The sequence below is a fragment of the Thermovenabulum sp. genome (genome assembly GCF_049701175.1).
Lineage (GTDB): Bacteria > Bacillota > Thermosediminibacteria > Thermosediminibacterales > Thermosediminibacteraceae > Thermovenabulum.
Genome location: NZ_JBNATW010000019.1, coordinates 1 through 47,243, shown reverse-complemented (window position 1 = coordinate 47,243; position 47,243 = coordinate 1). Strand labels below are relative to the sequence as shown.

General features: G+C 39.8%; 75 protein-coding genes, 4 tRNA genes, 1 rRNA gene and 1 other RNA gene. 9 read left to right on the top strand and 72 right to left on the bottom strand.

All coding sequences use genetic code 11. The features are described from left to right. Positions 1–222: 222 nt before the first annotated feature. Both ACPLVF_RS07920 and rrf read right to left on the bottom strand, forming a co-directional pair. A tRNA-Asn gene (locus ACPLVF_RS07920) sits at positions 223–297 on the bottom strand. 19 nt (positions 298–316) lie between these two features. Further along, positions 317–428 (bottom strand): 5S ribosomal RNA (rrf, locus tag ACPLVF_RS07915). A 357-nt stretch (positions 429–785) separates the two neighbouring features. Here rrf and ACPLVF_RS07910 point away from each other — a divergent pair. Then, positions 786–861, top strand: a tRNA-Thr gene (locus ACPLVF_RS07910). A 442-nt stretch (positions 862–1,303) separates the two neighbouring features. On the opposite strand, the gene ACPLVF_RS07905 is transcribed toward ACPLVF_RS07910, so the two are convergent. From ACPLVF_RS07905 to ACPLVF_RS07630, 56 genes are all read right to left on the bottom strand, one after another. After that, on the bottom strand, positions 1,304–1,522 hold the full coding sequence (locus ACPLVF_RS07905) for a hypothetical protein (protein ID WP_424907287.1): 219 nt from the start codon (positions 1,520–1,522) through the stop codon (positions 1,304–1,306). A 4-nt stretch (positions 1,523–1,526) separates the two neighbouring features. Beyond that, the gene (locus ACPLVF_RS07900; RefSeq protein ID WP_424907286.1) at positions 1,527–2,159 is read right to left on the bottom strand and encodes an N-acetylmuramoyl-L-alanine amidase; all 633 of its coding nucleotides are present in this window, start codon (positions 2,157–2,159) and stop codon (positions 1,527–1,529) included. Further along, positions 2,146–2,388: a hypothetical protein gene (locus ACPLVF_RS07895; protein ID WP_424907285.1), complete on the bottom strand. Its 243-nt coding sequence runs from the start codon at positions 2,386–2,388 to the stop codon at positions 2,146–2,148. The genes ACPLVF_RS07900 and ACPLVF_RS07895 overlap by 14 nt, the downstream gene beginning before the upstream one ends. A 1-nt stretch (position 2,389) precedes the next feature. After that, positions 2,390–2,593 (bottom strand): hypothetical protein, encoded by a 204-nt coding sequence (locus ACPLVF_RS07890; protein ID WP_424907284.1) that lies wholly within the window; start codon positions 2,591–2,593, stop codon positions 2,390–2,392. A 40-nt stretch (positions 2,594–2,633) separates the two neighbouring features. Continuing rightward, a complete protein-coding gene (locus ACPLVF_RS07885) occupies positions 2,634–2,783 on the bottom strand; it encodes a hypothetical protein (RefSeq protein WP_424907283.1) in 150 nt (49 codons plus the stop codon). Next, complete coding sequence (locus ACPLVF_RS07880; protein ID WP_424907282.1) at positions 2,783–3,061, bottom strand: hypothetical protein; 279 nt, start codon at positions 3,059–3,061, stop codon at positions 2,783–2,785. Before ACPLVF_RS07880 ends, ACPLVF_RS07885 begins: the two co-directional genes overlap by 1 nt. Next, positions 3,061–4,176 (bottom strand): hypothetical protein, encoded by a 1,116-nt coding sequence (locus ACPLVF_RS07875; RefSeq protein ID WP_424907281.1) that lies wholly within the window; start codon positions 4,174–4,176, stop codon positions 3,061–3,063. The genes ACPLVF_RS07880 and ACPLVF_RS07875 overlap by 1 nt, the downstream gene beginning before the upstream one ends. Then, on the bottom strand, positions 4,176–4,721 hold the full coding sequence (locus ACPLVF_RS07870; RefSeq protein ID WP_424907280.1) for a YmfQ family protein: 546 nt from the start codon (positions 4,719–4,721) through the stop codon (positions 4,176–4,178). The genes ACPLVF_RS07875 and ACPLVF_RS07870 overlap by 1 nt, the downstream gene beginning before the upstream one ends. Continuing rightward, positions 4,714–5,763: a baseplate J/gp47 family protein gene (locus ACPLVF_RS07865; protein WP_424907279.1), complete on the bottom strand. Its 1,050-nt coding sequence runs from the start codon at positions 5,761–5,763 to the stop codon at positions 4,714–4,716. The genes ACPLVF_RS07870 and ACPLVF_RS07865 overlap by 8 nt, the downstream gene beginning before the upstream one ends. Then, entirely contained in the window at positions 5,756–6,193 is a 438-nt protein-coding gene (locus ACPLVF_RS07860; RefSeq protein WP_424907278.1) for a DUF2634 domain-containing protein, read from the bottom strand. Before ACPLVF_RS07860 ends, ACPLVF_RS07865 begins: the two co-directional genes overlap by 8 nt. After that, positions 6,186–6,593, bottom strand: coding sequence for a DUF2577 domain-containing protein (locus ACPLVF_RS07855; RefSeq protein WP_424907277.1), 408 nt, complete (start codon positions 6,591–6,593; stop codon positions 6,186–6,188). Before ACPLVF_RS07855 ends, ACPLVF_RS07860 begins: the two co-directional genes overlap by 8 nt. Further along, on the bottom strand, positions 6,590–7,561 hold the full coding sequence (locus ACPLVF_RS07850) for an XkdQ/YqbQ family protein (RefSeq protein ID WP_424907276.1): 972 nt from the start codon (positions 7,559–7,561) through the stop codon (positions 6,590–6,592). The genes ACPLVF_RS07855 and ACPLVF_RS07850 overlap by 4 nt, the downstream gene beginning before the upstream one ends. After that, positions 7,561–8,184, bottom strand: a complete 624-nt coding sequence (locus ACPLVF_RS07845; RefSeq protein WP_424907275.1) for a LysM peptidoglycan-binding domain-containing protein — start codon at positions 8,182–8,184, stop codon at positions 7,561–7,563. The genes ACPLVF_RS07850 and ACPLVF_RS07845 overlap by 1 nt, the downstream gene beginning before the upstream one ends. After that, complete coding sequence (locus ACPLVF_RS07840; RefSeq protein WP_424907274.1) at positions 8,184–10,058, bottom strand: phage tail tape measure protein; 1,875 nt, start codon at positions 10,056–10,058, stop codon at positions 8,184–8,186. Before ACPLVF_RS07840 ends, ACPLVF_RS07845 begins: the two co-directional genes overlap by 1 nt. A gap of 60 nt (positions 10,059–10,118) precedes the next feature. Next, on the bottom strand, positions 10,119–10,406 hold the full coding sequence (locus ACPLVF_RS07835; RefSeq protein WP_424907273.1) for a hypothetical protein: 288 nt from the start codon (positions 10,404–10,406) through the stop codon (positions 10,119–10,121). A gap of 65 nt (positions 10,407–10,471) precedes the next feature. Continuing rightward, on the bottom strand, positions 10,472–10,624 hold the full coding sequence (locus ACPLVF_RS07830) for a hypothetical protein (protein ID WP_424907272.1): 153 nt from the start codon (positions 10,622–10,624) through the stop codon (positions 10,472–10,474). Between the two features lie 26 nt (positions 10,625–10,650). After that, a complete protein-coding gene (locus tag ACPLVF_RS07825; protein WP_424907271.1) occupies positions 10,651–11,055 on the bottom strand; it encodes a phage tail assembly chaperone in 405 nt (134 codons plus the stop codon). Positions 11,056–11,068: 13 nt separating this feature from the next. After that, complete coding sequence (locus ACPLVF_RS07820) at positions 11,069–11,509, bottom strand: phage tail tube protein (protein WP_424907270.1); 441 nt, start codon at positions 11,507–11,509, stop codon at positions 11,069–11,071. A 19-nt stretch (positions 11,510–11,528) separates the two neighbouring features. Then, the gene (locus ACPLVF_RS07815) at positions 11,529–12,599 is read right to left on the bottom strand and encodes a phage tail sheath subtilisin-like domain-containing protein (protein ID WP_424907269.1); all 1,071 of its coding nucleotides are present in this window, start codon (positions 12,597–12,599) and stop codon (positions 11,529–11,531) included. Continuing rightward, entirely contained in the window at positions 12,599–13,039 is a 441-nt protein-coding gene (locus ACPLVF_RS07810) for a phage tail terminator family protein (protein ID WP_424907268.1), read from the bottom strand. The genes ACPLVF_RS07815 and ACPLVF_RS07810 overlap by 1 nt, the downstream gene beginning before the upstream one ends. Beyond that, positions 13,040–13,432 carry an HK97 gp10 family phage protein gene (locus ACPLVF_RS07805; protein WP_424907267.1) on the bottom strand — a complete coding sequence of 131 codons (393 nt, stop codon included), beginning with the start codon at positions 13,430–13,432 and terminating at the stop codon, positions 13,040–13,042. It abuts the gene before it with no gap. Beyond that, positions 13,422–13,751 carry a phage head closure protein gene (locus ACPLVF_RS07800; protein WP_424907290.1) on the bottom strand — a complete coding sequence of 110 codons (330 nt, stop codon included), beginning with the start codon at positions 13,749–13,751 and terminating at the stop codon, positions 13,422–13,424. Before ACPLVF_RS07800 ends, ACPLVF_RS07805 begins: the two co-directional genes overlap by 11 nt. Further along, a complete protein-coding gene (locus tag ACPLVF_RS07795; protein WP_424907289.1) occupies positions 13,748–14,041 on the bottom strand; it encodes a head-tail connector protein in 294 nt (97 codons plus the stop codon). The genes ACPLVF_RS07800 and ACPLVF_RS07795 overlap by 4 nt, the downstream gene beginning before the upstream one ends. A gap of 63 nt (positions 14,042–14,104) precedes the next feature. Beyond that, the gene (locus tag ACPLVF_RS07790; RefSeq protein WP_424907266.1) at positions 14,105–15,214 is read right to left on the bottom strand and encodes a phage major capsid protein; all 1,110 of its coding nucleotides are present in this window, start codon (positions 15,212–15,214) and stop codon (positions 14,105–14,107) included. Between the two features lies 1 nt (position 15,215). Continuing rightward, positions 15,216–16,271 (bottom strand): head maturation protease, ClpP-related, encoded by a 1,056-nt coding sequence (locus tag ACPLVF_RS07785; RefSeq protein WP_424907265.1) that lies wholly within the window; start codon positions 16,269–16,271, stop codon positions 15,216–15,218. A gap of 22 nt (positions 16,272–16,293) precedes the next feature. Next, entirely contained in the window at positions 16,294–17,541 is a 1,248-nt protein-coding gene (locus ACPLVF_RS07780; RefSeq protein ID WP_424907264.1) for a phage portal protein, read from the bottom strand. Positions 17,542–17,561: 20 nt separating this feature from the next. After that, positions 17,562–19,277 carry a terminase large subunit gene (locus ACPLVF_RS07775; protein WP_424907263.1) on the bottom strand — a complete coding sequence of 572 codons (1,716 nt, stop codon included), beginning with the start codon at positions 19,275–19,277 and terminating at the stop codon, positions 17,562–17,564. A 17-nt stretch (positions 19,278–19,294) separates the two neighbouring features. Further along, positions 19,295–19,789: a phage terminase small subunit P27 family gene (locus tag ACPLVF_RS07770; RefSeq protein WP_424907262.1), complete on the bottom strand. Its 495-nt coding sequence runs from the start codon at positions 19,787–19,789 to the stop codon at positions 19,295–19,297. Between the two features lie 203 nt (positions 19,790–19,992). Next, complete coding sequence (locus ACPLVF_RS07765) at positions 19,993–20,391, bottom strand: HNH endonuclease (protein WP_424907261.1); 399 nt, start codon at positions 20,389–20,391, stop codon at positions 19,993–19,995. Positions 20,392–20,431: 40 nt separating this feature from the next. Then, complete coding sequence (locus ACPLVF_RS07760; protein ID WP_424907260.1) at positions 20,432–20,806, bottom strand: hypothetical protein; 375 nt, start codon at positions 20,804–20,806, stop codon at positions 20,432–20,434. 171 nt (positions 20,807–20,977) lie between these two features. Beyond that, positions 20,978–21,262 carry a DUF4406 domain-containing protein gene (locus ACPLVF_RS07755; protein WP_424907259.1) on the bottom strand — a complete coding sequence of 95 codons (285 nt, stop codon included), beginning with the start codon at positions 21,260–21,262 and terminating at the stop codon, positions 20,978–20,980. Positions 21,263–21,403: 141 nt separating this feature from the next. Continuing rightward, complete coding sequence (locus ACPLVF_RS07750) at positions 21,404–21,886, bottom strand: gamma-glutamylcyclotransferase family protein (protein ID WP_424907258.1); 483 nt, start codon at positions 21,884–21,886, stop codon at positions 21,404–21,406. Then, entirely contained in the window at positions 21,886–22,137 is a 252-nt protein-coding gene (locus ACPLVF_RS07745; protein WP_424907257.1) for a hypothetical protein, read from the bottom strand. The genes ACPLVF_RS07750 and ACPLVF_RS07745 overlap by 1 nt, the downstream gene beginning before the upstream one ends. Before the next feature lie 2 nt (positions 22,138–22,139). Next, entirely contained in the window at positions 22,140–22,445 is a 306-nt protein-coding gene (locus tag ACPLVF_RS07740; RefSeq protein WP_424907256.1) for a hypothetical protein, read from the bottom strand. Between the two features lie 51 nt (positions 22,446–22,496). Continuing rightward, positions 22,497–23,381: an amidoligase family protein gene (locus tag ACPLVF_RS07735; RefSeq protein ID WP_424907255.1), complete on the bottom strand. Its 885-nt coding sequence runs from the start codon at positions 23,379–23,381 to the stop codon at positions 22,497–22,499. Positions 23,382–23,444: 63 nt separating this feature from the next. Then, positions 23,445–23,873 (bottom strand): sigma-70 family RNA polymerase sigma factor, encoded by a 429-nt coding sequence (locus tag ACPLVF_RS07730; RefSeq protein WP_424907254.1) that lies wholly within the window; start codon positions 23,871–23,873, stop codon positions 23,445–23,447. Further along, positions 23,870–24,082 (bottom strand): hypothetical protein, encoded by a 213-nt coding sequence (locus tag ACPLVF_RS07725; RefSeq protein WP_424907253.1) that lies wholly within the window; start codon positions 24,080–24,082, stop codon positions 23,870–23,872. The genes ACPLVF_RS07730 and ACPLVF_RS07725 overlap by 4 nt, the downstream gene beginning before the upstream one ends. A gap of 12 nt (positions 24,083–24,094) precedes the next feature. After that, positions 24,095–24,322: a hypothetical protein gene (locus ACPLVF_RS07720; protein WP_424907252.1), complete on the bottom strand. Its 228-nt coding sequence runs from the start codon at positions 24,320–24,322 to the stop codon at positions 24,095–24,097. Positions 24,323–24,341: 19 nt separating this feature from the next. Next, positions 24,342–24,854, bottom strand: coding sequence for a Holliday junction resolvase RecU (locus tag ACPLVF_RS07715; protein WP_424907251.1), 513 nt, complete (start codon positions 24,852–24,854; stop codon positions 24,342–24,344). A 188-nt stretch (positions 24,855–25,042) separates the two neighbouring features. Continuing rightward, the gene (locus ACPLVF_RS07710) at positions 25,043–26,008 is read right to left on the bottom strand and encodes an ADP-ribosylglycohydrolase family protein (protein WP_424907250.1); all 966 of its coding nucleotides are present in this window, start codon (positions 26,006–26,008) and stop codon (positions 25,043–25,045) included. A 14-nt stretch (positions 26,009–26,022) separates the two neighbouring features. After that, complete coding sequence (locus ACPLVF_RS07705) at positions 26,023–26,409, bottom strand: hypothetical protein (protein WP_424907249.1); 387 nt, start codon at positions 26,407–26,409, stop codon at positions 26,023–26,025. After that, positions 26,366–26,521 (bottom strand): hypothetical protein, encoded by a 156-nt coding sequence (locus ACPLVF_RS07700; RefSeq protein WP_424907248.1) that lies wholly within the window; start codon positions 26,519–26,521, stop codon positions 26,366–26,368. Before ACPLVF_RS07700 ends, ACPLVF_RS07705 begins: the two co-directional genes overlap by 44 nt. Before the next feature lie 35 nt (positions 26,522–26,556). Further along, complete coding sequence (locus tag ACPLVF_RS07695; RefSeq protein WP_424907247.1) at positions 26,557–26,973, bottom strand: single-stranded DNA-binding protein; 417 nt, start codon at positions 26,971–26,973, stop codon at positions 26,557–26,559. 10 nt (positions 26,974–26,983) lie between these two features. Continuing rightward, positions 26,984–27,175 (bottom strand): hypothetical protein, encoded by a 192-nt coding sequence (locus ACPLVF_RS07690; RefSeq protein ID WP_424907246.1) that lies wholly within the window; start codon positions 27,173–27,175, stop codon positions 26,984–26,986. Then, positions 27,138–27,401: a hypothetical protein gene (locus ACPLVF_RS07685; protein ID WP_424907245.1), complete on the bottom strand. Its 264-nt coding sequence runs from the start codon at positions 27,399–27,401 to the stop codon at positions 27,138–27,140. The genes ACPLVF_RS07690 and ACPLVF_RS07685 overlap by 38 nt, the downstream gene beginning before the upstream one ends. A gap of 22 nt (positions 27,402–27,423) precedes the next feature. Further along, a complete protein-coding gene (locus tag ACPLVF_RS07680; RefSeq protein WP_424907244.1) occupies positions 27,424–28,353 on the bottom strand; it encodes an ATP-binding protein in 930 nt (309 codons plus the stop codon). Continuing rightward, positions 28,247–29,164, bottom strand: coding sequence for a hypothetical protein (locus ACPLVF_RS07675; protein WP_424907243.1), 918 nt, complete (start codon positions 29,162–29,164; stop codon positions 28,247–28,249). Before ACPLVF_RS07675 ends, ACPLVF_RS07680 begins: the two co-directional genes overlap by 107 nt. Before the next feature lie 79 nt (positions 29,165–29,243). Continuing rightward, positions 29,244–29,486 (bottom strand): hypothetical protein, encoded by a 243-nt coding sequence (locus ACPLVF_RS07670; RefSeq protein WP_424907242.1) that lies wholly within the window; start codon positions 29,484–29,486, stop codon positions 29,244–29,246. 23 nt (positions 29,487–29,509) lie between these two features. Next, positions 29,510–29,583 (bottom strand) — tRNA-Gln (locus ACPLVF_RS07665). 22 nt (positions 29,584–29,605) lie between these two features. Then, on the bottom strand, positions 29,606–30,493 hold the full coding sequence (locus tag ACPLVF_RS07660; RefSeq protein ID WP_424907241.1) for a recombinase RecT: 888 nt from the start codon (positions 30,491–30,493) through the stop codon (positions 29,606–29,608). Between the two features lies 1 nt (position 30,494). Beyond that, positions 30,495–31,076, bottom strand: coding sequence for a host-nuclease inhibitor Gam family protein (locus ACPLVF_RS07655; RefSeq protein WP_424907240.1), 582 nt, complete (start codon positions 31,074–31,076; stop codon positions 30,495–30,497). Beyond that, on the bottom strand, positions 31,066–31,191 hold the full coding sequence (locus ACPLVF_RS07650) for a hypothetical protein (RefSeq protein WP_424907239.1): 126 nt from the start codon (positions 31,189–31,191) through the stop codon (positions 31,066–31,068). The genes ACPLVF_RS07655 and ACPLVF_RS07650 overlap by 11 nt, the downstream gene beginning before the upstream one ends. Next, positions 31,188–31,796, bottom strand: a complete 609-nt coding sequence (locus tag ACPLVF_RS07645) for a DUF6011 domain-containing protein (protein WP_424907238.1) — start codon at positions 31,794–31,796, stop codon at positions 31,188–31,190. The genes ACPLVF_RS07650 and ACPLVF_RS07645 overlap by 4 nt, the downstream gene beginning before the upstream one ends. Then, a complete protein-coding gene (locus ACPLVF_RS07640) occupies positions 31,721–32,200 on the bottom strand; it encodes a helix-turn-helix domain-containing protein (RefSeq protein ID WP_424907237.1) in 480 nt (159 codons plus the stop codon). Before ACPLVF_RS07640 ends, ACPLVF_RS07645 begins: the two co-directional genes overlap by 76 nt. Positions 32,201–32,278: 78 nt before the next feature. Next, positions 32,279–32,479 (bottom strand): hypothetical protein, encoded by a 201-nt coding sequence (locus ACPLVF_RS07635; RefSeq protein WP_424907236.1) that lies wholly within the window; start codon positions 32,477–32,479, stop codon positions 32,279–32,281. Between the two features lie 2 nt (positions 32,480–32,481). Further along, complete coding sequence (locus ACPLVF_RS07630; protein WP_424907235.1) at positions 32,482–32,847, bottom strand: helix-turn-helix domain-containing protein; 366 nt, start codon at positions 32,845–32,847, stop codon at positions 32,482–32,484. 97 nt (positions 32,848–32,944) lie between these two features. Here ACPLVF_RS07630 and ACPLVF_RS07625 point away from each other — a divergent pair, with 97 nt between their 5' ends. Further along, positions 32,945–33,226, top strand: a complete 282-nt coding sequence (locus tag ACPLVF_RS07625; protein WP_424907234.1) for a hypothetical protein — start codon at positions 32,945–32,947, stop codon at positions 33,224–33,226. Here the strand turns inward: ACPLVF_RS07625 and ACPLVF_RS07620 are convergent. Next, positions 33,216–33,425, bottom strand: a complete 210-nt coding sequence (locus ACPLVF_RS07620; protein ID WP_424907233.1) for a hypothetical protein — start codon at positions 33,423–33,425, stop codon at positions 33,216–33,218. The genes ACPLVF_RS07625 and ACPLVF_RS07620 overlap by 11 nt on opposite strands. A gap of 86 nt (positions 33,426–33,511) precedes the next feature. On the opposite strand from ACPLVF_RS07620, the gene ACPLVF_RS07615 reads away from it, so the two are divergent. Beyond that, positions 33,512–33,778 (top strand): hypothetical protein, encoded by a 267-nt coding sequence (locus ACPLVF_RS07615; RefSeq protein WP_424907232.1) that lies wholly within the window; start codon positions 33,512–33,514, stop codon positions 33,776–33,778. Here ACPLVF_RS07615 and ACPLVF_RS07610 read toward each other — a convergent pair. After that, entirely contained in the window at positions 33,775–33,924 is a 150-nt protein-coding gene (locus tag ACPLVF_RS07610; RefSeq protein ID WP_424907231.1) for a hypothetical protein, read from the bottom strand. The two genes, ACPLVF_RS07615 and ACPLVF_RS07610, sit on opposite strands and share 4 nt — an antisense overlap. 14 nt (positions 33,925–33,938) lie before the next feature. After that, entirely contained in the window at positions 33,939–34,178 is a 240-nt protein-coding gene (locus ACPLVF_RS07605) for a helix-turn-helix transcriptional regulator (RefSeq protein ID WP_424907230.1), read from the bottom strand. 161 nt (positions 34,179–34,339) lie between these two features. Here ACPLVF_RS07605 and ACPLVF_RS07600 point away from each other — a divergent pair, with 161 nt between their 5' ends. From ACPLVF_RS07600 to ACPLVF_RS07580, 5 genes are all read left to right on the top strand, one after another. Further along, entirely contained in the window at positions 34,340–34,732 is a 393-nt protein-coding gene (locus tag ACPLVF_RS07600) for a helix-turn-helix domain-containing protein (RefSeq protein ID WP_424907229.1), read from the top strand. A gap of 32 nt (positions 34,733–34,764) precedes the next feature. Beyond that, positions 34,765–35,562, top strand: a complete 798-nt coding sequence (locus ACPLVF_RS07595; RefSeq protein WP_424907288.1) for a DUF3800 domain-containing protein — start codon at positions 34,765–34,767, stop codon at positions 35,560–35,562. Positions 35,563–35,867: 305 nt separating this feature from the next. Next, positions 35,868–36,437, top strand: coding sequence for an ImmA/IrrE family metallo-endopeptidase (locus ACPLVF_RS07590; protein WP_424907228.1), 570 nt, complete (start codon positions 35,868–35,870; stop codon positions 36,435–36,437). Continuing rightward, entirely contained in the window at positions 36,382–37,521 is a 1,140-nt protein-coding gene (locus ACPLVF_RS07585; protein ID WP_424907227.1) for a tyrosine-type recombinase/integrase, read from the top strand. Before ACPLVF_RS07590 ends, ACPLVF_RS07585 begins: the two co-directional genes overlap by 56 nt. 291 nt (positions 37,522–37,812) lie before the next feature. After that, the gene (locus ACPLVF_RS07580; protein WP_424907226.1) at positions 37,813–38,763 is read left to right on the top strand and encodes a tyrosine-type recombinase/integrase; all 951 of its coding nucleotides are present in this window, start codon (positions 37,813–37,815) and stop codon (positions 38,761–38,763) included. Between the two features lie 329 nt (positions 38,764–39,092). Here the strand turns inward: ACPLVF_RS07580 and ACPLVF_RS07575 are convergent, their stop codons facing one another. The 8 genes from ACPLVF_RS07575 to ACPLVF_RS07540 form a co-directional block, all read right to left on the bottom strand. Further along, positions 39,093–39,617, bottom strand: coding sequence for a hypothetical protein (locus ACPLVF_RS07575; RefSeq protein ID WP_424907225.1), 525 nt, complete (start codon positions 39,615–39,617; stop codon positions 39,093–39,095). A 554-nt stretch (positions 39,618–40,171) separates the two neighbouring features. Further along, positions 40,172–40,687: an ECF-type sigma factor gene (locus ACPLVF_RS07570; RefSeq protein WP_424907224.1), complete on the bottom strand. Its 516-nt coding sequence runs from the start codon at positions 40,685–40,687 to the stop codon at positions 40,172–40,174. A 2-nt stretch (positions 40,688–40,689) separates the two neighbouring features. Continuing rightward, on the bottom strand, positions 40,690–40,830 hold the full coding sequence (locus ACPLVF_RS07565; RefSeq protein WP_424907223.1) for a hypothetical protein: 141 nt from the start codon (positions 40,828–40,830) through the stop codon (positions 40,690–40,692). A 406-nt stretch (positions 40,831–41,236) separates the two neighbouring features. Beyond that, positions 41,237–41,602, bottom strand: a complete 366-nt coding sequence (locus ACPLVF_RS07560; protein WP_424907222.1) for a hypothetical protein — start codon at positions 41,600–41,602, stop codon at positions 41,237–41,239. Beyond that, on the bottom strand, positions 41,590–43,620 hold the full coding sequence (locus ACPLVF_RS07555) for a hypothetical protein (protein WP_424907221.1): 2,031 nt from the start codon (positions 43,618–43,620) through the stop codon (positions 41,590–41,592). Before ACPLVF_RS07555 ends, ACPLVF_RS07560 begins: the two co-directional genes overlap by 13 nt. Further along, a complete protein-coding gene (locus ACPLVF_RS07550) occupies positions 43,617–44,168 on the bottom strand; it encodes a hypothetical protein (RefSeq protein WP_424907220.1) in 552 nt (183 codons plus the stop codon). Before ACPLVF_RS07550 ends, ACPLVF_RS07555 begins: the two co-directional genes overlap by 4 nt. Positions 44,169–44,170: 2 nt before the next feature. Further along, positions 44,171–44,506 (bottom strand): hypothetical protein, encoded by a 336-nt coding sequence (locus ACPLVF_RS07545; protein ID WP_424907219.1) that lies wholly within the window; start codon positions 44,504–44,506, stop codon positions 44,171–44,173. A gap of 46 nt (positions 44,507–44,552) precedes the next feature. After that, positions 44,553–44,786, bottom strand: a complete 234-nt coding sequence (locus tag ACPLVF_RS07540; protein ID WP_424907218.1) for a helix-turn-helix domain-containing protein — start codon at positions 44,784–44,786, stop codon at positions 44,553–44,555. A 341-nt stretch (positions 44,787–45,127) separates the two neighbouring features. Here ACPLVF_RS07540 and ACPLVF_RS07535 point away from each other — a divergent pair. Continuing rightward, positions 45,128–45,208 (top strand) — tRNA-Thr (locus ACPLVF_RS07535). Between the two features lie 396 nt (positions 45,209–45,604). Here the strand turns inward: ACPLVF_RS07535 and rnpB are convergent. The 3 genes from rnpB to ACPLVF_RS07520 form a co-directional block, all read right to left on the bottom strand. Further along, positions 45,605–45,954, bottom strand: an RNA gene (gene rnpB, locus ACPLVF_RS07530) — RNase P RNA component class A. A gap of 42 nt (positions 45,955–45,996) precedes the next feature. Continuing rightward, complete coding sequence (locus ACPLVF_RS07525) at positions 45,997–46,428, bottom strand: ribonuclease HI family protein (protein WP_424907217.1); 432 nt, start codon at positions 46,426–46,428, stop codon at positions 45,997–45,999. A 46-nt stretch (positions 46,429–46,474) separates the two neighbouring features. Then, positions 46,475–47,185, bottom strand: coding sequence for a zinc ribbon domain-containing protein (locus tag ACPLVF_RS07520; RefSeq protein WP_424907216.1), 711 nt, complete (start codon positions 47,183–47,185; stop codon positions 46,475–46,477). Positions 47,186–47,243: the final 58 nt, after the last annotated feature.

The window sequence follows — 47,243 nt, the reverse complement described above, 5'->3', positions numbered from 1 at the left end:
GCCTCTCTCAGGCGCCACAGTTTCGTATTATATCAGCTGCTTCTCCTTTTGTCAACCCTGATTTTAATTTTTTTAATTATCACTTTAAACAAACAAATATTTTATTAATACTTTTTTTAATAAGGAACAGGTTTATTAATATAATATCATTTTTTTAGTAACCATCTCACTTACCTTGTTCCTTGATTCTACATAAAAAATTAGATGATATTGAAACAAAAATGGCTCCCCGAGCAGGATTCGAACCTGCGACCCTCCGGTTAACAGCCGGATGCTCTACCGCTGAGCTATCGAGGAACACCTTTATTTATAAAGATTTCGGCAGCGACCTACTCTCCCGGGATTTCCCCAGTACCATCGGCGCTGGAGGGCTTAACCTGTGTGTTCGGTATGGATACTGGTGTTTCCCCTCCGCTATGGCCACCGAAATCTTTATTTTCTTTTTAACCTCACAATATCAATTTTGATTATACTCAACTTTATTAACTATGTCAACTTAATTCAATCAAATTTCTATCGGTTTTATTTTTCAAATATCTTTTCTAAACAACTTTATCTTCTGTTTTAACCATTTTACTCCTTTTTTTATCATTTATCATTAATATATTTATTAGCTTTAAGTTTATTTGGTTTCTTCTTTGCCCAAAACAATTTTTTCCTTCCTCATAGTGACATTTTATTACGATAATCTACAAGGTGCCATTATCATAAAATAACCACACAAGTCTATAAAATCTTATTGACTAACATAATCAAAACCTATAAAATATAATTTGTAAAAAATCGCTGATGTAGCTCAGCAGGCAGAGCAGCGCACTCGTAATGCGCAGGTCGAGGGTTCGAATCCCTCCATCAGCTCCAGAAAGGCAATAAAATTAAGGCTTGGGAGGATGGTTAATATTCCCAAGCCTTTTATTTTTAGTCATTTGCTAATATATTGCTAATATGAAAAACACCCCCGGTCTTACGCCGGGGGTTCTTGTTTTTGTGTCACTTTTGCAGGTTAGAGCAGAAAAATGGCACCAAAATGGCACCGATTAAAATTCTTGCTTTTAAAAAAAGAATATTCTATAATGGGAATAGGGACGGTTTTATTTCTTATCCAGTGCAGGCCCGGAAATTCTTGCACGTTTTTATTTTACTATATGGGTAGACAATTATTTCCTCAATTAACGTATTTTCATCTATTCGTATTGTTTTTATTATACTATATGGGTAGACAATTTTAAAAGCCCGTCGTAAATGTTTATTCCACAGTTTTTCACACTATATGGGTAATAAAAAAACAAAAACACCCCCGGTCTTACGCCGGGGGTTCTTGTTTTGCTTCCTCCTGCTGTGTCGCCTTTGCCCTTGCAATGTCAACCGCACTTTCACCAAAAATGTAACTCATCGCAAGAGCGACTATTTTCCAGTACACATCTTTATCAACGTTTAAACCCAGTCCCTCCGAGAGGATAATAAAAACAGCCGTTGCTACGGCTACCCAAAATTTGCGGGACATTAGTTTTTGTTTTAACATATTCTTACCTCCCTAACAATTTTAAAAGCCTATCCAAAAGCACTACTACTTCCGCTCTTGTGATAGGCCTATCAGGATTGAAATTGCCTTGCTCATCTCCCCGAATTATTCCCAGTTGAGCAAGTCTCTCTATACTGGATTTTGCCCAGTGACCTTCAATGTCCTTAAACAATTCTATTACCTCCTCTTTAATCACCATTTTTTTAAACTCATCTAAATCAAAAGCCCATCCCGGACAAGATTTATAAGGTTTCCCTGTTGCTTTGTTTATAGCATATTGTCTGTGCATGACTATATTGTCAATCGGGATGTTATATTTTTTCATCAATTCTCTTGTCAGCTTTACTAATGATTGATATTGTGCATTACTTGGCTTATGGTCATCAAAATTTCCTACAAGGCATATAGCTAACGCCTTTTGATTCATGTTGCCTTCTAAACAATGCGCACCTGCTTCCGTTTCAGCCCTGCCTTTCTGTATTTCTCCATCTTTACCACCGTTCCCGTTACATATTACGAAATGATAACCTATATCCCTCCAGCCTTTGCTCATATGATAACGTCTAAAAATGTCTGCATTGCCTTGCTCTGTAGCTGAGTGATGTATCATTATATGAGTCGGTTTAAATTGTGCCATTTTCCCCATCTCCTTCTTCAGTTTCTCTTCTTTCTTTACGTGCCCAGCTATCTACCGCATTTACGCCCGCAATAGCTGTTATAAGTGCAATAATGACAGAAACGAGATTTGGCGGTAAATCTCTTGTTTCGCCCGTAATTGCTAAATATGCACCTAATATACAAAAAAATAAAAACGCAATAATTAACGTCGAAATTTTCTTTTCCTGTATCGAAAAGAATTCACGCATACTACCGCCCCGCTAACCTCAATATCAAATCCACTACCACCCCGCCCAGCGTGGCAGCAATGCCCCAGCCAATTCCGTTTAGCCGTGCCTCAATGCGTTCTAAATGCCCGTTTGTTTTCTTCTTCCAATCCTCCAAATCCTCTACTCTCTCCTCAAGCCGTGCATGTTGCACTTCCAAATATGCAATTTTTTCGCTCATATCCATTCCCCCAATCCTCCCTTATTTTAAGAATAAAAGCAGGGCGTTAACCCTGCTGGATAGTATTGAGAATTTCCTGCCTTTCTTCTTCAGATAGTGCTGGATATTCCGCTAAAATTTCCTCTGCTGTGCGACCTTCTTCTGTTATGCGTCGCTGAATTACACGGACAAAAATGTTTTTCTTCCACTTCAACATTACATAGCACCTCCTAAAATGGTTGCAAGAGCCATTTCGAGGTCGGCGATGCGGTCTTCTATGCTGAGTTGTTGCGGCTGTGTTTCAGATTCTGGCTCTGGTTGTAAAATTGGTATAACAGATATTATATTCCCTTCAGCGTCCGTTTCAAATTCTGCTGGAAGGCTTGTAAGTTGTTCATATATTTCTTTTGTAATCTCTATTTGATTATCAGTTTTTGCTGGGCCAAAGCCTTTCGTAACAATTTTTTTGTCTTGAATCTCAACAAAGTAAACCATTACCACACCTCCCATATGATTGTTGTATTTAATGCATATGCATTGCTTGCGTTTACATTTTGAAATACGAGTATAATATTACTGCCAGATATATAAATGTCAATTAAGTTTATGTCGCTATTATTACTAACTGCATTGTTCCCGTAATTATAATTCAAAGCTCCCCTATATCTATCTACTACAGTTCCAGACCAAGCATTTCCTGCTTGCGGATAACTTACTCCATATATTGAATATGCCCCTGTAGTAATAGCTGCACCACTCGTAGTATTAAAAAAACTGATTACACCTCCACCCGGCCCTGTAATGAATACTCGACCATGTTTTGCAGTTTTACCGATTGCTATTGTTTTTGTTAACGTACTATTTGCAGGAATTGTATCTGTATATGTGACAGTTCCTCGAGTTGGACTATGAATATCTACTAATTCTACTCCATCCAACTTATCCGCATCCAGCCCTGACCCCGCTCCGTCGTTGCCTGCGTGCCAGACGGTGTAGCCTCGTACTTTTATACCAGTTCCATCAATTTGAGCCCACTGCGTAATTGTTCCACCATTATTCATATAAAAAGTAAAACGCGGATTAATTTGCCAACCGCTTGTAACAAATCCTAATTCTCCGTCTGGGTCGGCTGTGCCATATATACCTTTTCTTGTAAGTGTTGTTGTGGTTGCATTTCCGGCAAGTTGCAATGAGAGAACACTATTAAAGGTTAGTAGTCCAGTCATCGTATCCCCTGCTTTGTTGACTGCGCCTATATCAGCAGGAGTAATAGGATCACTACCACCGCTTGCATGGGTGGATTTATGGGCCGAAGGCGGGAAGCTGGAAGGCTTCCCCTCTATATCCCCCCATTTCACTACGCCTACCTTCTGCCAAGCGGTGCCGGTGTCTCTATAAATGATTTGCGTATCGGTTGCCACGTAGAGCCTGCCAGCCGTGCCGGGATCAGGTTTGTTTGCGTCAAGGCCGGCTTGAATGGAGGGAACGTTGCCTTTATCGGCTACTACATTAGCGTCTATTATATCCCAGTTTTCGTTAAAGGCCGCTCTGGACACAGTCTCGTTACCAAGTGGCTTTTTTATCCCCAGTTTCGGTGTTAATTCAGGCATTATTTAAGCACCTCCAATCCATCCCACGTTAAACCTAAAGCATCGAATTCATCCCAAGTTAAATTTTTACTGTCAAGTTCATCCCAAATAAGATAAGTAAATGTATATGTTACTGCTAAATGCGCTGGTTTAATCTGCTCTATTGCATTTTTCAGGTCATCAAGGTTAGGTGGCACTCCTTTTGTGCCTACGAATTTTACTTCAAATGTGTAAGGTGCAACATTTTCAGTTATTGCTACTTCACCATTTGAATAGCTCTCTGCGACTGTTTTAATGAGATTGACTGTTATTGTTCCTGCTCCTCTGATTTTTGATTTTATTACACTGCGTCTATACTCATAAGGCTTGTTTTCATCAACCGGTATTCCTAAAAACTGCTCCCAATATTTCAATCCCCAAGTCGCAGTATCTACAAAGCATTGATTTAAAATGTCGTTTATAGCATTCTCAACGCCTGTCAGCTCATCGTTTTCAACGTTGTAAATTGTTTGAAAGACTTTACTCTGTAGCAAGAACTCCGGCACATACCTTGTAACATCACTCATTCAATACCACCTGCCCCAACACTGCTACTTGCTCATCACCGATGCTTATATTCGCTGTTCCACCATTGATAGTTAAATTACTATAATCCAGAACTCCCTCGCTATCCAGTATCAACGAGCCTATTTGTGCATATGAAACGTAGCTTTGCTTAAATGCTATTGACTTTAAGTATTCTGTTATCTTATTTTGAACATTTGTTGTTACTTGCTCTAAAGTATAATTCGTATTCCTTACAATCGTTGCTGAAACATTTATAGCTAACGCCTGAGCACTTTGCACTGTCACTTGTGCACCAATCGGTCTGTTCTCTTCAATGTGAGTAGCAACAGCATTTACAATGTCAGTGCTGGCTGGTTGCTTGTTTGAATCAATGATTACCACCTTCACCGTTCCCGGTCCATTCCAAAGTGGAAACACCTTTGCATTGCCTACCCCTGCGACTTCTAAAGCCCAGAGTTTGTAATGATTAGCATTACCACTTGTAGCGGGAGTTTGAACTTTGATAAGCAATCTATTTAATAAGCTTGCGTCGTTTTCTTCATCAGTGCCCCCTGTCGTTGGTGCTTCGTTCGTTACGCTTATCACCCCAACAATTTGCACTGGCATCTCAGTAATTGTATTTGCTGGCACATTGTATTGTGAGCCCGTTTCAACCGCTTCTATGTCTGCTACTGCTACTCCACCTTGAATTGTTACTTCTGCCTTAGTTTGAAATTGTAATCCTGACTCTGTTTGAACCAGAGTCCCGACAGGAATAACTGTTCCATCATTACCAGTGAACTTTACCTGTCCTATCGCTTTTGTGCCTGCCCTTCTGTATATGCTAAACTCAGCAGCTCTCTTGTCAAGCCATTCTCCATAGCTTGTTTGTGCAAAGACTATTTGCAGTATTCTATCCAGTTCTACATAAGCCTGTGCCAGTTCTAAAGCAACAGGAGCCAAAGCGTCATAAATAAAAGAACCTTCTGACTTGTCAATGTCAGAAGGCACTTTACTAAGCAATCTTTGCATTATTGCGTCAAAAGTCTGATTTTCATACACTTATATTCGCCTCCCCATAAGGCGTTTCAATCGTAAAACCAACACTTAATTCGTCGCCTAAAAATGATGTTTCAACGTCCTTAAGCCCCGTTATCCAGCCCTTATCAAGATACTCTTTAAGAGCTTCCTCAACAAATCTTTTAGCCTCTGCTTCTACCAGTTCTTTTGAATAATCTTTGCCGATTAGCTGCTCAAACTCGCTTCCATAGTCCCAACTGTAGATTGGGTATCTATATCGCTGTGTCATAAGTGCTTTATAAACCTTGATTTTTATTGCTTCTAAGCCTTCGACAACCTGCACTTTGCCGTTTACGAGTTTAAAGTTGTTAGTCGAAAAATCCCAAACATACTCCTTCGGTATAAGCGTTTTACTTGATGTTTGTTCAACAGTAGAAGGAATATCAATAAAAGGGAAAATGCTATCAGCCACTTAGAGACACCACCTTTGCAAGCACAATATACGTTTGTCTGTCTTCTGTAGGCATAACTGCCACTAAATCGCCAGATTTTAATGTATCTTGCGTTTGAATTTTCCCTTGACTGATTTCAAGTTGATATATTGTGTGTGTATGTGTTCCGTGGTCGCCTACAATTTCAGATGACATTATTCCTGCGCCTGATGTCATGGGAATGGATATTTGACGCTGATAAGTTGGTAACAAATAATCAGCTATAAGGATATTGTCTTTGTCAACTTGTAGGTCTCCAATCTTAATTACAATATTAGGCGGAGGCGATATAACTTGTCCTATTTGAATAGAAGGTGGATTATATTTAGCTCCTTGTTCTCGCATTATTTTAATTAATGTGCTGTAAGGATTTTTTTTCATGCAGTCGCCTCCTTCTCATCCATAACATTCTGAAATGAAAGTCCTAAATCCATTGTGTATTGACCGTTTTGCCAAGTATGAGTATCTGTATCAATATAAAAGAGCCCCACTAAACCTGTGTAAGACTCTTTTACTTGTACTGCCATTCCCGTAATACAATCTGTATTGCCTAAAACACCAGATAAGGAAGCTGTCCTTTCTACTCCTTTAAGCATATTTTTTGCTACAATCTGCGGATTTTTATCTTTTTCTTTTACATATACCTCCTGTAAAATACCATACAATTTTATCCACTCAGAATTTTCAACAGTCCCAATTAGATTTTTATTCTCATCATAGATTTTCACTCTGTTTATCATGTTTTCAATGCTTTCTGTATAAGTAGCATCCTCAATATTGCTATCAGATGACAATACATACCTTGCTACGCTTTTGCCTTTTTCTATAACATTTAATTTACCTTGTTGCATTATTGGCATGTATTTTTTACCGTTCTGTTTTGAAGCATTTGTGTAAGCCTGCATAATAATATCGTAAATGGTCTGGCCATCTGCTATAAAACTTTGCACTATCCCTGTGTTTGCCAATGTGCCTACAGGTATACCAAAATCATCGGCTACCTTTTTTGTAATTGCTTCTGCTGTCATCTTTTTGAAATTATATGTTCCTTTCGATTTCAAAAGATAAATCAGCCCATCATAAGCTGTAATTCTCATTTCATTGTTTGAGATAGATTTTTCTTTGTAAAAAACATAGCCCTGGAATAACTCTATACCATCGTCAGTAAGTAATTTGAGCATATTTCCGAGGGCTATATAAATCTTTGGAAGATAATAATCCGTTGGTGATACTGCAACATTGGTTTCAAGCTTGCGGGCTGCCTGCTGATAGTCTCCGGACCACGTGATCTTTGTAATAAGCTGTGTTATATCTTTTGTTCCACTACTGTTTATCAAAATGACCTTCATTATATCACCAACTTCATGCCTGGATAAATTTTGTTGGGATCTCTGATGTTATTTTTTTGAGCAATAATTTTATAGTTTTCACCTTTTCCCGTGAGCTTTTTAGCTATTATCCAAAGCGTATCGCCTTTTTTGACTATATACGTGTTTGGTATAGTTTTTGTTGTTTCTCTTTTTGTTGCTGGCATACTATAGCCTTTCTGCTCTAATGCTGCCTGCTGTACATTTACAAAACGATATTCCTTTAGCTCAAGGGTAAAGTATACATCGCCCGAACCGTCTTTTTCACCATAATTAAAATTTTCAATTGCACATGCAAGATTAATCAGCGTTTCTGTAATGATAAATCTGATTGGCCTACCGCTATTTCTCCATTTTTCTATCATTGCCACGCACTCATAAGGTTTTGGGAAGCCTGTGTAATCACAAAAATCATATTCCTGTGCAGGAAAAAAAGAACTAATCGTAATAGTGGCAAGCTTTCCTTTGCCAATAAGATTTATTTCTCCGATATTGTGTATATTTACTGTTGTATTATTGTTCCCTACGCTTAATTCAAAACTTTCAGGAGGCACCGGTAATCGCAATTTTTCTGTACCATTGTTAAATGTTAGCCAAAACTCCATTATCCAGCACCTCCATAATTAAGAACTTCTTTTTCAAGCATACTTACAAACATTTCGGCAAACTTCTTTAAGTCTGCTTCGCTTCTAACTTCCATTTTCTCAACATTTATTGTAACGTTGACACTTTTCTTGCTACTTAATAATTTCTCTGTCTTTTGATTGTCGATAACCTTTGAACCTCTTGGCAAGTAAACAAGTTCGGGGCCTTTCTCTCCTACTATTGCAGGACCGCCTTGGAAGTAATCAGTTCCTGCTGCTAACATTGGTATTTTAGGTAAATTAAAGCCCCATTCTTTGCCCCCAATAAGCGGAACCCAATTTGGTACCTTGAAGTGCAATTTATTTATCCCATCAATCAATAAGTTAAGCCCTTTAATTATGGAATTAATAAACCCTTTAACACTATCGGTTATAAAGTTCCATGCTGTTACAGCTTTCTGCTTAATGCCTTCCCATAGTTCAGCAAAAAATTTCTTAATCGGCTTCCAATACTTTATAATCAGAAATGCTGCAACTGCTATTGCGATTACAGCTAAAACAACTAAATTTGCTGGACCTATAATAGTCAGTAATGCACGTCCAATTGAAGCAGAAGTCTTAAACACCTTTATAGCATCAGACACTCTTTTAGTAACATTACTTACCGTTGTAAAAATCTTGCCAGTAGTCTTAAGAACAGGGCCCAATGATGCAGCCATAATCGCAAAATACATTATTGTTTTCTGCTGTTCCGGAGTAAGAGAATTAAACCTATCCGCAATTTTGCTTATTGCATCGGCTACTTTTTCAACCATCGGTGATATTGCGTCACCAAATTGAATTGCACTATTCTTTAAGCTGTTAAGCGACTTATTTAGCCTTGCTCCTGTCGTCTTTGTTACTTGCTCGAATGCTTTATCAGTAGTTCCTGCCGAATTCTTCATCATATCAAGTGCCGTGCTAAAATCTTTCGCACCTTTGCCTGCGAGCACTGTAACTGCATTAAGTGCTTCTACACTGCCAAAAAGAACAGCCATTTGTGCAGCATTGTTATGTGTCTTTTGTCTTACTTCTTCCAAAAATTTTGCCCATCCTACGCTTTGCAAATGTGCAGCGCTGAAATCAAGCCCTAACTGTTTTGCAAGTTTACTTGCCTCGCTGGAAGGTTTCATTATGTTAGAGAGCGCCGCTTTCAATCCTGTTACTGCTTCACTTGTCTGTATACCATTCTTTGTGAGCACTGCAATCGAAGCAAAAAGTTCTTTAGTGCTTACGTTTAAAGCTGATGCAATAGGAATAACATTACCAATAGACTTTGCCATTTCTCCGAACGTCGTTTTGCCATAGTTTTGTGCTACCATCATTTCGTCTGTAATGCGTTTAGCTTCTTTGGCGGTTAGCCCATATGCATTAAGCACTGTAGAAAGAGCATCTACTGCCGTTGTTGTGTCTGTAAAACCTCCTTTTGCTGCCTTTACCGCTGCCTCTAAGAATTTTACAGAATTGGCCGTATCCACACCTGCTGAAAGCGCCTGATATTCTGCCTCTGTGAGTTCATTTACGCTTATTCCTGTCTGATTCGACAAAGTTATTAATCCTTTTCTAATCGTATCTAAAGATACCTTTGTTGTATCCGCAATTGTCGCTACTTTTGCCATTCCGTTTTCGAAATCCATAGCAAATTTTACAGCTGCTACTCCTGCACCAACCACAGGTAACGTTATACTTTTAGTTAGCGAATCGCCTGCTTTTTGTAAATCTTTTCCAACTTTAGCATATTCCTTTGATAGTCTATTAATTTGTTTTTGCGCTCTAACCATTGAATCGGTTACTTTTTCCATTTGTGCGCTGAAGTTGTCACGCAGTTGTATAATTGCATCTATTACTTTAGCCATAATACACACCACCATAAAAATATCCATCCTAACGCTTGTTAGGATGGATATTGGTTTTTGCTATCCTTTTTTATCTAATTTTTGGTTTATTTCATTTAGCAATTTTATAATAAGCCAATTTTGTTCTAGTAAAGCTCTTAAATAACCCAATTTTGCAACATCTTCTGCTTTTCCATGAAATATTGTGCCAAATTCAATTAATCCACTCCCTCGCAGTCCTTCCATTATCCCGTTTACAACCTCTTTATCTTCCTGTGACAAATTTTGTAAATTGTAAAGAGCCATTTTTGCATTTAATAATTCTTTTCTTTGTGCTTCTTTTTCATCTTTACTCTTAAATAAACCCATATACTGACCCCCCTATTCATTTCTTTTAACTTTAATTTATGCCATATCTGGCCAATTTTCAAGGATCAGGGGTTAAATAATTTAAATAACTCTTCTTTTTCTTTTTCTTTTTCTTCTATCTCTTTTTCTAAGAAAGCTCTAATAATCATCTTTTCTCCTGCCGGTTTCCAATAGTACTCCGACGGCAAGATGCCTTTATGCTTAAACAAAAGATACATAAACTGCACCTCACCGTCGGATTCTATTAGTTTTTTATATCTTCAACCTCTGTCTCATATCCTGAAAGCTTTGCTATTTCGTTGTATAAGTCTGTTATCTCTCCTGCGAGCAATAACCTCTTAACAAGCTCTTCCGGTGTTGCACAATTAAAGTGCTCAAGCAATCTCTTGTCCTTTAGGTTTGGTTCTACTACGCCTTCGATAATAGTCAGAACCTGCAATTTATACATATCTATGTCTTTCACATTTCCTTTGTTGCTTATATTAATTGCTAAACGCTGTATATCTGCGTATCTCTCTCCATCTATTGCCCGTATTTTGAAAACTACCTTTTCGTCTAATAACTCACTCAATCTTTTCATTTCTATTTCTTTCTCAGGCATTTTTATTTTTGCAGCGTCTAACTGCAATAATTTATCAACCAGCGACATAAATCACACCTCACTATGCATTTATAGTATCCAACACGTCCCAATCAGTAAAAGTGAACGGGATACTCTCCTCAGTAAGTTTTCTTGCTTCCCAGTTAGCTAATGTAAGCTCATCAAATGTAGCATCCTTGATAACAATCCTTTCAGCGCCAAGTGCGTTCGGATCCGCCAGCTTTGATATGATAGTGCATACTGTTTGTTTGCCTTGCTTCATATTATCGTTCATAAGTTTTATAAATCTGGATGTGACCTTGTTTAGCTTCAGTGTCCCTTTCCCTTCATAGCCAGTAACCTTGTATCCTTTTGCCAGCTTCCCAACTATATTTACTTCTGACTTTTCCAGCGTAACTTTAGCCTCAAGCCCTGTTACTTCTGCCACATATTCGCCATTTATCCATACTTCTCCGAAAGTGCCGTTTATAACCTGTTCGGCTTTATATCCCTGTAAAGCCATTATTTATCACCTCGCTAAGTTAAATGTTGATATTCAAGGTAATATCTTCGATAGCGTCCAAGATTTTTATGCTTGCTTTCAAAAACACTTTATCCCTTGTGTTTGCTTCTTTTATTTCCTGCTCTTGCATGCTGTCTACATCATAACCAAGAGATTTAAGATATGCTATCTGCGCATCTAAATCTATTCCTACACTGTTCTTGCCTTTGTCTAATATGCCGTCCAGTTCTAATTGGTCAAAATACGCTTGTATAGCACTTATCAGCAAGCACTTATTGTCATAGCTGTTTGCATATTTGCCGATGTAATAATCTTCAGCAGTTTTTTTGATGTCGTCATAAATCATATCCATTGCGTCGACAATCTTAATTTTCTTAAAGCTCTCGCCTTTGTCTTGAGTGGTCGTTACCAAGCTGTTAACTGCTCTTGCTATCTTGATTTTTTCTCCGTCATTGTAAAGTATGAGTTTCCCTTGATTTATAGCTGTATCCATCTCGTCTTTTGTTAGCTTGTCGCAGTCTATAACTTCGGGTAACGGTGCAAATGTAGCTGATATAGTAAGTGGTGTCCCCGCCAACATGCCCGCTATTCTTGAACAATATTCAGCTGTAGTGTAGGTCTTATCAGCAGTTACAATCTGCTGTGTCGCAAAATTGATAATCCCTTCATGGTCTGCTGCTGTGTTGGGTAAAACTGCTTTAACTTTCTTGTTCTTTGTATCTCTCAAATTCTTAATCCAAGTTGCAAAAGCAGTTGTTTCGGCTGCTTGTATGCCCGGCACTGCTACATAATCCCATTTAACAGTTTCTAAATAGTTTTGTGCTTCTGTATAATCTGTTGCTGTATTAGGAAGCACATAAACTATAACCTTTCGTGATGGTCTGATATATCCCATCAGGGCTAATTGAATCTGTTCTTTATTTGCTTCAGATAATGTTGTCGGAATATCACTGACAGTTGTAACTGTAAAAGGATTAGTTGCAGGCACATTCGTATCTTTGAGAATTAACGCTACTATTCCTCTTTCTCCTCTTTGAAACGCAGTCGCAGCAACTTCCTTGAAAATGATATTAATTGCTGGCAAACCCATTATTGCTCAACCTCCTCATTTATCAGAATTTCACCCATAAGCTCATAAGACTCTGTAGTCTTTGGAAGCTCATCGTAATAATCTAAGTCAAACAAAAACTGATAAATTTGTTTCTCTTCTTCTGCTACTTCAACTCTCAAGTCTTCGCAAATAAGCTTTCTATCTAAAACTGCTAAAGGTTGCAAAAACAATTCTTTTAAAACCTGCATTGTCTGTAAGTTGTCTTGCTCTGATTTCTGGGCCTGAAAGTAATTTATCTCGACTGTTACCTTATTGTGAGTGGTATTAGCATTTGCTATCTCGCTTGTAATTGGAAAAATACGAACAAAAAAAGAAGGTTTTGAAAAACCTTCTGTAACATCATTTACATAGATGGGGTAATTAAATTTTGTCTTTATCCTCTCTGCCACTGCTTTTTTGATATCCCAAAATGTGAGCATTTATCTCAGCTCCTTAAATATGTCCTCAAGCCATTCATTTATTTCATGCGGTATCTTTTCTTCATATTCCTCAACTGTCTTTCCCACCATGCGAAAGCCTGGTATCCATCTATCGCCATGCTTAGTTTTCTGAAAATGCCCTCGCTCTATAAGATGAAAGTGTGGAGCTGTGCTTCTGAATTCGATATACATTGTTCGCCCAATCTGTTTTACTTGACTCAGTTTATAGCTCTTCTTTAGTCTGCCTGTCATCTCTGGAGTTTTCTTTTTCACATCTTTTCTAAACTCACATGCTATGCTAATAAGCTTTTCTTCTGCCTTGTCTGGATACTTCTTGATTGCTATTTGCAGCTTTTCTGAAAACTCATCCAAACCTTTAATCTCAAACTTCATTTTGAGCAAGCTCCCTCGCCTTTATCTCAATAAACTCATTGCGATATTTGATATTGTCTACAGAAAGAATGTTGTAAACTTTTCCTTTGAATAATATTCGCATCGTTTGGTCTACGTCAGGTCTATATCGAATCGTAAACTTCACCGTATTCTCCGCCTGAACCGCTGCCGCTTCCCAGTATTCCCTGCCGTGCAAATTTTCCACCGCTGCCCAAACAGTTGCGACGTCTTGCCATTGTTGCGTTGTAAAGCCATCTGCGTCTACAATGTTCATTTTCTTTTGTAGCGTTATCCTGTGCCGCATATCGCCTATGTTCATACTGTCGTCACACCTTCGTAACAATATTTAAGCTGAGTCAATATCACATCTAAGCTAAAAGATATTTTCTTTGTGTTAATGCCCGCCAAATCAATACCTCTGTTTTCATACCAATGTGCTACAAGTAATTTGCAAGCCAGTTTTGCCAACTCGTTTGCGCTATCAAACGTCTTTCCTGTAGCGTTCTTAATGTATTCTTCTGCAGACGTTATAAGCCCTTGAATTAGCACATCTTCCGCATCATCATCTACTCTCAGAAATTTCTTAGCTTCTTCTAAAGTCAAAATCAACATCAACCACCGCCTTTAAAGCAATAGGCAAGAGCAGCAATAAGCTACCCTTGCCTATTTGCATTAAGATAACTTCAATTCGCCATACACATACGCATCTTTATCGGCCTGCACGACGTCAAAGTATTCAATAATCCTGAGGAAGATTTGGTTCTTCGTAAACCCTGCATGTTCAGACGAACTAAACTCGTATACATCCCTATTAACAAATATAGCCCCTTCGTTTAGGGCGCCATAGAAAATTGGCGCTCTGGTTCCGTTTGCATCAACAACATTCGGCAGCTCTGCATTACTAAATATAACCACCGGATATCCCATAAAGAGTTTTTGCGTCGGCTTGGTCGGGTCGGGCTGCAGTATGGGTCTTCCTGTCGTATCAGTCTCATCGTCTAAGTAAGCAAATCCATCTTGATTTGTTACTATAACAATTTCGGACTCGAGTGCAGGGTCAATATCAACAGTCAAAGATTTCTTTAACGCTTTAAAGCCTGTCAGTTCCTTAGGTGTCTTGTTAAGCTTCAAAGTTTCAAAAATCTTCTTGTTTTCTGTCCTGATAGCTTTCTTGTTAAACCACCTTCCGAGATAATCAAGCAATCCGCCGGTTTCATTTTGTAAAAGTGCCCTGGATACGGGCAATATTGCGCCATAAGCCTTGACCGTATAGTTTACGGTAGTAAATTTGGGATTGTTGGATGCGGGCAATTCCGTATTATCGTCCGTAAAGTTAGTCAATTCAGTAACCGTGCTTATATCCTCAAATACCAAAGTCCCAGTCAAAGTGGTTGTAGGATAAGAGCCGATTAGAGGCCTTGCAGATTTATACTGCCTTCTTAATTCATTAATTTTCGTTTTAACATCTTCCGGTATCAAATAGCTTTCTCCGTCAGTCCCGGTTGTAAGCAGTGCAGCTTCAACATCTGTGAGCGGTTCCCTTCTAAGTGCTTTGAAAAATGCCTTTACACCATCAACTTTGTCTTCATATTGCCTCATTCTGCCTAAATCCACCTCTCTTTCAAGCTCATCAAGCGCTTCGAGTTTAGCCTTCACATCTCTAATTTCTTTCGTGACAGATTCTATTTTTTCAGTATTCGCATCATCAGCCTTTAACAGTTCTTTTGCTTCTGCCTCTAATTCTTGCAACTTGTTTAAAAGCTCTCTTTTCTCCCTTGTCATATTAATCATTCCTCCTTTTATTTTGTTTCATTATTTCAAGCAATAAGGCTAATTTAGCCTTTGCTAACTTTGTTCTATTACTGTCCTGTTCCCACGGTGGAGTTTTACCAAACTGCTTATAATGATTTGCCAGATGTTTTTTTACTTTTTCAATATCCGCCTCTGGAATATCAGCTTGATTTAATCTTGCAACTGCATTCGCTACAGCACGCCAAACTACTTTATGCGTATGAGGGTCATGATGAGGCAATTTCAAATCGCTAAACCTGTCCGGTGGCATCTTGGGTGTCCAAGCATAGTGTCTCGCAATATTCTTCTTCTCTTCATCGCTTAATTCATCCCAAGTTTTGTCTGTGAAGTCGGACAGGGTTGGAGCTTCCCAAGGTGTATCTTCCGGTGCCGTCTGCGTTGAAATATCATCAGGAACAACACCATTCTTTATTAGCAGTAAACTTTTTGGAACGTTCTTGTAAAACCTTAAGAACTTCTCATCAATGCTTGCAGCAACTTGCTTTTCCTTTTCTATTTCATCAGCAAATCCATACTGCACTGCTTCTTCTGCTGTCATCCACGTTTCGGCATCCATAAGCTCTATAATCTTTTCCCTACTTAAATTTGATTTGCTTTGATAAGCAACAATTAAACTTTCTCTTATCTTGTCTAAATCATCTGCAAGCTTCCTGAAATAATCAGCATTGCCTGCTGCAATAGTCCAGGGATTGTGAATCATCATCATTGCGTTTTTAGGCATTACAACTAAATCCCCGGCCATTGCTATCACAGAAGCAATGCTCGCAGCCAAACCGTCAATGTAAACTATCTTTTGCGCCTTATGTCTTGACAGCATTGAATATATTGCCTGCCCTGCAAACACATCTCCACCTTCGCTATTGATGTAAATGTTCAGCGTATCAATGTCGCCTAGAGCATCCAAATCTTCTTTAAACTTCTTTGCTGTTATTTCATTACCCCATGTCGCTTCATCACCAATCGGCCCATAGAGCAACAACTCTGCTTCATTCCCTTTGAGCTTATTAAAACCCCAAAACTTCCTCATATTTCTTTCACCTCCCTTCAAGTCACTTTATATATTGCTGGCCAGCCATTTCGATTGGCATCATGTTACCGTTAATAAGCAGTTTGTCACCTCCCGGCTTAGGTTCTCTTTCTTCCATCTCTCTTACCTCATTTGGAGTCAGAAAACCGCTTTGTATTGCTTTTTGATATGCCTCATACCGTGTTTTAAGGTCTGCTCTCAAAACCGCATCGACGTTGAATTTTACATAATAGCCTTGCTCTATTTCGCTGTCCACAAAAAGTTTATAAGTCATTTCTTGCTCATACATCGTCAAGATTGGCAACAAAGTGTCAATGTAAAACTCCCTCTGCTGCTCGTATATGTTTGTATGTGTAGCCCTATCTAGGTCATTAAGCTGATGATTTTTTATTCCAAAAGCTGAAGCTATCTGTTTGATGGTAAGCTGGGTGTTTTCAATAAATTGCGCATCTGCCATAGTCAGGCTAATGGGCTGAAATTGATAACCAATGGGCAGCAAAGCTATTCTGTTGACGTTGTGTAGCCCGTTTGCCATTTGTTCAAACTTCTCCCTGAATTTTTGTTCCGCCTCAGGGTTTAAATCGCCAATGTAATGCACTATTCCCTTAACTGTCATACCGCCTTTGAGTGATTTGTTTAAAAACTCTTCAGCATTTCCTGCATTTTCGACCGTTCTCCTGAGGTACTCTAGCGGGCTTATACCAGCTATACCATCCAAAGAAAATCCCTTAAAATGCAGGACTTCGTCGGGTAAAAGCTTGTATTGATTGCCTAAATTGTCTGTAAATACATAGAAAATTCGGCTTTGTGTGCTAAAAACACCCTTATCATCGACCCAAATTTGCACCTTATTCGCATCCAATGGCCAAAAAGCGCTTATCTTGCCAGCATTCCGCCCTCTTGCAGGCATTTCCATCCACACAAAAGCGTTTCCATGTATATTGCGCTGCGCTTCTATGCATTTCCAAAAATCAAAAGCCGTCATGTAAGGATTCGGCCTTAATTTCAGCAATGGATATAAATAATGGTCTACTGCTTTGCGTTTTCCTCCCTGGTCTTGGTATATCTTCAAGGGGAACTTGGCAATACCCTCGCTTAAAATTCTTATGCACGCAAAGACGGTTGCTATCTTAAGAGAGTTCTTGCCAACATAATCACTTGGTGAAATGCCGAGAGCCTGTAAAATTAATTCATCATCTTCGTTGAGCGTTAACGTTTGATTCTTGGGCCTTCTTATAAAAATCGACTTTATCTTTTCTACAATTGCCACATGCTTTCACCTGCCTTTCCTTATAAGCCCCATAGCTTCGTCAAAAACTCAATGTCGGCATATTTGTTTATATCTACTTTGCCGTTCTGCCTTTTCATGGCCTGGCTGTATGCGTTAATAATCGCAGCTATAGGGTCAATCCTTTCCGTGCTTTTACTCTTGTCAAGCATAATATTTTCGTTTGCATCCGCCCTTGTAACAGCATTCCCAACAGCCCATGTCAAAACAGGATTGTTGTTGTGTATTATCTTGCCCTGATAAACCTTTTCTCTAAAGTCTTTTGTCGCCTCTCCAAGAGTCTTTATGCCCTGTCTTATCTCCACCATTACGAAGCCATCTTTTTCCATATCCTGTGCAAATTGCGAAGCATTCCAAGGGTCGTAGCAAATCATAACGGGTTTGATATTGTGCTTTTCGATAACCTCTTTGATGTATGCTTTGACAAACTCATAATCAACTACCGCACCTTCTGTTACTGTTAACCAACCTTGTTTAACCCAAAGGTCGTATGGCACTTTGTCGGTTTTTCTTTTAGCTTGCAATGTTTCTTCCGGCATGAAGCTGTGGGAAAATATTGCATATGTGCCATCATCGTTAGGGAAAACAAAACCTACGCTTGTTAAGTCTATTTTGGCCGACAGGTCAATCCCAATGTAGCACTCTCTTCCTTCATAGCCTTCAAAGTCTTTTAAATTTCTCCCGCACATGGCCCATTTATTCATATCCATGTAACCACTATCCTTTTGGTCTACCCATACGTTCATATTCTTCGTTAGGAAATTTCTCATTTTCTCCGGTGCGTCAAGCGCTTCTTTTAGTGCCCCCCGCAAAAACTCCATGCCTTCTTTATAGCTGCACAAGATTGGATTTGCTTTCACCCAAACCGATTCGTCTTTAACGTCATCATCTCTGTCAAGCTCGTTTATCATCACAAAGTACTCGTCGTTTTCAATTGGGCTGTTAGGGTCAAGTATTTGCGAAACATATCTATACTCAACCGCATAACACGGATTGTTCAAATCAAAGCCGGCTGTCGTGATAATTACCAGCAAGGGTTGTGGCCTTGCTGCTATACCTGAAACTAATACGTCGTATATCTCGCTCGTCGGGTGTGCATGGTACTCATCGATGATGCCACATTGAACGTTTAAACCATCCCCGGTTTTGCCGTCTTCTTTTGACAACGGCACTATCACGGAACCGCTTTTAAAATGCTCAATCTTCCCATACGCAACCCTGTATTTGCCTTTCAAATGTTCGCAACCTTGCAATTGCGCTTTTACTTCATTCCAAACTATCTTGCTTTGTTCTCTTTTGGTTGCGCCAATGTACACCTCGGCCATTGGCTCGCCTAAAGCCATGGCCTCATAGCTTGCCACACATGCAAGGCTTTGGGATTTTGCATTCTTCCTCGCAACCTGCCAGTATGCTTTCTTGAACCTACGTAAGCCCGTATCCTTATGAACCCAGCCATAGATATTGCCAAAGACAAACTTTTGTATAATGTGCGGCTCTATGTGCTGGCCTGCCAGTACGCCTTTCGTATGTTTGAATAACCTCATCCATTCCAGGAATCGCTCTGCTTTTGCTTCATCAAAAATAAAAGGGAACTCATCGGTTCCCTCTCGTTCTATGTCTTTTAAAAACCTTTCGCAGGCCCATTTATGTTTCTGACAAGCAACAATTTTGCCATTTACTACGTCCTCGCTATACTGCATCAGCTCCTTTTTAAGCATTGTTCATCATCCTTGCTTTACACATTGCCAAAAAGCTTATCAAACTTCGTTTCCTCTTTCTTCTCCTGCTTAGGTATCGCAATCCTCGCCCTTGCGCTTGGTGTTAGCCCAAACTCAGATGCAATAGCTTTCATCTGTTCAAACAACTGTTTCTTTTTGCTCAAAAGAGGATGCGGCACTTTATTTGTTTCTGCTGCCTTGTTTGTGTATTCCACCATCAAACCCTCTTGTCTAATCACTTCGCAACATTGAATGTATTGCGAATAAGCATCGCAATAAAGAGCCAGCATATCAACGTCAATGTTCGTCAATATCCCTGTTTGTTCCATCTCTTTGACAATCCGCTTGAATTCCTTTTTTGCTATATTATCCAGCCACTTTGGTGGTTTTATCTTGTCATAGCCTATAGCAAATTTTTGTTCTCCTGCTAACCTTTGTTCTATCTCTGCTTTTGTCAAATGCTTCCTGCCTTCCAATAAATGTAATTTGATTGGTTTCGCTTTCCTTCCCATTCGCAACACCTCTCTTCCGACCAACGGCAACCCTGTTCAGCTTCAACCCGCACCTACTTTCAAAGACTTCTTGGCCTTCTTTTCAGTCCAGAACCTCGTGCGCCTTCAAGCCGCACCCCTTTTGCGAAATAAAGGGAACTTTGTGCGCACGGAGCTGCCCGCCGCCGGTCCCCTTTAGCGGGCTTGAAATTTTTGACATTCCCCTACCCCTTGTTGTGGTGTTTGTTGTGGCATTCATGGCAAATACTAACAAGATTATCCAAATCAAAACGTTTGCTCCAGTCTTCTTTAAGTGGCACAATATGATGAACAACGTCAGCATTCCTAATTATCCCTTTTCGCAAACACCATTGGCACAATCCTTTGTCTCTAACCAAAGCTTGTGTTTTCACCCTTCCCCATTCGTCGCTTTTGTAAAACTCCCAGTACTTTTTATCTCTTGTTTTTCTAACTTGCTCATCATATCGCTTATCTCTTTCTATTTTCAAACGCTTCAAATAATCTAAATATTCTCGTTTGTGAAGTTCACAATAGCCTGTTTTATCCCTCGTAAGATTTGGACACCCAGCCTTTCTACATGGTCTTAACGTTCTCTGTGGCATTGTAATCACTCCAAATAAAAAAGAGCCTATTTATTAGGCCCTAACGTTTCCTTTCCCATTCCCCATTACTATATTGATATTCCACAAAAGTGTATTTGGGATTTTCTAGTATTATTGTTAACTTTATATTGTTATATTCTGGAGCAAATTCACGTTCTACTAAATTTATTATTGCTTCTACTGTGCCAACCCTAAGTACATCATTGTAATTTAGTGAAGTAAAAGCTATATCTACTTCTAATCTTTTTCCCCCATTCTCTGTAATCTCTTTGTATGTAGTGTAATCTAATTGGCCACCTTGCGATAACTCTTGATCTAATTCTGGATTTGTAAATTCCTTTTCGATTGTTTTAGAACCGCATGCTGCAAATAATAATACACTGCTGATAATTAATAATATCAATATTCTCTTCATCATACGCCCCCTTTTTTTTCTTTTTATGATATCTTTTCGCTAATAAAAGGGGTTATTCCTTCCATTGTCGAAAAATTTCACCCCCGGCCCCCGCCCCTGGCCCTGCAATGCTGGGGTGTTCCATACCCGCCCGTGTGGGCCGCCGTAAAAACGAAAGCCGCCCTTGTCTTCTCATGAAATAATATATACAACTGTTTTCCCTGTCTTTTTAGCGTATTCTGCTTCTTTTCTGCAACCTTCACTATCCCCATAAACCCATACTTCGTCGCATATGTCTATCAGTTTGTAGCACACTTCCATTATTTCTTCTCTGTTGTTATCGCTATCCATAAAAGAGAATAAATGCAAAGGACTTATCGGTAAAACACCAGTTAACCCTCGGCATATCTTGTCGACCTTTTTCTTATTTCCTTCAGGGTCATCTTTATACGGATGCGATATGAATACTTTTCTCATACCTGCCCTCCTGCATAAAAAAAGAGAAAGCACTTTCTTGTGCTTTCTCTTTTGCCCTCTTATGCCGTTTTTACCTACTTCTCCTGATACAAAATTATAGCATATAAGCCGTCAAAATGGTAGACATAAAATCGACATTTTTTAAAAATCTAAAAGGACTGGAATGTGTTTCTTCGTTTTTTCTCTTGTAAATTTTTTTGCATACTCTAATGCCGCATTTAATATTTCTATATCATGCCCTGCCGTTTTGTATCCCTGTTTTATTGTGTTGTAATATTCCCTGCTTGGCGTTCCCCACTCCCTCCCGGGGTTCATTTTATATACAAACGCTTTGATATATCCATCTTTGTATTTTGCCACCACGTCTTGCTTATGGTATAGAAACGGATATCCTTCATATCGATCAAGGGCCCTTTCATCCTCTGGCGTCAGATCCCAAAGCACAGCCGGGACAATACTCCCTTGCTCCGGTGTAATAGTAGCCACCGCATTCCCGTTCATGCCCCTGAATTCCAATCTGTAATTTTCCAATATTGCCGGTCCGATAAGTTTTGCAGTAGGGCACCTCCTTGCCATCTGCTTAATATTCATATTGCTGCCATATGCCAGATATATCCTTGGCATTATATCCCCTCCTCTATCGTTAAAAATCCCATACTTTGCAGTTTCTTTAAGAAGTTTTCGCACCTTTCTTCGATTGTTTTCCCTTCTGCTTCCAAACTTTCTTTTGTAAAAACCTTGCCTAAATTATCCGCCACAGCTTCCATATATTCATCCAAAGAAGTTGTATAAAAAAACGCTTTTTGCCTCATTGCCTCGACTATTTCTTTTGCACTATTCCCTGTAAAAACATCTGGTCCTATAAAAACCTTCATTTTCATCCCCCCAATAATTTGTATAATGTTCCATTTCTGCCCGCCAACTGCCTTGCTATTCCATACGCTTCCGGGTAACTTTTTGTGATACATTTCGTGGCCCCCGTGCTACAATTGACAACCTCAAAAAATTTATTTTTCCCTCTCGTCCAAACATTCAATGTGATGTCCCTGTATTTCCCAAACCAATACGTCTTCTGTAATTTATATCCTTTCAGAATCTTCATTCTCTCATCCGAATCGATAAAATCCGCCACCCATAATTCTTCTGCCTCTCTAATTCTTTCTTCTAATTCCCACTTTAACATTTCCTTTACCCCCTCTTTTTTATTGTGGGGCGGTGTCTTAAACCGCCCCTTTTACGCCGCCGCATACCTCCATGCTGAATTGCCTTTCAGGTTTGCGAGCAAGTGCGTTCTTGCCGTCTTAAATTCGTCTCCTATTAAACCTAATCTTAAAAGCCACGTCCTAAAGGTATATTTTTCGTTATCCGTGACCGTCCTTTTTGGTTTTGCACATTTCTGCGTTAGTGCTTGATGACTAATGGCGAGACAAAACTGTATATATGCCTTTATTTTTCCTGCATGCGTTGTCCCGTTGAAAAATCTAAACTCTACCGTGCCTCTATAAAAAACCGAATGTAGATTTAATCCGTGATACCTGCTTGGATGGTAATGTATATTCCTCCCGTTCTCTCCTTTATACCATACCTTCTCAAATTCCTGCATATCTTTTATTTTGTGGCTGTTCAACACCTCTATCAAGTACGTTTCAACCTTCCTGCAGTATTTTTCTTCTCTCGTTTTTGGAACACCTAACGCTTTGTATATTAGATCCTCTTTGCTATATATTATGTTGACTATATTTTTTAGGGTTTTTTCATTATGTTTTGATGCGTCAACGTGTATATGTATTCCGCAGCTACTGTTTGCTATGGCCCCTGCTTCTCTTAACTTCCTGACTATCTCCTGTATCGTCTCTATGTCGCTGTATTCACACACTGGCGTGACGATCTCGACCTTATATGTATCCGGCGCCATTGCTCCGTTGCTAAACCGTGCATCAATGCTGCTGTCCCTTACAACCTGCCATTTTCTCCATTTGTTGTCCAATACTATATATTTGTCGTATGTCCCGCCTTCGTGGGTTACCTGTTGCCCAAAATATTCCGCTATCACTTCCGCTGCTTGTTTTCTTGATATTCCTGTTAATTCTATTTCTACCCCAAAAAATTGATCTTTCATTTTTTCTCCTCCCTGTGTTTTTGGTTTTGGCAGGTAACATTACGCCGCCAAAAACACAGGAAGTCAAGCTCTTTTTCTCATAATTTCTAAAAAATTGATAAATACACTTTCAGGCACATTTCGTAAATATTGCGATATTATTTCTCTTATTTCACCGACTCTCCTGTAAACAGTTTCTTCGCTAATGTGTAGCCTTTTGCCAATCTCCTTATATGTCATGTTCGCCCTGTATTTCATTCTGTAAATTTTTCTTTGCTCCGGATGTAATGCTCTGATTCCTCGATTTGCGACATCCAATATTTGCGATATAGCTGCTCTCTCGATTGCTGCTATTTCTACCGCACTATCAGCATTATTCGGCTGCCCGCTAAAAACCACAAGGGACGCTGAGGTTCTTAGCTCTATCTCTTCCACTTTTTCTTTGAATGCCGGCATATTGTAGAGTATCCAGTCCACTATCTGTGGCGTTATGGTGATATGACGGGGCCTCATTTACCTGCCCACCCTATCTGATGTATATATCTGCCTATCCTCTTATATTTATCATGCCTCATGAGTTGTATAATTTCTCTGCGAGTTATCTTGATTATTTTTGCTTCTTCGTGCTTATCATCCTCATTCTCTTTTAGTAACCCGGCCCTGTGGAGTTTAAAGATAACATATGGATTCGTATAGCACAGATATTCGTATATCGTTATCAAGTCATCCACCCCTTACCCAAAAAATGTATCACCTTTGTTTGCCCTAATCCTTACCTTTTCACCCGGTGCCCCGGTTACCACTAACTTTTTTTCCTCATAATAATTTGTGAATCTAATCCTTGGAATTCTGCTCCCCTGATGTCTAATACATTCTTTCCCCCATTTAACTTCGCATATTTTGTAATATTTACACTTGGATAAGAGGCAGTATTTTTCTCTTTCCATCTCCTTCCTTGTCATGCTCTCCCCTCCTTCTCTTTTATATGGCAAAGACTCTATCTACCACTTCCAGATAATCAAGGACTACCCCCCATTTTTGTTTTACCTCCCATTCCGGCTTCATTTGATTTATTGAAATAGACGCTTCTCCTTTTTTGTATACCCATGCCCTCATTCCTTCTTCCCAATAATCCCAAGGGACAACGAAGAACCTCTCCATGCTATACCCTAATAAAACAAAACTTATGCCTCCGGTCTGCTGCCATTCCTTTAGAAACTCTGCTTGATGCGGTTCTATCCTGTCCCATCTGATCCGTTCTTCGTATGTATGCTTTGCGTCAAATGCTATGGGACGCCCCTTGTATGCCCCTAAAAAATCGACTGCTGCCTTTTCCTCAACTTTTGCGTTTACGATTCTCCCTCTCCCGTCTCTGAGAGGCATCCACGCTGTGGGTATTTTGTGGATAATTGCCCTGCCTTGGGCCCTATATTGCCTGTTTGCCATTATGATTAAATCTTCAAGCAGGCGTCCTCGATTTGCATGCGATTTCATTTCTTTGCTCCCTCGTTTTCAAAGTATTTCATCCAGCACATTACCATCTTTTCGTAACTCATACGGCAATTTTCTTTGCAGTCCATAAAGCCCTTATCGTATCTATAAGGGCAATCTCCTGATGAATATTTCATCATCTCCGGTAATCTTTATTTCCCACGGGCCATTTATTTTCGTCCCCCAACTAGTCATTGTCGTCCCACCTCTGATCTTAATCTGGCCAGCTCTTTTGCAGTAATATCAAGCCTTGCCTTTTGCCTTTCCGTAAACTTCTCAATCCATCTTTGCGGTATTGCTTCATATCCCCAATAGACTCCGGCTAATCCTCCAGCAATTGCCCCGATTGTATCTGCATCGCCACCGAGATTTACAGCTTTTATTATCGTGTCCTCAAAACTTTCTCCTGTTATAAAAGCCCACGCAGCACATATGAAACTGTCTACTGTGTATCCTGTAGGTTTTAACCCCTTCCCGTCTTTACGTATCGGATACATCTGTATTTCTTTTACTTCCTCGAAATAATCCCAATTGGTTAGCTCGAGCACCAGTTTTATTGCGTCCGTTATTGCTATAAACCTATCTTTCCCCCCGTTTAAAATATTCCAAACCGCAATTGAATAAATCGCACTCGTTAATCCTGCCCTCACGTCGTGATGTGTCATTCTTGCTATATCCATAGATTTTTGAAACACATCATTCAATTTGCTGTAAGCGATACCAACCGGGAGAGTTCTCATTAATGCCCCGTTTCCCGCCGTTTTCCCCCCAAGGACTGTATCTGCTATGGCCGCCGCTACATGCCATTCTTTGTGACTAAAATTGTTTCTCTCCCAAATTTGAAATACCGTTCTTGTCGTGTTCCCTATATCTTTTGGATTTGACTTCCACCACCTTATGAAATTTTCCCCTATATGCGGGATTGGGTCCTCTGGATCAATTATAATCCCTTCTGCCACCGCAAGAGCCATTTCCGTATCGTCCGTCCATTCCCCAGGGCAGAGGCCGAGCCAGCCTCCGCCCACTATGTCCTTTAAAACACCGTATTTCTTTTTTATTTCCTCTGCCGACATAAACTCAACCGTAGCCCCTAAAGCGTCTCCTGTTGCTAACCCATATAACCCGCCTTTTATTCTCTCTAATATCTCTAATGTCATTTTTCTTCACCCGCCTAATATTTTTTATTAAGTTCCACCTCGTATCTACCCGCTTTTAACTCGTTTACAATCTTTTTTATTTCTAATGCTCTTTCTTTTTCTTGTTCTTCATTGCTCTTGCACTTTAGTTTAATATAATCCAGATATGTGTCTATCGTTTTAAAGGTGTATGTCATTGTCATTTTCCCATATTTTATTCTTTTCCGGTCTTCCCCTTGCTTTAGCCACTTTTCGATTAATTTTTGCATTGTAACTGCTATGCCAGCCAATATCATAATTTCTTCTTTGTCATATCTCGATAAATAATCTTTTTTATATGCTTTATTTTTGTTTTTTTGATATTCTTTTTCTGCTTGCTTAATCTTTTCTTTCTCTATCAGAAGTTCCCCTATTGTTATCACTTTTCTCTTCTCCTCTCTCTTCATCGAGGACGTATATTTTTGCAGCTATCTTTATTTTTTCTTCCCCTTTTGCTTTCATAAAAGCCTTTATAAGACTATCTCTGTCCACCATAATTCCCCCTCTTTTTTAATTTTCCTCTCATCCCACTAAAACTCCACATCTATGCCCTCTTCCATTTCTGGGAAGTCAAAATCAATATCTTCTTCCGTAAATTCTCCTTCATTTGCCTCACTGATGTTTTCTTTCTTCCTGTCTAAAAATTGCACTTCCTCTGCTATTACCTCCGTTACCCATCTTTTTATGCCGTTCTTGTCTGTGTATTTTCGCTCTTGCAATCTTCCAACCACGCATATCAACCGTCCTTTTTTTAAGTTGTTCGTACACGTTTCCCCCAATTTTCTCCATGCTACTATTGGAATGAAGTCGGTATCCCTTTCCCCTTTTTGATTCAAAAAGGGCCTCGAAACTGCCAGCGTAAAGGTTGCAACCGCTACCCCGCTGCCGGGGGTGTACCTCAGTTCGGGGTCTTTTGTTAGTCGCCCTATCAAAAACACTTTATTCATATCGCATCACCTAAGCACTTTCTTTCGCTTTTTTTATTACTGCATTTAATAATTCTTTTTTGGCTAATAAGTTATATGTAAATGCGCTGATAAACGGCTCTTCTGCAGTATTAAATTGTCTTTCCGCAATTTCAATTTCCCTCTTTAATTTTTCAATTTCAAGCTCATATATTTGTTGTTTCGTAATCTTTCTTAACATCATATCCTCTCCCTTCTCTGTATTTTTTTATTTCTACTTCCCTGCATATCACTTCTGGCATATTCACGGTTACCCGATATTTCCCAGTATTCACTGTTATGTAATTTTGGTGCTTCATTTCAATTACGCCCTCATATTTTTCTTTTCTCATTGAGACATATCCGCAATTGCTCATACTAACTTGGACCTTATCGCCTATGTTTAAATTCACCATATAACACTCTTTCATAAACCAATCACCTACATCCCTCTTACTTTCCTCCTGATAATTTCTCCTTGCGAAAATCTGACCCTACGATCTTTATCCCACGGCACATTTCAATAATTCTGGACACTATCGCGCCACCACAGTTTTCCAGTCTCTGCTCTATCACTTCAAGTTCAAGATTGCTGGTAACTACTATGGGCTTATAATCTTCATATCGCTGATTAATGACTGTATATAACTTCTCCTCTACCCATTCGGTTGGTTTCTCTTTGCCAAGGTCATCGATAATAAGCAGGTCAACATCATATAGCTCTTTCATGATTTGATCTTCTTCGTATTGACTACTATCGCTGTATGCATATCTGATTCGCCCTAGCAACGTTGTAACATTTCCGAAAATAACCGTGGCCTTCAAATTTTGAATAAGGTAGTTCGCGATAGCCGCAGCCAGGTGCGTTTTCCCCACTCCATATCCGCCTGTTATGTATAATCCTTCGCCTTTTTCTTTGTAATTGTCAAAGTTTTTCGCGTAATCCAATGCAATTTCTAAAGCCTTTTTGTTGTAGTCTCGTATCTCGAATGTTTCAAAAGTCCGTTGCCTGAATCTCCTGCCCAACCTACTTTGCGAAAAAAGCCGCTCTATTCTTTCCATCCGGCGCCTGTTTTCTTCCTCGCGCTGCTTTTCTAGCTGCTCCTGTAAAAATCTCTCGCGCTCGGCTATGGTTCCAGGGCAATTGCAACTCTCGAGATGTGTTCCGAATAACTTCCCAAATATTGAATATGCTTTATATTTCAACAGCCGTCCGCAGTGAGGACAAGGTTCTGGGGGATACCTCGGGTCATCCACAAGCCCGCTTTCAACCTCTTCATTCGTAGAATTTTTCATATGCGCCGGCTGTTGCATTTTTTTCATCACTTCGCTTATGCTGAGGATTTCGCCCATCAGAATATACCCCCGTTTCTTTATTATCATAGGTCCCCTCGAGAACCTTGATGAAATTGTTATAATTGATTAACCAGTCAAAGTTGCACCCGTTCCAGCGGCCAGAGCGACCAGAAAGAAAGTCGCTTTCCTCCGCCTTCATGAACACTGTTCTTAGTTCCGTTTCGTCCCGTATTTTCTTAAGCAGTGCTCGTATCTGTTTTTTGCGCTTTTCAGAAATGGTAACAACCTTAGGTAGGCTAACACAGATGGAGTTGTATATCTCGACTACATCAGAAAGCTTTAACTTGTTTTGAAGATTATTGCTAACGTCCTGAGTTTCTTTTGTCGATTGTGTTAGTGTGGGTTCAGACGTTTGCGCGTCGTCGGTTTTCGACGACAATATCTCGCTAGAGATATTATTATTATTTTCGTATATCGATTCTCGATTCTCGTATATCGATTCTCGGGGACATATGCTATCATTTGATTTCATATGATTGCATATGATATCATTTGATTTAATGCCCTCATCAGGTGATGGGTACTTGCTATTCTTTGCTCTAATTTGCTGGTGTTTTTCCCAAGTTCTTATTTGCAAATAAGGTTTATCTTCAACGACGTATATTTCTATAAGCCCAACATCGGCTAATTTTTTAAGCCATGCAGATATCTTTTCCTCAGTTACTTGATCAATTTTTAAAGGAAAACAACGTGCTCTTAATATAGCGGGGCGTGCATCCATACGTCCGTAGTCGTCGCATACTACGAGTAATCTATAAAAGAAAATTTCTTCTTCTGGGCTTAGTTGTGCAATTGTGTCGCTTGTGCATATACTTTCTTTTAAAATTCTGTTTGGCATTTAATAACCCCCTAACATGTCCCCTTACATTGCATTTTCATGGCGAGCGAGCCGGGGTAGCCCGCCCGCCGGAGATGTTCTATCTTGCAGAAACTTTATATTTCCTACACTCGCAATAGAAACAACCTCTCTCATTGAAACTTTTGTCTCTTTTGCACTTATCTACGGTATCTTGCGTAACGAAATCTTGATATTTCTTACACCAATCGCCTGCTTGTATTTCTAATTCTTGATTCAATTCTGCTTCTGCGTTAATGTTTTCTTGATATTCCGCGTCGCCTTCCAAATCTTCGTAATATTCAGGTTCATAATAGGAGTACATGCTTATTTTCCTCCTTTCTAATTTGGCACGGGAGGCAGGATTCGAACCTGCGCTCCGGGAGCCAAAGTCCCGTGCCTTACCGCTTGGCTACTCCCATGCTTATTACTTTTCTTATGCCTTTATTTATCTTTTACTTCTTCTTTTAACTCTTTCAATTCATTTTCATTGCTCTCGATACTCTCGATGTCTTCTATTTCTTCTTCTTCAATTATTTCTTCATTATTTAATTCAATATCTTTATTGTTAAAAATTTCATCTTTTTCATAGGACATATTATCTACATATTCGTATTCAAATTTCCCATTCTTTTGATTGATTACTGCTTGATCTGCCATGATTGCCGTTTGCATATCTACAGAAAGAACTCCATATTTCTTAAGAAGCATTTTAATAACTGTTTTCAAAGCCATTGCATGAAACTCATTTTGCCAGCTTCCATTTTTAGAATTATATGTTTTGCTGTATTTCTGAGCGTGCTTTTTTATTTCATCAATTGTCATATAATAGTACTTTTCAAACCCATTTAATAACTTAAAATAAGCAACATAACCTACAATCTTATTAGTTTTTTGAGCATTTAACTCAAATTCTATCTCGCCAGTAAATCTATTAACTGATTTTATTTCTCCTTCATAAACTTCTGCTGCATTTATTGTTTTATAAACTCCGCTTCGTATTGCAAGCTGTATAAATCCGCGATATCCTATTTGGAACTGTGCTTTATAAATCCCCTGCACTTTATAAGGTATGATATATGCGAATCCAAGATTTTGATCTATCGGTAAATCAAGGGTAGCTGCTACTATTGCCGACGATACGACCGAATTTGGCTCACATTTTCTTAATTCAGGATTAGCATTTATCGCATTTATTATTGATGCCATAAACCCGGGAGCTTTTTGCCCCAAAATTTCTTCAAATCTTTTTTTAACATTAATATTTGATAAAAGACTTTTAACCTGTTTTAGATTGTCCTGTGCTATTACTTGAAGTTTATTCTCCGTCATGTTAATCAACCTCCACGATGAATTTATCGGTTTCCGGTTCTATTGTTATTCCTTCCACCACTTCTCCGGTGTCCGGATCTATTGCCACTAAATTATCTACTTTAAGAACTTTTTTGAGTTCTTGCTTGTTAGGTTCTTCCTTAATCCTTATGAACTCTGGTTTATTCTTTTTGAGCCATTCCAGGAGTTTATTATCATCGTAATTCCATTTGGGTAGGATCTTTTTAATCTGCATTTTCCCATAAGGAGTAGTTATTGTTTTTTCTTTGGGGTTCTGGACAATCCGGCTACGATGGTATTCCTCGAGCAACATTTCGAAAAACTTTATAGAACTCTCTATCTTTTTCAGTTCACTATCCTGCCATGACTTAATCCTTTCTATTTCGGCCTCAGCCAGGGAGTTTATCTCCCTAGCTTTAGCCTTAAATGCTCTAATTTTTCTCAACGCCCAATTTGCTTGTTCTAAGTTCGTTATCTTAAACCTGTCTGGCAGTAATCCCGCTGCTGCTAATTCCTCATCTATCTCCTGATACAGGAAGCTTTCCGCTTCCTGTATCTCGAGCTCTTGAAGTTTATTTAACATTCTTCTTTCTCCTTTCTTTCTGGGCTCCTGCCTTTTCCCAGAGAGCCCATGTTTTCATTGCAATGAGATATAGCCTAAAATCTTTGTTTTTGCCTGTGAATGCTGCTATTCTCATACAACCATCAACCTCCTTTGATTTTTACGCCATTCCATCTTAGCTCTCTTACCCGCTTCCTGCCGTGCACGATGAGCTATTGCGGAATAAGTCGGCCCTGCTGCTACTGCCTCCCGATAAACTGTCTTGAGATCAATACTGCGTGCAAAAATTATTTCTTTCGGTTTCTCGTCCGGTGCAAAAATCCGACCATAGGCTTCGAAAGCTCCGTCTTTATATCGAACACTTACACGCATCGTATATCTTCTAATCAGGTTTCCAGGGTCCGGATAATCCCAGTTAACTCCCAGGTCTATTTCTCCTCCAGCTTTAAGTAATTGCTCTCTCCTTGCCCATTCTTTCTCGTCTGCGTTAAGGTCTCTATCAAATACACCCCCGCCGGATTTTGCATAGCATACTGGCCCCAAACTTCTTGCTATTGAGTGTGGGTTTCTTAGTTTTCTCCCACACCTTGCGCAATTTACCTCACTCATTTTTCTCCCTCCATTGACTACCCTATCCGTCTGTAGTAGAATAGGGTTAGGTAGATTTAGTATGCGGCTTTTAAAGCCGCTTTTTCTTTTTGTTTGGGCTTTATTGCCATCGACAGGGCTTTTATAGCCCATAGTTTTAAGGTTTCAATTTTTTGTTCCAGTTCGATAAGCTCTTGCAAGATTCTCCTAAATTCCTCAACTTCGTCTTCTGTAATTTCGCCGTCCTGTGCTATGTCCACTAGCCTGTGCATTATGCTGTGGACGTCTGCCTCCTCTTTGAGTAAGCTCAGCACTGATGAGGCTAAATCTCTTATCTCGACCGGTGTTGCATAAACCTGCCCAATTGGGCAACTTTCGACACAGTACTTTGCACATAGTAGAGGTTCGTTATACACTTCCGCGGCTTTCAACACGACATCCGGCGGTATTATGCTGTAGCCGTTTTCGTAATTTAGAAGCGTCCTAGCTCCTATGTGTAACCTGAATGCTGCTTCCTGTATGCTCAGCCCCGCCTTCTTCCTTGCCTCTTTGAGCATTGCTCACACCTCCTTTCCATGGTGTAATTTAATTAGAAGTTCCCACCACCCCAGGCATCAGGGCCCGGTGCCGGGGAATTACTCCTCATATAGGCTTGCATATTCTTTACATACTTTTGCAAGTTCGGACTGCAATTCTTGATAACGTTTTTTCGCCTGTTCTGCCGCTTTCATTAGTCTGTCAATTTCAGCGAGTTCTGACATAATCGTTTGCATTTTCATAAGAGTTCTATCAAAGTCTTTTGCCTTTTGATTTGAAATTACTGTTATAATGTTCAAAATTACCGCCTCCCTATATAAGCCAATTTTTCTTTATATTCATTTTTTTCGGTATTACTCAGCCACTTTATGAAAGCATCCCGTGGTATACGATATTGCCCCATTATCTTTTTAGCAGGTATTTGGCCAGAGCTAACAAGTTCATATACTGAAGATTTGCCTATTCTTAATGTTTTAGCTACATCATCAACTGTTAACACATACGGCAATTCTTCACTCGCTCTTTTAATATTTAGTGCGTCAGCCAGTATGCTTTTTAGCGCTTCTGCTACTTCGTCTGTCTTATTAAACTCTGCTATTTGCTTTTTTAATTCTTCAAGCTGTTGTTCGAATGTGTCTATGTCCAGCTTGATTTTTAAGCTTTCCATCCCTCTCACTCCCTTTTTCTTTTCTCTTTTTGCAGGGATTATCTCCCTTCTGTGGAATAATTTAATTATCCTTATCTCAGAAGGGGGATTATTAAAAGTGACAGAACAAGAATTTATAGAGTTGATTAACCTTCTTGATGAAGTAATTTTTAAGCCGTTTTTGGAAGACATTTACAAGAAGGCTCAAGAACACTACAACAAATTGGTACTGGAAGGCTGGGATTCTGACGAAGCAATGTATGATGTTGTTATGAAAACCGCTTATATGACTCTTAAAGATGCCGTATCTATCGCAGTTTTCCTATGTTCGAATATAGAATCAGAAAAACCTAAGTCAAAAGAAGAGTTGCGCAGGCTGTTAAAGGTAATTAAGCGATAGTTTTTGGCTTCAGCAAATTGGGTCGTTCAAGAGGAATATCAAAGTTCTTCTGCAAAGCCTCTGCTAACTTCTCAGCCATTTCATTCGCATCAAGTGTAAGTTTCACTTCGTAATTTTTCGGCTGTTCTGGAGCTTGCCTCTCCAGTTCAGCCACTCTCTTCTCTAATTCCTCTATCCGCTGTTCAAGTGTCCTCTCCATCCCACTCACCTCCTTAGGCGGTATGGTTTGGCTATTCTCACCTCCTTCCTATAGTGGTAAAATTTTCTTGGAAAGGAGGTGAACATATGGTTTATTTAATCACTTACGACCTAAATAAGCCGGGGCAAGATTATAGTAAACTCTATGAAGAAATCAAATCCTTAGGTGCTTGGTGGCATTACCTTGATTCTACTTGGTTGGTTGATACTAATCTAACTTCACAGCAAATCTTCGATCGGATACATCCAAAGATGGATACTTCTGATTTTTTACTGATAATTGCAGTAAAGGCTGATTATCAAGGATGGTTGCCTCAGGATGCATGGGATTGGATACATAAACATCTCGGTTAATTGCATGTTTTAAGAGTTTCCTCTAATTCTTCTCTACTTTTAATCCCATTTTCGCTGTCCCCAAGATACTTCGTTTTCTGGCGGGTCTCAAATTTATCGTTTATTTTTTTGAGTTCCGCCAGAATCTCTTTTAATAGCTCCTCCATCCCTCTCCCTCCCTTCATGCGGTTTTCTGTTCGGGTTCATTAAACGTAGCGTTTAATTCGTTTTCAAAAAAAATTTCTTTTATATCTACACCTAAAATATCTGCTATCTTTTTTGCATCTTCAGCAGAAAGTTTCCTATTTCCTCTCTCAATATTACTATACCATCCGCATGTTTTCCCCATTTTTCGGGCAATATATGTTTGAGTTATTCCTTTGCTCTTTCTTATTTTTTTTAGACGTTCATTAATTCTCATGCTTTATTCACCTCCAATTTAAACGCTACGTTTAAGTTCTAATTTTATTATAGTTAAACATTATGTTAAAGTCAATAGGTTTTTATTCATTTTGTTAAAAATATTTTTCGTATTGTTTAAAAGTGATATAATTTGTTTAAAACGAAGTGAGTTGGTGGGATATGAAAAAAACTCTCGGTCAAAAATTAAGAGAGTTGAGAGAAAATAAAGGATGGACTCAATTATATGCCGCTAAAATATTCGGCATAACAAATGGTGCGCTTTCTAATTATGAACGTGACGAGAGAATTCCTGATGCAAAAATGCTAAAAAAATTTGCTGAAATATATGAAGTGTCTTTAGATTATTTATTAGATACAACCATCCCTGAAGAAGAAGAGAAAACAATCGACGACGAAATAAACGAAATAATGCGTGAGCTGGGGCCGGACGTAACTATAATGTTTTATGACTTAAAGGGGATGTCGGAAGAAGAAAAAGAACAGCTGAAAATTTTTCTTCAGGGATTATTGGCGAGAAGGAAAATGCGGGAGCAGGAGGAGAAAGGAAAGTAAATCGGCTTAGTGTAAAGGGGCGATAAGCTACGATTTACAAAATTTACTGCGACGAAAGCAGACAAACAAAGTCTGAATATATATTGGTAGGAGGAATATGGATAAAAAAAGAAAATGGTTGGGATTTTGTAAATGATTTTGAGAGTTATTGCAAAAACACTTTAGAATTTGAAAAACCAATCGGGCACATGAAATGGACTAAGGTCCCGCCTACAATAAATAACAAATACTATAAAGCATATAAAAAAATAGTAGATTTATATTTTGATTATAATTCAAAAAATATAATGTTCTTTAGAACCCTAATAGTTAATAAAAAAGATTATGATTTTACTCATGACAAATTTTACAAGGGAGATTATGAAGAAGGTTTCTATAATCTTTATTGCCAATTAATTTTAAATTGGCTTCAAAAATCAAATGAATATCATATCCGTATAGCTCACAGATCTATTAAAAAAGCTTTTGACGAAGATTGTGAAGAATTTAGGCTTAGTAGATTGAAAGAAAAGCTCAATAAAAAATTTGAAGATAAAATTAATAAATATTCTTGGCTTTATGGTTATCGAAAAGTATCTCCACCTGTAATATCTATTGAAGCAAGAGAAGCCAGAGATCGAAGACTTATACAAATAGCAGATATTTTAATGGGAGCAGTAGGCTTTTTTTGGAATAAAGAACATTTAAAAACTAATGTTAGAGAAGGCAAACTTGCACTTGCAAAACATATTGCATCAAATTTAGGTAGAAATGATTTAATATTTATTACAAATTGGGACGACAAAAGATTTAATATATTTTATTTCGAGCCCTCAAAAACTATTCATTAAAATAAATTAGGCGTCCCTGGGCTAACTGTGTCATAATTCACAGTTATACCTCCACAGGTGACGCCATCATTCTCAATTTATCTTTTGATAATATTATATTCTATTTTTCTATAAAAATATACTCCTCAATTAATTATATTTTAGTCAATTTTATGCTATTTTATGCTATATTCTGCTGTATTCTTTAATTTACATAGAATATCATATTTTTGTGGATAAAATTGTGGATAAGGTGTGAATAATTAATGTTATTTATTTTTTTACTTTACAAACGAACATTTGTTTTAGTAAGGAGTGATGTAACTTTGCACTTGCTTATGGCTGAAAAAGCAAATGCTATTTTAATGCGTTATAATATTTCCTCTTTCCCAATTCCAATAAGCACGATTGAATATATAATCGAGAATGAGAATATTCAACTTGAATACTCAAAATATATTAAAAAGGCTTTATATCTAGAGGATAATAAAAAAAGATATATTTATGCAGGCTTTGAAAAGAATATGGACAAGCTTAGAGAATATTTAGTTCACGAATATGGGCATACATACCATTGCGGGAATGCTTATTTTACTAATAAGATAGTGATAGCAAAGAATGAGGCCCAGGCGAAAGCGTTTTGCGCATACTTTTTAATGCCAATTGGGATTTTTGAGCATTATTGGGAGCAGTATGATAATGATTATTTTTTATCCGAAAGCTTTGGGGTGGTGATAAGTTTAGTAAGGTTTAGGAAACAGCTTAGTATTTCACTTATTGAATCAGGAGAATATGAAAGGCTACGATATGACTTAATGCTCCAACAAGGGGGATTATGCTATGAGAGGCCATATCAGGAAGAGAGGTTCCACATGGACAATAGTCTTTTACGTTGACGTTAACGGGAAAAAGAAACAGAAGTGGATCGGTGGATTTAAGACAAAAAAAGAAGCTGAAGCTGCCCTGGCTGAGTATATACAAAAAGCAAATGCCGGGGAAATAACTCTTGCCAAAGATATTACTTTTGCCGACTTCCTGGAAAAATGGATTAAGAATTATTGCGAGGCTAATTTAGCGCCCCGAACCCTTCGCAGATACTCAGAAATAATAAGGCTATACCTGATACCTCGCCTGGGCAACATAAAACTTCAAGACCTTCGTCCCTTCCATATACAGCAGCATTACACTTGGCTTCTGGATAAAGAAGAAGGACCGGGCTTGGCTCCAGCTACGGCTCTCTATCAGCACAGAATCATTCACGAAGCCCTGAAACATGCCATACGCTGGCAACTTATTCCGCGGAATCCTGCTGATGCAGTCGAACCACCGAAGGCTAGAAAGACTGAAATAAATATTTTGGCCCCTGCCCAAATTGCAGAACTTCTTAACTTCCTCTATCAAGAAAAACACATACTCTTTATCCCTACGCTTCTTGCTGCAACCACAGGAATGCGGCGTGGTGAAATATGCGGATTGCAATGGAGCGATATAGATTTTGAAAGAAAATGTCTTTATGTGAGGCATCAATTACAGAGGATAGACGGCGAATTAGTTTTAAGAGAAACAAAAACTGCCGGTAGCAGAAGACCAGTAGTTCTGGACGATACAACGATAGAGCTTTTAAAAAAACACAAAATTGCACAAGCTGAGTATCGTCTTATGTTCGGGCCTGAATATGAGATTGCCAATACAAACTACGTCTGCACCTGGCCTGATGGCCGGTTAATTGACCCCGACTATATAACGAAGGCCTTCACAAAGGTATTAGACAAAATCAACCTTCCAAGAGTGCGCTTTCATGACCTTCGCCACACTCATGCCACTCTATTATTGCAGGAAGGAGTCAATCCTAAAATCGTATCAGAGCGGTTAGGTCATACCGATATACGCATTACCCTTAATACTTACTCGCATGTCTTACCTTCCATGCAAAAAGAGGCGGCCAATAAGGTTGCAAAAAAGATATTTGGCAAAGTATAACCTTAAATAACTTATTGCTAATAAATTTGCTAATATTTTGCTAATGTAAATTTAAAAATTAGCAAGAAAAATATAAATTACTAACCTGCGCATATTGCTAATAATCCAGAAAAATCAAGGGTTTCATGGTATTTGTATCAATAAATAAAATCATATATAATTATTTAGACCACACTCGTAATGCGCAGGTCGAGGGTTCGAATCCCTCCATCAGCTCCAGCCTTGAATATCAAGCCTTCCAGCCTCCGAAGGGGACTAAAAAATGCGTAGTTCCTGAAGGAGGTTGTTTTTATGACTAAAAACAACGTCTTAAAACTGCCTCTTACGTCTCAAATTACATGGCAGGACTTGTTAGAGGAGTTTATCCTCGTCAAAGAGGCAGAAGGCAGAAGTGCAAGGACAATCCACGATTACCGCTTCCACGTCGAAAGGTTCTTCAATCGCTTTCCTCATGCTTTAGAGTCTTATACCTCTCTACGTCAAAGTGTATTAAAATACTTCACCGAAAAGGCTTCTCCCAGCACGAGAAATAAGAGGCTTGCCCACCTTAAGGCTTTCTTTTCGTGGTGTGCAAAAGAAGGTTATATCCCCGCCAATCCAGCAGAAGGCATAAAAAGGGCCAAAGAAGATATTGACAATATCCGTCATGTCTCCCTCGAGGAAGTGAAAAAACTTCTCCAACAGCCGGACAAAAAGACCTATACGGGCCTTAGGGATTACTGCCTTATGCTCGTGCAGATTGACACAGGCGTAAGGCCCGGAGAGTTATTGCAGGTAAAAGTTTCAGACCTCTCCCTTGAGTCAAGGGAGATACGTATAAGGCCCGAAGTGGCAAAGGCAAGAGTAGGAAGGACGCTTGTAATTAATCCTTTCACCGCCCAGCAGATTGCAAGGTTCTTGAGAATACGTCCAGAGTGTTGGGGTGATGATGTGCCTTTGTTTGCTTCCGAGAATGGCATTACTTTGAATGAAAACGATTGGGCCAAAAGAGTAAGGAATTACTGCAAGAAGGCAGGAATCAAAGTCACTCCCTACGGCCTACGCCATACCTTCGCCATTGAGTTTCTCAAGGCAGGTGGAGACCCGTTCAGCCTCCAGAGGATATTGGGCCATACAGATTTGACTATGACAAGGCGTTACGTCAGGCTTTCGCAGGATGATATAAAGGAAGTCCACGAGAAGGCTTCTCCCGTGCAGAAGTTACAGCAGATGGGTAAGCGTGCACCGAGAAAGCTGGTATAAGTCAAGTGCTGGGGGTGGTATGATTCCTCCCAGCCTTTTATTTTTTATGGTTCGTTCAGGTTCGCTTGAAAATTGACTTATTTTGACTTGCAACCGCCTTCATATTTGCCTTTTAAGGCGGTTTTTTCTTGCCCCGGATAGTTCTATATCCCCCTGCATAGAAAAGGGCTTTTACGGGCTTTTCTGATGTCCGAAAATGTCCGTTTTCAAGGGGTTTTTCTATGTCGGATATTCTACCATCCATCAGCTTTTACGGGCTTTTCGTGGGCTTTTCATAAGACAGGGCCATCAATTTTGCGTTATTTTGCGTTATCCAAGCAATTGTTCCGCTATGTTCCGGTTCTGGTCTGCAATCTCTCCAATCTCGTTGCCAGTTCTTCGAGTTCATCAAGGACGCTTTTCTTCTCCCAATCGGTAGGAGCAGGGAAAGCCTTGAATATTTCTTCCCGCTTCTTCGCTTCCGCTAATTCCTCCAGTATCTCTTCCGCTTCTGTCTCTCCCACTAAGTAAGTCCCAAGGGAGCTTCCTCCTTTCGTCATATCCATTCCCGCCATCCGTAGGATTTCAATTGCCGTCCTTGCGTCTCCTTCTTCGATGGCCTTCTCAACCGTATTCAGGGCCTTTAGCAGGAGGCTTCTAAACCTGTCTACTGCAACGCCCCATATCTCTTTTCTCCTTCTGTTCAGTTCAGCTTGAAAGTAAGGGTCATACAACCGCCATTTTGTAACCGTTACCCGATTCACTCCCACAGCTTCAGCCACTTCTTTATCGGTTTTTCCCATGACTAAAAGTTCAACAGCATTGAGTTGTTCGATGGTAAGGCCGTGTTCCCTTTTGTATGTTTTTGTTGCCATATTCCATCCCTCCCTTATTGATTGTGACCTCTTATGGTCACGCTATTAAGTGATTTTTGCCCCCTTTTCTCCCTCGTTTTTCTCTCTTTCCTGCTCCTTTGTGAACACAATGTTCACAACATGGCCTTGTAAACTTCGAGGTCATCCCGTCATAGTAACTTTCAACAGGCCCAAAGTTGGACTGGTTTCTAATCCGTCATAGCGAGGCTAAAAACAAGGAGGTTCTTTTAAGGGACACCCTCCCAACACCGTTTCAATCCGTCATAGCAAGGCTAAAAACTTCAGTCTTTGACCGCTTTGAGCCAGTGAGCCATTTTGAGCCACTTGAGCCATTGTTAAGGTGTTAACCTAAACCCTGCAAGTGTTAAGATTGTTAAGGTTCATATTGTTATCTTGTTCGTGTCCCTGTTGCACCGTTACGCTTCCGGAAAACTTTGTTACGCTTTAACATTAAAATGGCCTCGCAAATTGCAACCTCTTTGCGTTCCGGTTGTTAAACTTTGTTAAACTTTCCAGGGATTTTGTTGTTTTTTATGAGCAGAATTCAATTCCGGTCACAACCCCAACCTATGGGCCAATAGGACAAGGATTTCCTTCTCATTGCGGTAGAAATTGCGTTCACAGATGTTTAGTTCTTGTGCCACCCTCCAAGGAGGCAGGCCCTTAAAGAAGTGCAGTTCTACGAGTTTTCGCCTTTCTTCGTCAAGGTATGCCAATAAATCTTCTACCGCCTCAACGTAAAATTTAACCTGCCTCCAGCGTTCTTCAAGCCTGAGTAACCGGAAAGCCTGATTGGCCGTCCTGTCGCCTATCGCCTTTATCCTCACTTCCGCAGGCCAAGCGGAGGGGATAGCACCGGCCACCGCTTTACATTCTTCCTCAAGGGTGGCAAGCTCCTTCTTCATAAACGGATATTGCCTTAATACGTCCTTACAAAATCGCCTTACGTGGGTAGGAATCAATCGCCTCACCTCGAGAAAAGGAATTTCAGCAGTAGCATTGCTCCCATGGCCGATAATGCCCAGCTCAAGGGGTAAAGTATGGACTCCACAAGAAAAGCCTCCTTTCACCGTTAGTCTTCAATCCTTATTAGTCCTTCTTCTACCGCAAGCAGGGCCATAAGTGTGAGAAATTCATCCTTCCAACGCCAGCAGGTAGTAAGGTAAATGTGCAGTTCCCCCTTCTTAAAAACAGGTCGTAAAGTGCGTAGCATTTTCAACCCCCCTCGTGTAAAAGTCCCTTCCGGGGTTTTTGAAGGCCCTGCCCGCCAGTCTCCAGAGTGCCTTTGATTTACTGCACCGGGGGGAGGGGTAAAATTACCGAAAGCAGGAAACTTCCGTTTAAGAGGCTTCCTCAAATTTGAGGAAGGTTCTGCTTTTAACGCAATCCCCTTTTTTGTGATTCTTGCTTTAGCGTTATAGCGACTCCAAAATTGGATTGGTTTGACCTACCACAGCAAGATTAAAACCACTTTGCAGGCTTCTTCATATTCGGGAAGGGGTAGTCAACCGCTCCTTTCCCCCTTTTGCGAGATAAAGGGAATTTTGTAAACGCAAGCCTGCCCGCCGCCGGTTCCCAGAGCAAGCCCGAAATTTGGACTCCCCCCATAGGGTCGTCGGTTAAACCGACGAGGCTTTCAATTGCCTTTTCTTTTGTGGCCATTGCATACTAACCCTTTCACTGCACCATCCCCATCGCCAAGTTAGAGGGAATAGGTCGCAGTCCAGCGTAAATTGTAAGCAGTAGCCAGCTTCTAAACATTCCTTCCTTGCGTGGTATAACTTTACTACCGTGCCCATGCAGTCGGTAGTAGGGTTCATAAGCCATTCGATGATTTGGGCCTTATTGCGTGCTATGAGTTCCTTCAGCGATGGAGTAAGGACGCCAGCCGGGGCCTCAAGCCTGAGCTTGTCCCCAGCGACGGTTATTTTTACGCCCTTTCTCTCCAGTTCTTCAACGATGGCCTCAGGCGTCATATTTCCCATACCTCCAAGCCACCATCATTTTGGACGTTGCTTTCTTTTTTTAGTCTTGCGAGTAAGTCTTTTACTGCTTCCTTGTGTGGCATGATGTTTTCCTTAATCCAATTAAGTAATTCCTTCTTTGACTTAAACGTACTGCCGATATTGGGCCTAAATTGCCATCCTTCTTCCGTTTTCTTCAGCGTTGTTCCGGCTATGCGTAGGGCCTTGAGGGGTTCGTATACTTCAGGGTGATTCTCTTTTGCAAGTTCGAGAAGGTTATCCCAAAGCTGGTCTTGCATGTCATTAGATTGAATGGGAATTTTATCGTCCGCATTGTCCGCTTTGTTGTCCGCATCCCTCAACCCCTTGTCTTTCAAGGCTTCTGTTGCGGACAACGAATTTTTATTTGTTGTCCGCACTTCGTCCGCATTGTCCGCACGTTGTCCGCATATCGTCCGCACCTCAAGCCCAGTATTTTCAAGGCTTTGGAGGTCATTGCGGACGTTGCGGACATTGCGGACAACGTTTTCTCTCTTTAATCTAATTAATCGGCGTCGGTCATGTCCCTCTCGTAAAAATTCCACTTCAATGCCACTCGCACGCAAGAAAGTTGCAACCCTACGCAACCTATTCCCTAAATTCCTCGGATTCTTCGGCCATGCGACGCTTCTTTTCGTGGTGTCGTCAATGAATACCTCCAACGCCTCCAGCAGTTCGCTTGCCGTCCCCTCCCAGACCTCCCTTTCTTCGAGAAGGTTCTTAATTGCAACAGCCACAATGTCGCTTTCAAGGGCCACTTCTATTGCTTCTTCACGGTTACCCAAGTATGCTTCCATAAATCCCCCCGAGGGCCACGGTAATACTTCCTCACATGAGCTTATCCATTTTGCAAAATCCGCCATGCGAGGAAGTCTGTCGAGTTTCACGCTATCAATGTTTCTCAGCCCTGCACTAACAGCGTCAAGGAGTGCTCCAAAGATTCGTGGTCTTGCCTTTTCGAATTCGGCCCAAAATTGGGCCTCGTCCTTTCGATTTTCCTCCGGTATAGGGGGCAAGTGAATAATTATGGCCCTGTCCAAAAGGTCGTGTCTCGAGGCTATCTCGTCAATGCCGTTGGCGATTATAGGACGGCAGGCCGAGAATATTGTTTCTTCGTCGTTTTCGTAAAGCGTCCTTGTCGAGAATCCTCCACCGGTAGCAAGCCGACAAAGTGCGTCACTCAACCAGAGAGGTATCCCGCTTAAATTATCAAAGCTAACGGCCCATGTATTCGTGGCAGTTATCATAAGGTCTCTCTCGTCTCGTGGTGCAGTCCGCAAGGGTGCGGTGTTAGGGTCAATTAAGGCCCGCAATACCTTTGACGTTGTAGACTTCGCACTTCCTTGTTCGCCCTGCAATAACAATACCGGATAAGGCCCTTTTGGACGCAAGGACGCCAAAAGCCACGCCACCATCAACCGCCAAGAATCCTCGTCGGGGATATTGAGAAATTGTTTCAGTTCTTCTATCCTCCCCCCAGCTTCGGGGTGAGGAAGTGGCAACATGCCTTTGCTACGCCTAAATTTTACCGGGCAGTCGCTTATTACCCGCCAGCCCATTGGTGATATTTCCACCGCTTCCCAAGCGTCATTTGCAAGGTCAATGTATATTTTGCCGTCGTGTTCCGCAACCCTCGTGAAAACCGGATATTCCGGCCCGTCAAATTGAGCTTTCGCCTCTAACACTCCTATTGCGTCTTGGAGTGCTTGACTTCCGGGGGGCTTGCCGTGCTTTTCAAAGAATATCCTCCGTAGCCAGTTCCTGAAAGGCCCGCTTCCTCTTGAGGACACGGGCCAAGTCTCTTTATGGCCGTTAACCGGCACGGTAGCATAAGCGTTGCCGTCGGGGGTATGGAAAAGTTCGACGCCAGCGGACAACACAAGATTGACAAGGCTTTGGGCCTGAGATTCTCTTTCTTTCTTGAGTATCCCCTTTGCCTCCGCAATTGTTTCAAGTTCTTCGGCAGTCAGCATTTCAAGGAGTTCTTCGCCGAGTGTCATACTATGGCCTCCTTCCTTAGCCAAAGAAGAATATCACTCGAAATTCCGTTGGTTGTAAGTTCGTGCCATAGGTAGTCAAGATATGTTAGGCGATGTGCCAGCCATGCCAGAACCTCAGAGTTGGGGGCGTTATTCATAATTTCTTCCCACCCCCCATATTTCCATAAAAGGTGTTCAGCTAAGCGGATTTCTTCGATAATTGCGTTTTCAGCAATGCGTTTTAGTGCTTTTTCAAGGTTTTTTTCTGCATTTTCTCGTAATTTTTGCCGGGAAGATTGCTTCTTAAAACCGGGGAATAAGTCAGAGTAGTCCAATCCTATTGCCTCGAGGATGGCCCGGGTATTGCACCCAGCGAAACAATGGAGGAGAATACGTCCATCCTCCGCTTGTTTAATGGCAAGCGACGGCCTTTTATCGGGGTGGGCAGGGCATTTTGCTATCCACCTGCCCGGGCCGGTGTTTCTCACCACTTCGAGGCGAATAAGGATTCTATTGATTGCCTTTTCATTTTGTGTTAAACTTGAAAGTGTTACAGCATTGTTAGGCATTTTTACACCACCTCGAATAAGCTCAATTGCCGGTTATTGAGTGGTTGCCAATATTCTTCCCGAAGGAATATTTGCTTGCCATGACCGAAATCAAAGCTAAAACCACGGGCCTTTAGTACCTCGAGGGGAGCAACCAATACCTCGCCGGTGTCCTTTACCTCAAGGCGTATATGCTTTACTTTCAATCGTTCAAGACGGGGAATGGCCTCTTGCTGAATCCCCCAAGCCTTAAATTTGCGATGAAAGTGCCTTGAACGTTGGACGTGTTTAATAAGGGTATCTCCTTTAACTTCACCAATGCGTTTGAGACCTTGTGGAGTAACAATTTTGAAAACCATTCTATTACCCCCAATGCATAGCCCGAAAAGGGCCTTTTTTATTTCCTTACGAGCTTCGGCATTGGTTGTCTATAAGTATAGGCCAACCGGTTTTAGGGTCGCAGATTTCGGAAATCTGCACCCCAAAGAAATCGGCAAGTTTTTGTCGCAGATGTGGAGGTATATAGCTTTGGCCTCGCTCCATGCGACAGTACCATGTTGTATTTACCCCAACTTTTTGAGATAGTTCCTTAATGGTTAAGTCCCGTTTTACTCGCAATATACGCAAGGCGGTTACCATTACCATTCCTCCTTTGACAATTATTCAGTATGCTGTTACAATTATAATAGCAAGCTATATATTTCCTACTTCCTATATAGAGCTTTTAAGTTTTTGCACTGCAAAAGCATAGTTAGGTGAAGTTAGGAGAAGTATAGCAAAGGCAAAGTGAAGTATAGTAAAGGCAAAAAACATTAAGGCCCATAGTTTTGCACTATGGGCCTCATCCTTTTTAAAAAAAACTCATCCACTTGAGCAGGAATTTGATAAGAAGTGTCGAATATAAAACAACAAAAGGGGCCAATGCGTAGTTCCTGAAAAGGCAAGGCTTTTCGGTGGCGGAAGGCTTTGAAACTCAAGGCGTTGGTGGGATGAATGAAAGATGTGAAAATTAGGCACTCGTAATGCGCAGGTCGAGGGTTCGAATCCCTCCATCAGCTCCAGAAAACATAAGGCTTCTGGGAAAAATCTCAGAAGCCTCTTTGATTAATATCCAATAAGTTTGCAGGCAAAAAAACATTTTATTTTTTCCTATCATTAAGGATTTAAATTTTATATTTTTTCCTTAAATTGTTTTTATATTTTTCGAAATATTAATAAACTTTCTCTGGCTTTTTTCTTTCCTCTTCCAGCATTGAAGATAGTATTTTAGCTTTTAAATTGTCAATAAATAAATATTTTTGATACAATTGTTTTAAATTATTTTGAATTTATATAAATCCTTCTTTATCGACAACTTGTAATTTACTTTTCAATCCTTAAAACCTTGTCAAATTTAATAAGGGCAGGCATTCGATAAGAATACCTACCCACATTATTGATAAATAATCAATTTTTGTTACATGAGCAGGTCTATAAGCCGAGTTCTGTCGAGGATGGTCATCTATCTTGGATGCCAGTTGCCTGACATCTCCAGCGACCTTACCCGGGAGCGTGGCGGGCCACCACATTGCTCCCCTATTTGGTCTTGCTCCAGGTGGGGTTTACATAGCCACACTGTCGCCAGTGTGCTGGTGAGCTCTTACCTCACCTTTCCACCCTTACCTAACACATATAAGGTGTTAGGCGGTATATTTCTGTTGCACTTTCCTTGAGGTCGCCCTCACTGGGTATTACCCAGCACCCTGCCCTGTGGAGCTCGGACTTTCCTCGGATGCCAAACGACACCCGCGACCATCCGACCTACTCACAGTATTTTTTATTATATCATCAATTTTTATTTTATGTCAACTTAATAATCCACTTCTATTTCATCCTCGCTTAACGCAAGGTCAATGCCTTCGTTTGCAAGCTGATCTGCTCTTTTATTATGTTCTCTTTTTATGTGGGTAATAGTAAATTTTTTAAATTCTTTTATCAATTCAAATACTTCTTTGTAAAGGGGCTTTAACCCTTCGTTTTTTATTTGGTACTCTCCTAAAATCTGTTTTACCATTAGTTCGCTGTCTGTAAATACATTGACTTCCTCGCATTTTAACTCTGCAGCTTCTTTTAAACCGGTGATCAAAGCTTTATATTCTGCAATATTATTAGTTGTCTGTCCTATATAATCGCTGATTTCCTTTACAATATTACCTTCTTCATCAATAATTACAATTCCAATTCCGGCATCACCAGGATTTCCTCGGGATGCCCCATCAGTGTACAATGTTAACTTCTTCATAATACCTCCCAATCTTCCTATTAATTGAAATAAAATCCTTTCATGATTATTCCGCAAAAATTAATCTTCCACAGTTTTCGCAATATACAGGCAGCGTGTATTGACTCACCTCCTGAATCTTTGCTAAGGATAGTATAGTATTGCAACCACTACATTTTGAATCAACAACCTTTGCAATAGGATCTGCTTTTGTAGCTTTTAGCTTTTTGTAAATAGTTAAATATTCCGGCTTTATTCTTTCAATGATAGAAGCTCTATCACCTTTTAATTTTTCCAGTTCTTTTTTTATTTTATCAATATCTTCTCTATTTTTCAATCTAATTTCTTTATACTCTTTTTGTATTTTTCTGATTTTATTTGAAATTTTCTTTAATTTTCTTTCAAGTTCTTCTATATCTTCCATATATTTTAATAAAATCTCTTCTTTATCTTTTTTTACTTCTTGAAGGCTTTTGGATTTTTTTGATAAAGTTTCCATCTCCTTATAATTTTTTATTTTACCGCTATATAGCACCATCTCATTTTCTTTTAAATTCTTTTCAATTTCTTTTATTTCTTTGTCAATTTGATTTAGTTTTTCCTTTTTATTATCTAAATCCTTTTTTAAAAGCTCAAATTCTTGTACTTGCTTTTCAAGGATTTGGTGCAAATTTTTCAATTCTTTTTTTTGATTTAAAGTATGAAAAATCTGTGTTAGTTTATTTTCCTCTAATTCAATTTTTTGCAATTCCCATAATAATTTAATTTCTTTATTCACAGAAAATCCTCCTCGTATAATATGTTTTAGAAATTATCACAGAACCTTTTTTAGGTTC

Coding starts and splice junctions, on each gene's coding strand:
- ACPLVF_RS07905 (WP_424907287.1), bottom strand. CDS start 1,522: ATGTTAAAACAAAAACTAATGTCCCGCAAATTTTGGGTAGCCGTAGCA.
- ACPLVF_RS07900 (WP_424907286.1), bottom strand. CDS start 2,159: ATGGCACAATTTAAACCGACTCATATAATGATACATCACTCAGCTACA.
- ACPLVF_RS07895 (WP_424907285.1), bottom strand. CDS start 2,388: ATGCGTGAATTCTTTTCGATACAGGAAAAGAAAATTTCGACGTTAATT.
- ACPLVF_RS07890 (WP_424907284.1), bottom strand. CDS start 2,593: ATGGATATGAGCGAAAAAATTGCATATTTGGAAGTGCAACATGCACGG.
- ACPLVF_RS07885 (WP_424907283.1), bottom strand. CDS start 2,783: ATGTTGAAGTGGAAGAAAAACATTTTTGTCCGTGTAATTCAGCGACGC.
- ACPLVF_RS07880 (WP_424907282.1), bottom strand. CDS start 3,061: ATGGTTTACTTTGTTGAGATTCAAGACAAAAAAATTGTTACGAAAGGC.
- ACPLVF_RS07875 (WP_424907281.1), bottom strand. CDS start 4,176: ATGCCTGAATTAACACCGAAACTGGGGATAAAAAAGCCACTTGGTAAC.
- ACPLVF_RS07870 (WP_424907280.1), bottom strand. CDS start 4,721: ATGAGTGATGTTACAAGGTATGTGCCGGAGTTCTTGCTACAGAGTAAA.
- ACPLVF_RS07855 (WP_424907277.1), bottom strand. CDS start 6,593: ATGAAAAAAAATCCTTACAGCACATTAATTAAAATAATGCGAGAACAA.
- ACPLVF_RS07850 (WP_424907276.1), bottom strand. CDS start 7,561: ATGAAGGTCATTTTGATAAACAGTAGTGGAACAAAAGATATAACACAG.
- ACPLVF_RS07845 (WP_424907275.1), bottom strand. CDS start 8,184: ATGGAGTTTTGGCTAACATTTAACAATGGTACAGAAAAATTGCGATTA.
- ACPLVF_RS07840 (WP_424907274.1), bottom strand. CDS start 10,058: ATGGCTAAAGTAATAGATGCAATTATACAACTGCGTGACAACTTCAGC.
- ACPLVF_RS07835 (WP_424907273.1), bottom strand. CDS start 10,406: ATGGGTTTATTTAAGAGTAAAGATGAAAAAGAAGCACAAAGAAAAGAA.
- ACPLVF_RS07830 (WP_424907272.1), bottom strand. CDS start 10,624: ATGTATCTTTTGTTTAAGCATAAAGGCATCTTGCCGTCGGAGTACTAT.
- ACPLVF_RS07825 (WP_424907271.1), bottom strand. CDS start 11,055: ATGTCGCTGGTTGATAAATTATTGCAGTTAGACGCTGCAAAAATAAAA.
- ACPLVF_RS07820 (WP_424907270.1), bottom strand. CDS start 11,509: ATGGCTTTACAGGGATATAAAGCCGAACAGGTTATAAACGGCACTTTC.
- ACPLVF_RS07815 (WP_424907269.1), bottom strand. CDS start 12,599: ATGGGTTTGCCAGCAATTAATATCATTTTCAAGGAAGTTGCTGCGACT.
- ACPLVF_RS07810 (WP_424907268.1), bottom strand. CDS start 13,039: ATGCTCACATTTTGGGATATCAAAAAAGCAGTGGCAGAGAGGATAAAG.
- ACPLVF_RS07805 (WP_424907267.1), bottom strand. CDS start 13,432: ATGAAGTTTGAGATTAAAGGTTTGGATGAGTTTTCAGAAAAGCTGCAA.
- ACPLVF_RS07800 (WP_424907290.1), bottom strand. CDS start 13,751: ATGAACATAGGCGATATGCGGCACAGGATAACGCTACAAAAGAAAATG.
- ACPLVF_RS07790 (WP_424907266.1), bottom strand. CDS start 15,214: ATGACAAGGGAGAAAAGAGAGCTTTTAAACAAGTTGCAAGAATTAGAG.
- ACPLVF_RS07785 (WP_424907265.1), bottom strand. CDS start 16,271: ATGAGGAAGTTTTGGGGTTTTAATAAGCTCAAAGGGAATGAAGCAGAG.
- ACPLVF_RS07775 (WP_424907263.1), bottom strand. CDS start 19,277: ATGCTTAAAAAGGAGCTGATGCAGTATAGCGAGGACGTAGTAAATGGC.
- ACPLVF_RS07770 (WP_424907262.1), bottom strand. CDS start 19,789: ATGGGAAGGAAAGCGAAACCAATCAAATTACATTTATTGGAAGGCAGG.
- ACPLVF_RS07765 (WP_424907261.1), bottom strand. CDS start 20,391: ATGCCACAGAGAACGTTAAGACCATGTAGAAAGGCTGGGTGTCCAAAT.
- ACPLVF_RS07760 (WP_424907260.1), bottom strand. CDS start 20,806: ATGAAGAGAATATTGATATTATTAATTATCAGCAGTGTATTATTATTT.
- ACPLVF_RS07755 (WP_424907259.1), bottom strand. CDS start 21,262: ATGAGAAAAGTATTCATATCGCATCCGTATAAAGATGACCCTGAAGGA.
- ACPLVF_RS07750 (WP_424907258.1), bottom strand. CDS start 21,886: ATGCCAAGGATATATCTGGCATATGGCAGCAATATGAATATTAAGCAG.
- ACPLVF_RS07745 (WP_424907257.1), bottom strand. CDS start 22,137: ATGAAGGTTTTTATAGGACCAGATGTTTTTACAGGGAATAGTGCAAAA.
- ACPLVF_RS07740 (WP_424907256.1), bottom strand. CDS start 22,445: ATGTTAAAGTGGGAATTAGAAGAAAGAATTAGAGAGGCAGAAGAATTA.
- ACPLVF_RS07735 (WP_424907255.1), bottom strand. CDS start 23,381: ATGAAAGATCAATTTTTTGGGGTAGAAATAGAATTAACAGGAATATCA.
- ACPLVF_RS07730 (WP_424907254.1), bottom strand. CDS start 23,873: ATGAGGCCCCGTCATATCACCATAACGCCACAGATAGTGGACTGGATA.
- ACPLVF_RS07720 (WP_424907252.1), bottom strand. CDS start 24,322: ATGACAAGGAAGGAGATGGAAAGAGAAAAATACTGCCTCTTATCCAAG.
- ACPLVF_RS07715 (WP_424907251.1), bottom strand. CDS start 24,854: ATGAAATCGCATGCAAATCGAGGACGCCTGCTTGAAGATTTAATCATA.
- ACPLVF_RS07710 (WP_424907250.1), bottom strand. CDS start 26,008: ATGACATTAGAGATATTAGAGAGAATAAAAGGCGGGTTATATGGGTTA.
- ACPLVF_RS07700 (WP_424907248.1), bottom strand. CDS start 26,521: ATGGTGGACAGAGATAGTCTTATAAAGGCTTTTATGAAAGCAAAAGGG.
- ACPLVF_RS07695 (WP_424907247.1), bottom strand. CDS start 26,973: ATGAATAAAGTGTTTTTGATAGGGCGACTAACAAAAGACCCCGAACTG.
- ACPLVF_RS07690 (WP_424907246.1), bottom strand. CDS start 27,175: ATGATGTTAAGAAAGATTACGAAACAACAAATATATGAGCTTGAAATT.
- ACPLVF_RS07685 (WP_424907245.1), bottom strand. CDS start 27,401: ATGAAAGAGTGTTATATGGTGAATTTAAACATAGGCGATAAGGTCCAA.
- ACPLVF_RS07680 (WP_424907244.1), bottom strand. CDS start 28,353: ATGATAATAAAGAAACGGGGGTATATTCTGATGGGCGAAATCCTCAGC.
- ACPLVF_RS07675 (WP_424907243.1), bottom strand. CDS start 29,164: ATGCCAAACAGAATTTTAAAAGAAAGTATATGCACAAGCGACACAATT.
- ACPLVF_RS07670 (WP_424907242.1), bottom strand. CDS start 29,486: ATGTACTCCTATTATGAACCTGAATATTACGAAGATTTGGAAGGCGAC.
- ACPLVF_RS07660 (WP_424907241.1), bottom strand. CDS start 30,493: ATGACGGAGAATAAACTTCAAGTAATAGCACAGGACAATCTAAAACAG.
- ACPLVF_RS07655 (WP_424907240.1), bottom strand. CDS start 31,076: ATGTTAAATAAACTTCAAGAGCTCGAGATACAGGAAGCGGAAAGCTTC.
- ACPLVF_RS07650 (WP_424907239.1), bottom strand. CDS start 31,191: ATGAGAATAGCAGCATTCACAGGCAAAAACAAAGATTTTAGGCTATAT.
- ACPLVF_RS07645 (WP_424907238.1), bottom strand. CDS start 31,796: ATGGGCTATAAAAGCCCTGTCGATGGCAATAAAGCCCAAACAAAAAGA.
- ACPLVF_RS07640 (WP_424907237.1), bottom strand. CDS start 32,200: ATGCTCAAAGAGGCAAGGAAGAAGGCGGGGCTGAGCATACAGGAAGCA.
- ACPLVF_RS07630 (WP_424907235.1), bottom strand. CDS start 32,847: ATGGAAAGCTTAAAAATCAAGCTGGACATAGACACATTCGAACAACAG.
- ACPLVF_RS07620 (WP_424907233.1), bottom strand. CDS start 33,425: ATGGAGAGGACACTTGAACAGCGGATAGAGGAATTAGAGAAGAGAGTG.
- ACPLVF_RS07615 (WP_424907232.1), top strand. CDS start 33,512: ATGGTTTATTTAATCACTTACGACCTAAATAAGCCGGGGCAAGATTAT.
- ACPLVF_RS07610 (WP_424907231.1), bottom strand. CDS start 33,924: ATGGAGGAGCTATTAAAAGAGATTCTGGCGGAACTCAAAAAAATAAAC.
- ACPLVF_RS07605 (WP_424907230.1), bottom strand. CDS start 34,178: ATGAGAATTAATGAACGTCTAAAAAAAATAAGAAAGAGCAAAGGAATA.
- ACPLVF_RS07600 (WP_424907229.1), top strand. CDS start 34,340: ATGAAAAAAACTCTCGGTCAAAAATTAAGAGAGTTGAGAGAAAATAAA.
- ACPLVF_RS07585 (WP_424907227.1), top strand. CDS start 36,382: ATGAGAGGCCATATCAGGAAGAGAGGTTCCACATGGACAATAGTCTTT.
- ACPLVF_RS07580 (WP_424907226.1), top strand. CDS start 37,813: ATGACTAAAAACAACGTCTTAAAACTGCCTCTTACGTCTCAAATTACA.
- ACPLVF_RS07575 (WP_424907225.1), bottom strand. CDS start 39,617: ATGGCAACAAAAACATACAAAAGGGAACACGGCCTTACCATCGAACAA.
- ACPLVF_RS07565 (WP_424907223.1), bottom strand. CDS start 40,830: ATGCTACGCACTTTACGACCTGTTTTTAAGAAGGGGGAACTGCACATT.
- ACPLVF_RS07560 (WP_424907222.1), bottom strand. CDS start 41,602: ATGGGAAATATGACGCCTGAGGCCATCGTTGAAGAACTGGAGAGAAAG.
- ACPLVF_RS07555 (WP_424907221.1), bottom strand. CDS start 43,620: ATGACACTCGGCGAAGAACTCCTTGAAATGCTGACTGCCGAAGAACTT.
- ACPLVF_RS07550 (WP_424907220.1), bottom strand. CDS start 44,168: ATGCCTAACAATGCTGTAACACTTTCAAGTTTAACACAAAATGAAAAG.
- ACPLVF_RS07545 (WP_424907219.1), bottom strand. CDS start 44,506: ATGGTTTTCAAAATTGTTACTCCACAAGGTCTCAAACGCATTGGTGAA.
- ACPLVF_RS07540 (WP_424907218.1), bottom strand. CDS start 44,786: ATGGTAACCGCCTTGCGTATATTGCGAGTAAAACGGGACTTAACCATT.
- ACPLVF_RS07525 (WP_424907217.1), bottom strand. CDS start 46,428: ATGAAGAAGTTAACATTGTACACTGATGGGGCATCCCGAGGAAATCCT.